This window comes from Actinoplanes sp. NPDC049598 (genome assembly GCF_040675435.1).
Taxonomy (GTDB): Bacteria; Actinomycetota; Actinomycetes; order Mycobacteriales; family Micromonosporaceae; genus Actinoplanes.
Map to the genome: position 1 here is coordinate 1 of NZ_JBFAOX010000037.1, position 56717 is coordinate 56717.

53 protein-coding genes and 1 pseudogene (1 of these 54 running past the window's edge) are annotated in these 56717 nt (G+C 71.1%); 25 read left to right on the plus strand and 29 right to left on the minus strand.

Annotated elements, in window-relative coordinates; genetic code table 11:
- Nucleotides 1-142 precede the first annotated feature (142 nt).
- On the plus strand, nt 143-1783 hold the full coding sequence (locus AB0J66_RS45185; RefSeq protein WP_364674333.1) for an amidohydrolase: 1641 nt from the start codon (nt 143-145) through the stop codon (nt 1781-1783).
- On the opposite strand, the gene AB0J66_RS45190 is transcribed toward AB0J66_RS45185, so the two are convergent.
- From AB0J66_RS45190 to pcaH, 8 genes and pseudogenes are all read right to left on the minus strand, one after another.
- Nucleotides 1732-2505 carry a phosphatase PAP2 family protein gene (locus AB0J66_RS45190; protein ID WP_364674336.1) on the minus strand — a complete coding sequence of 258 codons (774 nt, stop codon included), beginning with the start codon at nt 2503-2505 and terminating at the stop codon, nt 1732-1734. The genes AB0J66_RS45185 and AB0J66_RS45190 overlap by 52 nt on opposite strands.
- A 142-nt stretch (nt 2506-2647) precedes the next feature.
- Complete coding sequence (locus tag AB0J66_RS45195) at nt 2648-3274, minus strand: 3-oxoacid CoA-transferase subunit B (protein ID WP_364674339.1); 627 nt, start codon at nt 3272-3274, stop codon at nt 2648-2650.
- Nucleotides 3271-3912 carry a 3-oxoacid CoA-transferase subunit A gene (locus AB0J66_RS45200; RefSeq protein WP_364674508.1) on the minus strand — a complete coding sequence of 214 codons (642 nt, stop codon included), beginning with the start codon at nt 3910-3912 and terminating at the stop codon, nt 3271-3273. Before AB0J66_RS45200 ends, AB0J66_RS45195 begins: the two co-directional genes overlap by 4 nt.
- Before the next feature lie 11 nt (nt 3913-3923).
- Nucleotides 3924-4286 (minus strand): 4-carboxymuconolactone decarboxylase, encoded by a 363-nt coding sequence (gene pcaC / locus AB0J66_RS45205; protein WP_364674511.1) that lies wholly within the window; start codon nt 4284-4286, stop codon nt 3924-3926.
- 78 nt (nt 4287-4364) lie between these two features.
- Nucleotides 4365-5063, minus strand: a pseudogene (locus AB0J66_RS45210) (alpha/beta fold hydrolase); the annotation flags it as partial.
- Nucleotides 5057-6301: a lyase family protein gene (locus AB0J66_RS45215; protein WP_364674341.1), complete on the minus strand. Its 1245-nt coding sequence runs from the start codon at nt 6299-6301 to the stop codon at nt 5057-5059. The pseudogene AB0J66_RS45210 and the gene AB0J66_RS45215, both read right to left, overlap by 7 nt.
- Nucleotides 6298-6840 (minus strand): protocatechuate 3,4-dioxygenase subunit alpha, encoded by a 543-nt coding sequence (pcaG, locus tag AB0J66_RS45220; protein ID WP_364674343.1) that lies wholly within the window; start codon nt 6838-6840, stop codon nt 6298-6300. Before pcaG ends, AB0J66_RS45215 begins: the two co-directional genes overlap by 4 nt.
- The gene (gene pcaH, locus AB0J66_RS45225) at nt 6837-7562 is read right to left on the minus strand and encodes a protocatechuate 3,4-dioxygenase subunit beta (RefSeq protein ID WP_364674345.1); all 726 of its coding nucleotides are present in this window, start codon (nt 7560-7562) and stop codon (nt 6837-6839) included. Before pcaH ends, pcaG begins: the two co-directional genes overlap by 4 nt.
- A gap of 71 nt (nt 7563-7633) precedes the next feature.
- Between pcaH and AB0J66_RS45230 the strand changes: the two genes are divergently transcribed.
- The 5 genes from AB0J66_RS45230 (at nt 7634) to AB0J66_RS45250 (ending at nt 12556) form a co-directional block, all read left to right on the plus strand.
- Complete coding sequence (locus AB0J66_RS45230; protein ID WP_364674348.1) at nt 7634-8377, plus strand: IclR family transcriptional regulator; 744 nt, start codon at nt 7634-7636, stop codon at nt 8375-8377.
- A 39-nt stretch (nt 8378-8416) separates the two neighbouring features.
- Nucleotides 8417-9574 carry a 4-hydroxybenzoate 3-monooxygenase gene (locus tag AB0J66_RS45235; RefSeq protein ID WP_364674350.1) on the plus strand — a complete coding sequence of 386 codons (1158 nt, stop codon included), beginning with the start codon at nt 8417-8419 and terminating at the stop codon, nt 9572-9574.
- Between the two features lie 78 nt (nt 9575-9652).
- Nucleotides 9653-10675: a permease gene (locus AB0J66_RS45240; RefSeq protein WP_364674514.1), complete on the plus strand. Its 1023-nt coding sequence runs from the start codon at nt 9653-9655 to the stop codon at nt 10673-10675.
- Nucleotides 10676-10748: 73 nt separating this feature from the next.
- Nucleotides 10749-11468, plus strand: a complete 720-nt coding sequence (locus tag AB0J66_RS45245; protein WP_364674353.1) for a TIGR03943 family protein — start codon at nt 10749-10751, stop codon at nt 11466-11468.
- The gene (locus tag AB0J66_RS45250; protein WP_364674355.1) at nt 11465-12556 is read left to right on the plus strand and encodes a hypothetical protein; all 1092 of its coding nucleotides are present in this window, start codon (nt 11465-11467) and stop codon (nt 12554-12556) included. The genes AB0J66_RS45245 and AB0J66_RS45250 overlap by 4 nt, the downstream gene beginning before the upstream one ends.
- Before the next feature lie 12 nt (nt 12557-12568).
- Here the strand turns inward: AB0J66_RS45250 and AB0J66_RS45255 are convergent, their stop codons facing one another.
- The 8 genes from AB0J66_RS45255 to AB0J66_RS45290 form a co-directional block, all read right to left on the minus strand.
- Nucleotides 12569-13207 (minus strand): FMN-binding negative transcriptional regulator, encoded by a 639-nt coding sequence (locus AB0J66_RS45255; protein WP_364674358.1) that lies wholly within the window; start codon nt 13205-13207, stop codon nt 12569-12571.
- Between the two features lie 99 nt (nt 13208-13306).
- Nucleotides 13307-14491 (minus strand): DUF6596 domain-containing protein, encoded by a 1185-nt coding sequence (locus tag AB0J66_RS45260; RefSeq protein WP_364674361.1) that lies wholly within the window; start codon nt 14489-14491, stop codon nt 13307-13309.
- On the minus strand, nt 14488-14859 hold the full coding sequence (locus tag AB0J66_RS45265) for a YciI family protein (RefSeq protein WP_364674363.1): 372 nt from the start codon (nt 14857-14859) through the stop codon (nt 14488-14490). The genes AB0J66_RS45260 and AB0J66_RS45265 overlap by 4 nt, the downstream gene beginning before the upstream one ends.
- 61 nt (nt 14860-14920) lie before the next feature.
- Nucleotides 14921-15184 carry a GlsB/YeaQ/YmgE family stress response membrane protein gene (locus AB0J66_RS45270; protein WP_364674366.1) on the minus strand — a complete coding sequence of 88 codons (264 nt, stop codon included), beginning with the start codon at nt 15182-15184 and terminating at the stop codon, nt 14921-14923.
- Between the two features lie 45 nt (nt 15185-15229).
- Nucleotides 15230-16003 (minus strand): ABC transporter ATP-binding protein, encoded by a 774-nt coding sequence (locus AB0J66_RS45275; RefSeq protein WP_364674369.1) that lies wholly within the window; start codon nt 16001-16003, stop codon nt 15230-15232.
- Between the two features lie 12 nt (nt 16004-16015).
- The gene (locus AB0J66_RS45280; protein WP_364674371.1) at nt 16016-16780 is read right to left on the minus strand and encodes an ABC transporter permease; all 765 of its coding nucleotides are present in this window, start codon (nt 16778-16780) and stop codon (nt 16016-16018) included.
- Nucleotides 16777-17538, minus strand: coding sequence for an ABC transporter permease (locus AB0J66_RS45285; RefSeq protein WP_364674374.1), 762 nt, complete (start codon nt 17536-17538; stop codon nt 16777-16779). The genes AB0J66_RS45280 and AB0J66_RS45285 overlap by 4 nt, the downstream gene beginning before the upstream one ends.
- Complete coding sequence (locus AB0J66_RS45290; protein ID WP_364674377.1) at nt 17535-18458, minus strand: ABC transporter substrate-binding protein; 924 nt, start codon at nt 18456-18458, stop codon at nt 17535-17537. Before AB0J66_RS45290 ends, AB0J66_RS45285 begins: the two co-directional genes overlap by 4 nt.
- A 149-nt stretch (nt 18459-18607) precedes the next feature.
- Here AB0J66_RS45290 and AB0J66_RS45295 point away from each other — a divergent pair, with 149 nt between their 5' ends.
- From AB0J66_RS45295 to AB0J66_RS45320, 6 genes are all read left to right on the plus strand, one after another.
- Nucleotides 18608-19387 carry an IclR family transcriptional regulator C-terminal domain-containing protein gene (locus tag AB0J66_RS45295; RefSeq protein ID WP_364674379.1) on the plus strand — a complete coding sequence of 260 codons (780 nt, stop codon included), beginning with the start codon at nt 18608-18610 and terminating at the stop codon, nt 19385-19387.
- A 34-nt stretch (nt 19388-19421) separates the two neighbouring features.
- Entirely contained in the window at nt 19422-20519 is a 1098-nt protein-coding gene (locus AB0J66_RS45300) for a hypothetical protein (RefSeq protein WP_364674382.1), read from the plus strand.
- Between the two features lie 83 nt (nt 20520-20602).
- Complete coding sequence (locus AB0J66_RS45305; protein ID WP_364674384.1) at nt 20603-21916, plus strand: endo-1,4-beta-xylanase; 1314 nt, start codon at nt 20603-20605, stop codon at nt 21914-21916.
- A complete protein-coding gene (locus AB0J66_RS45310) occupies nt 21913-23277 on the plus strand; it encodes a PHB depolymerase family esterase (protein ID WP_364674387.1) in 1365 nt (454 codons plus the stop codon). The genes AB0J66_RS45305 and AB0J66_RS45310 overlap by 4 nt, the downstream gene beginning before the upstream one ends.
- A gap of 212 nt (nt 23278-23489) precedes the next feature.
- Nucleotides 23490-24794 (plus strand): helix-hairpin-helix domain-containing protein, encoded by a 1305-nt coding sequence (locus AB0J66_RS45315; protein WP_364674390.1) that lies wholly within the window; start codon nt 23490-23492, stop codon nt 24792-24794.
- Between the two features lie 564 nt (nt 24795-25358).
- On the plus strand, nt 25359-26510 hold the full coding sequence (locus AB0J66_RS45320; RefSeq protein ID WP_364674393.1) for an MFS transporter: 1152 nt from the start codon (nt 25359-25361) through the stop codon (nt 26508-26510).
- 3 nt (nt 26511-26513) lie between these two features.
- On the opposite strand, the gene AB0J66_RS45325 is transcribed toward AB0J66_RS45320, so the two are convergent.
- Nucleotides 26514-27740, minus strand: a complete 1227-nt coding sequence (locus tag AB0J66_RS45325; protein WP_364674395.1) for an MFS transporter — start codon at nt 27738-27740, stop codon at nt 26514-26516.
- Between the two features lie 124 nt (nt 27741-27864).
- Here AB0J66_RS45325 and AB0J66_RS45330 point away from each other — a divergent pair, with 124 nt between their 5' ends.
- Nucleotides 27865-28518, plus strand: a complete 654-nt coding sequence (locus tag AB0J66_RS45330; protein ID WP_364674398.1) for a hypothetical protein — start codon at nt 27865-27867, stop codon at nt 28516-28518.
- Here the strand turns inward: AB0J66_RS45330 and pstS are convergent.
- From pstS to AB0J66_RS45345, 3 genes are all read right to left on the minus strand, one after another.
- Nucleotides 28515-29570 (minus strand): phosphate ABC transporter substrate-binding protein PstS, encoded by a 1056-nt coding sequence (gene pstS, locus AB0J66_RS45335; protein WP_364674401.1) that lies wholly within the window; start codon nt 29568-29570, stop codon nt 28515-28517. The two genes, AB0J66_RS45330 and pstS, sit on opposite strands and share 4 nt — an antisense overlap.
- Before the next feature lie 12 nt (nt 29571-29582).
- Nucleotides 29583-30866 (minus strand): hypothetical protein, encoded by a 1284-nt coding sequence (locus AB0J66_RS45340; protein ID WP_364674403.1) that lies wholly within the window; start codon nt 30864-30866, stop codon nt 29583-29585.
- 66 nt (nt 30867-30932) lie between these two features.
- Complete coding sequence (locus AB0J66_RS45345) at nt 30933-31259, minus strand: STAS domain-containing protein (protein WP_364674404.1); 327 nt, start codon at nt 31257-31259, stop codon at nt 30933-30935.
- A gap of 152 nt (nt 31260-31411) precedes the next feature.
- On the opposite strand from AB0J66_RS45345, the gene AB0J66_RS45350 reads away from it, so the two are divergent.
- The 4 genes from AB0J66_RS45350 to AB0J66_RS45365 all read left to right on the plus strand — a co-directional run bounded on the left by AB0J66_RS45350 (nt 31412) and on the right by AB0J66_RS45365 (nt 35484).
- Complete coding sequence (locus AB0J66_RS45350; RefSeq protein WP_364674407.1) at nt 31412-32797, plus strand: MFS transporter; 1386 nt, start codon at nt 31412-31414, stop codon at nt 32795-32797.
- Between the two features lie 246 nt (nt 32798-33043).
- Nucleotides 33044-34153, plus strand: coding sequence for a hypothetical protein (locus AB0J66_RS45355; protein ID WP_364674409.1), 1110 nt, complete (start codon nt 33044-33046; stop codon nt 34151-34153).
- Entirely contained in the window at nt 34150-34923 is a 774-nt protein-coding gene (locus tag AB0J66_RS45360; RefSeq protein ID WP_364674410.1) for a methyltransferase domain-containing protein, read from the plus strand. The genes AB0J66_RS45355 and AB0J66_RS45360 overlap by 4 nt, the downstream gene beginning before the upstream one ends.
- Nucleotides 34924-35073: 150 nt before the next feature.
- Nucleotides 35074-35484, plus strand: a complete 411-nt coding sequence (locus AB0J66_RS45365; protein WP_364674412.1) for a nitroreductase/quinone reductase family protein — start codon at nt 35074-35076, stop codon at nt 35482-35484.
- Here the strand turns inward: AB0J66_RS45365 and AB0J66_RS45370 are convergent.
- The 3 genes from AB0J66_RS45370 to AB0J66_RS45380 all read right to left on the minus strand — a co-directional run bounded on the left by AB0J66_RS45370 (nt 35471) and on the right by AB0J66_RS45380 (nt 37599).
- Nucleotides 35471-35935: an SRPBCC domain-containing protein gene (locus tag AB0J66_RS45370; protein ID WP_364674414.1), complete on the minus strand. Its 465-nt coding sequence runs from the start codon at nt 35933-35935 to the stop codon at nt 35471-35473. The two genes, AB0J66_RS45365 and AB0J66_RS45370, sit on opposite strands and share 14 nt — an antisense overlap.
- The gene (locus tag AB0J66_RS45375; protein WP_364674417.1) at nt 35932-36261 is read right to left on the minus strand and encodes a metalloregulator ArsR/SmtB family transcription factor; all 330 of its coding nucleotides are present in this window, start codon (nt 36259-36261) and stop codon (nt 35932-35934) included. The genes AB0J66_RS45370 and AB0J66_RS45375 overlap by 4 nt, the downstream gene beginning before the upstream one ends.
- A gap of 84 nt (nt 36262-36345) precedes the next feature.
- The gene (locus AB0J66_RS45380; protein ID WP_364674419.1) at nt 36346-37599 is read right to left on the minus strand and encodes an erythromycin esterase family protein; all 1254 of its coding nucleotides are present in this window, start codon (nt 37597-37599) and stop codon (nt 36346-36348) included.
- Nucleotides 37600-37683: 84 nt separating this feature from the next.
- Between AB0J66_RS45380 and AB0J66_RS45385 the strand changes: the two genes are divergently transcribed.
- The 5 genes from AB0J66_RS45385 to AB0J66_RS45405 all read left to right on the plus strand — a co-directional run bounded on the left by AB0J66_RS45385 (nt 37684) and on the right by AB0J66_RS45405 (nt 44694).
- On the plus strand, nt 37684-38124 hold the full coding sequence (locus AB0J66_RS45385; RefSeq protein ID WP_364674422.1) for a hypothetical protein: 441 nt from the start codon (nt 37684-37686) through the stop codon (nt 38122-38124).
- 46 nt (nt 38125-38170) lie between these two features.
- Nucleotides 38171-38641, plus strand: coding sequence for a hypothetical protein (locus AB0J66_RS45390; RefSeq protein ID WP_364674424.1), 471 nt, complete (start codon nt 38171-38173; stop codon nt 38639-38641).
- 494 nt (nt 38642-39135) lie between these two features.
- Nucleotides 39136-40533: an IS1380 family transposase gene (locus AB0J66_RS45395; protein ID WP_364674427.1), complete on the plus strand. Its 1398-nt coding sequence runs from the start codon at nt 39136-39138 to the stop codon at nt 40531-40533.
- Nucleotides 40534-41794: 1261 nt separating this feature from the next.
- Complete coding sequence (locus AB0J66_RS45400) at nt 41795-41980, plus strand: hypothetical protein (RefSeq protein WP_364674429.1); 186 nt, start codon at nt 41795-41797, stop codon at nt 41978-41980.
- Nucleotides 41947-44694, plus strand: a complete 2748-nt coding sequence (locus tag AB0J66_RS45405) for an AAA family ATPase (RefSeq protein WP_364674432.1) — start codon at nt 41947-41949, stop codon at nt 44692-44694. Before AB0J66_RS45400 ends, AB0J66_RS45405 begins: the two co-directional genes overlap by 34 nt.
- On the opposite strand, the gene AB0J66_RS45410 is transcribed toward AB0J66_RS45405, so the two are convergent.
- Nucleotides 44681-45085, minus strand: a complete 405-nt coding sequence (locus tag AB0J66_RS45410; RefSeq protein WP_364674434.1) for an NUDIX domain-containing protein — start codon at nt 45083-45085, stop codon at nt 44681-44683. The genes AB0J66_RS45405 and AB0J66_RS45410 overlap by 14 nt on opposite strands.
- Before the next feature lie 35 nt (nt 45086-45120).
- Here AB0J66_RS45410 and AB0J66_RS45415 point away from each other — a divergent pair, with 35 nt between their 5' ends.
- Together AB0J66_RS45415 and AB0J66_RS45420 are read left to right on the plus strand one after the other, a co-directional pair.
- Entirely contained in the window at nt 45121-45903 is a 783-nt protein-coding gene (locus AB0J66_RS45415; protein WP_364674437.1) for a 3-keto-5-aminohexanoate cleavage protein, read from the plus strand.
- A 65-nt stretch (nt 45904-45968) separates the two neighbouring features.
- A complete protein-coding gene (locus AB0J66_RS45420) occupies nt 45969-46883 on the plus strand; it encodes an RICIN domain-containing protein (protein ID WP_364674440.1) in 915 nt (304 codons plus the stop codon).
- A 76-nt stretch (nt 46884-46959) separates the two neighbouring features.
- Here the strand turns inward: AB0J66_RS45420 and AB0J66_RS45425 are convergent, their stop codons facing one another.
- The 3 genes from AB0J66_RS45425 to AB0J66_RS45435 all read right to left on the minus strand — a co-directional run bounded on the left by AB0J66_RS45425 (nt 46960) and on the right by AB0J66_RS45435 (nt 51125).
- Complete coding sequence (locus tag AB0J66_RS45425; RefSeq protein WP_364674443.1) at nt 46960-48789, minus strand: GGDEF domain-containing protein; 1830 nt, start codon at nt 48787-48789, stop codon at nt 46960-46962.
- 36 nt (nt 48790-48825) lie between these two features.
- Complete coding sequence (locus AB0J66_RS45430) at nt 48826-50610, minus strand: SpoIIE family protein phosphatase (protein ID WP_364674445.1); 1785 nt, start codon at nt 50608-50610, stop codon at nt 48826-48828.
- A 200-nt stretch (nt 50611-50810) separates the two neighbouring features.
- Nucleotides 50811-51125 carry a type II toxin-antitoxin system PemK/MazF family toxin gene (locus AB0J66_RS45435; protein WP_364674447.1) on the minus strand — a complete coding sequence of 105 codons (315 nt, stop codon included), beginning with the start codon at nt 51123-51125 and terminating at the stop codon, nt 50811-50813.
- Nucleotides 51126-51300: 175 nt separating this feature from the next.
- Here AB0J66_RS45435 and gndA point away from each other — a divergent pair, with 175 nt between their 5' ends.
- On the plus strand, nt 51301-52740 hold the full coding sequence (gndA, locus tag AB0J66_RS45440) for an NADP-dependent phosphogluconate dehydrogenase (RefSeq protein WP_364674449.1): 1440 nt from the start codon (nt 51301-51303) through the stop codon (nt 52738-52740).
- 44 nt (nt 52741-52784) lie between these two features.
- Here gndA and AB0J66_RS45445 read toward each other — a convergent pair whose 3' ends face one another.
- Both AB0J66_RS45445 and pgm read right to left on the minus strand, forming a co-directional pair.
- Complete coding sequence (locus tag AB0J66_RS45445; RefSeq protein WP_364674452.1) at nt 52785-55100, minus strand: bifunctional diguanylate cyclase/phosphodiesterase; 2316 nt, start codon at nt 55098-55100, stop codon at nt 52785-52787.
- Between the two features lie 74 nt (nt 55101-55174).
- Nucleotides 55175-56717 carry the 3' portion of a phosphoglucomutase (alpha-D-glucose-1,6-bisphosphate-dependent) gene (gene pgm / locus AB0J66_RS45450; RefSeq protein WP_364674454.1) on the minus strand. Its footprint extends 101 nt past the window's final position, so 1543 of the gene's 1644 nt are visible here — the last part of the coding sequence; its start codon lies beyond the right edge, outside the window; the stop codon is at nt 55175-55177.

Consider the following 56717-nt stretch of genomic DNA (forward strand, 5'->3'; position numbering starts at 1 on the left):
CTCCGGGCCCCTCGCGGGTCCCGCTCGCTCGCCCGTCTCCCTGGCGGCTCGGAAAACATTACTCCACCCACGGCCGAACGCCAAATCGACCCCCCAACCCGCATGTCAACGCCGTTGACCGCGGAAGGACGGCGGTGATGGGATGCCACGCATGGCGTACGCGGATCTTGTCTTCGTCAACGGCCCCGTCTTCACCGAGGACGGCTTCAGCACGGCCGCCGCGGTGACCGACGGCCGCATCGTCGCCCTCGGCGCGGAAGCCGAGCAGCAAAGAGGCCCGAAGACCGAGACAGTGGACCTCAAGAACAGGCTCCTGATCCCCGGCTTCCAGGACGCCCACATCCACGCCGTCATGGGCGGCGTCGAGCTCGGCCAGTGCGACCTCACGGGCACCACCGACCGCACCGAATACCTGCGCCGCATCCGGGAGTACGCGCACCTCAACCCCGGCGCCACCTGGATCGTCGGCGGCGGCTGGTCCATGGAGAGCTTCGAGAACGGCATCCCCGACCGCCACCTGCTCGACAGTGTCGTCCCCGACCGCCCCGTCTACCTGCTCAACCGGGATCACCACGCCGCCTGGGTCAATACGGCCGCCCTGGAACGGGCCGGCATCACCCGTGACTCCCCGGATCCCGATACCGGCCGGATCGACCGCGACCACAACGGCGACCCCGTCGGCGCTCTGCAGGAGGGCGCCATGTCCCTGGTCGACGTCCCGGCCGCCACCGCCGAGGAGCGCATGGCCGGCCTCCTCCGGGCGCAGACCCTGCTCCATTCGCTCGGCATCACGGCCTGGCAGGACGCGATGGTGGCGGCCAGTAACGGCTACGACGACATCTCCGACGCGTACGAGCAAGCAGCGCGCGGCGGATCGCTCAGCGCAACCGTCGTCGGGGCCTTGTGGTGGGACCGTGACCGGGGCGCCGAGCAGATCCCGGAGTTGATCGCGAAGCGGGAGCGGCTCACGATCGGCCGGCTGCGCTGCGGCTCGATCAAGCTGATGCTCGACGGGATCGCCGAGAACTTCACCGCGGCCATGACCGCGCCCTACCGGGATTCCTGCGGGTGTACTACCGCCAATCGTGGCCTCGACTTCATCGACCCGGAGGCGCTCAAGGCGTACGTCACGGAACTTGATGCCCTTGACTTCCAGACGCACTTCCATGCGCTGGGTGACCGGGCGGTTCGCAACGCGCTGGACGCGATCGAGGCGGCCCGGCGGGCCAACGGGCATCGCGACACGCGCCCGCATCTGGCCCATCTGCAGGTAGTACACCCGGACGATGTAGATCGCTTCGCCGCCCTCGGGGCCAGCGCGAACATGCAGCCGTACTGGGCCGCCCACGAGCCGCAGATGGACGAGCTGACCATCCCGTTCCTGGATCCGGCGCTGGCCGGTCGGCAGTACCCGTTCGGCGATCTCCACCGCTCCGGGGCCCGCCTGGCCGGGGGCAGCGACTGGCCGGTCAGCACGCCGGACCCGATCCAGGGCATCCACGTCGCGGTCAACCGGGTGCTGCCCGGCGGGGACCGCGAGCGGTTCCTGGCGGATCAGGCCCTGGACCTGCGGACGGCGCTGAACGCGTACACGAGCGGCACCGCCTACGTGAACCACCTCGACGACACCGGCACCCTGCGGCCCGGGACGCGGGCCGACCTGGTCGTGCTGGATCGCGACCCGTTCGCGTACCCGCCCGAGATGATCGCCGAGACTCGAGTGGCGCAGACCTACGTCGACGGCAGTCGAGTGTTCGACTCCGAGGATTCGACCGTGCGCTGAGCGGGCACGCGCCAGGGAGTGGGGGCCGGCTCCGGAAGGACGAGGGCCGGCCGCGGCACCAGCGCCGACACCACGGCGAGCAACCCGATGGCGGCGACGGCGTCAACCCAGTAGTGGTTACCGGTGACCACCACGACCAGCAGCGTGGTCACCGGATGGGCCAGCCACACCCACCGCCAACGGTGGCCGGCCGACGCCGCGACCAGGGCCAGGGCGACCACGACGGCCCAGCCGACGTGCAGGGACGGCATCGCCGCGTACTGGTTGCTCAGGCTGTCGGTGCTCGGCGATCCGTACACCGAGGGCCCGAAGAGCCGGCCCGTGTCGACCATGCCGGCCGAGGTGAGCATGCGCGGCGGGGCGAGCGGGTAGAGCGCGTGCACGACCAGGGCGAACGCGGTCAGCGTGGCCAGAGTGCGGCGCATCCAGAGGTAGATCTCCGGGCGCTTGACGTACATCCAGATCAGGGTGAGGGCGGTGGCCGGGAAGTGGACGTACGCGTAGAAGCAGTTCGCCACCTTCACCCAGAACGCGTGCGTCAGCAGGGCGTCCTGCAACGACTCCTCGCTGGGCAGGTGCAGGTTCCGCTCGAAGTCCCAGATCGAGGACGCGTTGCGCATCGCCTCCTCGACATGGCCTTCGACCAGGATGCGGCCGAACTTGTAGGCGAGGAACAGCACAGCGACGAGAAGTAACTCGCGCGCCGCGCGTCGGGCAGCCACCCTGTTCACCTGGCACCTCCGGACGATCCCCGCGGGACGCGATCAAGCCCCCAGCATCTTCCAGATCTTGCAGGCCACGCAAATTTTCACCCAGAGAAGTGAGTCACCTTCACAGGGTTACCTCAGCTATGTAAAAGCGACATCAGATCAGTGGGACGTCCAGGCGGGCACCAAGCTCCTCGGCTGTTGTGCCGTACGTCTCCACGACCCGGACGCCGTCGGCGGTGATCGCGAAGGTCGCCACGTCGGTGTAGACGCGACTGACACAGGCCCGCCCGGTCAGCGGATAGGTGCAGGCCGGCACCAGTTTCGGCGCCCCGTCCTTGGCGAACAGGCTCATCATCACGAACACCTGCTTGGCCCCGATGGCAAGATCCATCGCCCCGCCGACGGCCGGGATCGCGTCCGGCGCGCCGGTCGACCAGTTGGCCAGATCGCCGGAGGCCGAGACCTGGAACGCGCCCATGATGCAGACGTCGAGGTGACCGCCGCGCATCATCGCGAACGAGTCGGCGTGGTGGAAGTACGAGGCGCCGGGCAGCTCGGTCACCGGCTGCTTGCCGGCGTTGGTCAGATCAGGATCGATGGCATCACCGAAAGCGACCGGGCCCATGTTGAGCATGCCGTTCTCGGTGTGCAGGACGACGCCGCTGTCCGGGCGCAGGAACGAGGCGACCATCGTCGGCTGCCCGATCCCGAGGTTGACGTACGAGCCGTCGGGAATGTCCCGGGCGACCACCTCGGCCATTTGCGAACGCGTCAGGCTCATGCCACGACCAGCCGATTCACATAGATGGCGGGCGTCACGACGGCCTCCGGATCCAATTCCCCGATCTCGGCCACCGAACAGACCTGCGCGACGGTCACCGCGGCCGCGGTCGCCATCACCGGCCCGAAGTTCCGGGCCGTCTTCCGGTAGACCAGGTTGCCCATCCTGTCCGCCCGAAAAGCCTTGATCAACGCCACGTCACCACGAATCGGGTACTCGAGCAGGTACTCGCGGCCGTCGATGACCCGCGTCTCCTTGCCCTCGGCCAACGGTGTGCCGACCGCGGTGGGGCTGTAGAAGGCACCGATTCCGGCGCCCCCGGCCCGCATGCGTTCGGCCAGATTCCCTTGCGGCACGACTTCGAGCTCGATTTTCCCGGCTTGGTACAGCCCGTCGAAGACCCAGGAATCGGATTGCCGCGGGAAAGAGCACACCACTTTGCGTACGCGCCCGGCCGCCAGCAGAGCCGCCAGACCGGTGTCGCCATTTCCCGCGTTGTTGCTGACGATCGTCAGATCGGCGGCGCCGTGGTCGATGAGCGCGTCGATCAGCTCGACCGGCATCCCGGCCATGCCGAAGCCGCCCACCAGCACAGTGTCGCCGTCCCGGACGGCCTGCACCGCCTCCGCGGCCGACATGATCACGGCGGTCACGAAGGCTCCCCCAGCACCTGCTGAGCAATTCGGAAAGCGGTATTCGCGGCCGGCACGCCGCAATAAATCGCGCTTTGCAACAGCACTTCCTTGATCTCGTCGTCGGTCAGCCCATTGCGCCGCGCCGCCCGCAGATGCATGGCTAATTCCTCCTGATGGCCCAGGGCCACCAGCGCGGTCAGCGTGATCATCGAGCGACTGCGGCGGTCCAGGCCCGGGCGGGTCCAGATCTCACCCCAGGCGTACGCGGTGATGAGCTCCTGAAAATCGCGGGTGAACGGCGTCGTGGCGGCGACCGCCCGGTCCACGTGCTCATCGCCGAGGACCTGCCGCCGCACGGACAGGCCGGCCTCGCGCACCCGGTCGAGCGTGGCCGGCCCGCCGAAATGCTCGTCGAGCAGGGCCCCGACCGTCTCCGGCTGCTCGGCCGGCGCGAGATGGGCCACGTCCTCCAGCACGATCAGGCGGCCGTCGCGGACGGTGGCCGCGATCTGGGCCAGCCCCTCCGGCGGCGTCGGCTGATCGACCGCGCCGGCCACCGCGAGCACCGGCGCGGTGATCTCCGCGAGCCGTTTCCGCACGTCGAAGGCGGCCAGGGCCTCGCAGGTCAGCGCGTAGCTCTCCGGGTCCGCGGCCCGCAACGCGTCCAGCAGGGCGCCGGCCACGGCGGGCTGGCGCTGCGGGAAGTTCGGCGCGAACCACCGCTGCAGCGAACCGGCGATCACGGCGTGGGTTCCCTCGGCCCGTACGGTCTCGGCGCGCTGCCGCCACCCGGCGGCCTCCCCGATCTTGGCGCCGGTGCAGATCAGCGCGGCCGCCTCGACCCGCTTCGGCGCGTCCAGCAGAAGCTGCAGCCCGACCGCGCCACCGACCGAATCCCCGGCGTAGCGGAACGGCGCCCCCGGCCGGAGCCGGTCGGCGATCGTCAGCACCTCGCTTGCTAGGTCGGCGATGCTGAACGCGCCGGCCGCCGGCCCGCTGCGCCCGTGCCCGGGCAGATCCCAGCCCACGACGTGGTGACCCTTGATCGACCGCGCGCAACGACTCCACAGCGCCTCGACCGACGTGCCCAGCGACGGACCGAGCAGCAGCAACGGCCGATCGGGAGCGTCGGCCAGGACGGTGGTGGTCAGCACGGCTTCTCCGCGGCTCGGGCCAGGACGGCGTCGATGATCTCGTCGGTGGCGCCGAGGTAGGGCCCCTCCTCGGGCGAGTATTTGCGCTGCTCGGCGTCGATGCCGGGGTGGGCCTCGGCCAGGATCGTGGCCATCCGGACGGGATCGACGCGCAGGCCGGCGAGGAGATCGGCGGTCTGGGCGCCGGCGACGACGGTGCGGCGGGCAAGGGCACGCACCGTGGACCATTCGACGTGCCAGGAGCCGTCGGGGCGCTCGTCGACCGCGTTCGCGGCGGCGATGTGCATGGTGGCGGCCAGCGGCGGGGCGGCCAGGGCGGCCCGGCGGATCAGGACCGACAGTACGGGGTTCTGCTTGTTGGGCATGGCCGAGGAGCCGCCGCCTGCGGCCTCGGTCAGCTCGCCGATCTCGGGTCGCGCGCCGACCAGGATGTCGTTGGCGATCTTGCCCCAGGCGTCGGTGCAGGTCACCAGCGCGTCGGCGAAGCGGGTGAAGGGGGCGCGGCTCGTGTGCCAGGGCTCGCGTAGGGGTAGGCCGAGTGTGGCGGCGGTGTGGGCGACCAGTTCGCGGGCCTTCGCCGGGCTGCCGGTCAGGGCGGTGGGGGCGGCCAGGCTGCCGGCTGCGCCACCGATCTGGATCGGCAGGTCGGCCGCGGCCTGGAGGGTGTCGCGGGCATCGAGGACGCCTTGCAGCCAGCCCGCGACCTTGAGGCCGAACGTGATCGGGATGGCGTGCTGGGTCAACGTTCGCCCCGCCATGTCGGTGCCGCGATGCCGGTCGGCGAGCTCGGCCAGCGCCGCGATCTGCGCCGCCAGATCCGAGAGGATCCGATCGGCCGCCGCCCGGAGGACGAGCACCATGGCCGTGTCCAGAACGTCCTGGCTGGTCAGTCCGGCATGGATGTTTCCGGCATCGGAGCGGCGGCTTAGCAGCTTCACGAGCGGGATGACGGGGTTGCCGCCCTCTTCCGCGTCTCGCGCGAGAGCTTCGAGGTCCGCTTCGCCTACTAAGCCGGATAAATCGGGCGGCAGGAGGGGCGGCGCAGCGGAAGAGGGGGCGGCGGGCGGCGCGGCGGAAGGGGCGGCCGCCGAGGGGCCGGCGAAGGCTGGAGGCGCGACCTTGTGGTGGTGGAGGGCGGCCAGCCACGCCGACTCGACGTGGAGGAGGGCGGTCAGGACGGCCTCGTCGGTGCAGAGTTCGGCGGCTCGGTGGTCGCCGGGCCAGAGGAGGTCGCTCATGGGGCCTGGCCGGGGAAAGTCAGGAACACCGTCTCACCCTCGCCCTGCAGTCGGATGTCGAAGCGCAGGCCCCGCTCCTCGCGCGTGGTGATCAGCGTAGCCCGGCGGGCCGCATCCAGCCCGTCGAGAAACGCATCCGGCTGATCCGTCGGCAGGTAGGCGCGGGTGAAGAGCCGATCGAGCAGGCCGCGGGCGAAGACGGTCAGCGCGAAGAACGCCGGCTTGTCCGGGGACGTCGGGCCCGGCGTCAGCGTCGAGAACCAGTAGTGCCCGTCCGGGTCGGTCTGCGCGCGCCCCCAGCCGGTGAACGTCCAGCCGTCGCGCTTGATCGAGCCGCCCACGCGGGGCACGGCGCCCGACGGATCGGCCTGCCAGAGCTCGATCACCGCGTCCGGCACGCCGTGGCCGTCCCCGTCGAAGACCCGCCCGTGCAGGCGTACGGCATCGGCCCGGCCCGGCGGGACGAGCTCGTTGTCCCCCGCGTACGGAATGCCGAGGTGGAAGAACGGTCCGACGGTCTGTCCCGGAGCAAAGGTCACGACTCTTCCATGGGGGTGCGGTGGGTGCCGCTCAGGACGATGTCCCAGCGGTAGCCCAGGCTGTATTCGGGCGTGGTCAGCTCGTGGTCGTAGGAGGCGAGCAACGCCTCGCGGGCCTTCGGGTCGGTGATCGACTGGTAGATCGGGTCGAGGTCGAACAGCGGATCGTTCGGGAAGTACATCTGGGTGACCAGGCGCTGGGTGAAGTCCGTGCCGAACAGAGAGAAGTGGATGTGGGCCGGCCGCCACGCGTTGAGGTGGTTGCGCCACGGGTAGGCGCCCGGCTTGATCGTCTGGAAGCGGTAGACGCCGTCGCCGTCGGTCAGGCAGCGGCCGGCGCCGACGAAGTTCGGGTCGAGCGGGGCCGGGTGCTGATCGCGCTGATGCCAGTAACGGCCGGAGGCGTTGGCCTGCCAGATCTCCACGAGCTGGTGACGCACCGGGTTGCCCTGCCCGTCGACGACACGGCCCGTCACCACCATGCGCTCACCGAGCGGCTCGCCGGCCCGCTGGATCGTCAGGTCGGCCTCGTCGGCGCCGACGTCGCGGCTGCTGAAGCAGGGCGCCCACAGCTCGACCCCTTCGGGATCGGCCAGCACGCGGTCCTTCGTGGGATGCCGCAGAACACTGCTGCGGTACGGCGGGTAGTCGAGCTGCGGTTGCGGCCCGCCGCGGTCGCGCAACGCAGTTATCTCCCGGCTGATGTCCGCCTGAGTCTCCACATCACGGACGCTAGACCGGCGCGGCGGCCGAGACGATACTTGCCTTCCACTGAGCGGAAAGCGAGGCATCGATGGGCGCGACCGTCACCTCCCGGGTGCTCGATCTTCTCGGCGCCTTCGACTCCGATCACCGCCGCCTCACGCTCAGCGACCTGGCCCGCCGCGCCGGTCTGCCTCTCGCGACCGCGCACCGGCTGGTCGGCGAGCTGACCCGGTGGGGCGCGCTGACCCGTCTGGCCACCGGCGAGTACGTGATCGGCCGCCGCCTCTGGGACCTCGGTCTGCTCTCCCCCGTACAGTCCGGGTTGCGGCAGGCGGCCTCGCCGTTCCTGCATGACCTCTACGGCGCCACCCTGGCCACCGTGCATCTCGCGGTCCGTGACGGCGGCGAGGCGCTCTACGTCGACCGGCTGGCCGGGCACGTCTCGGTCCCGGTGGTCAGCAAGATCGGCTCCAGACTTCCGTTGCACGCCACGGGGGTGGGCAAGGTGCTGCTGGCGTACGCGCCGGAGGACGTCCGGACAGAAGCACTGGGGCGGCTCACGCGGGTCACGCCGTACACGATCACGCAGCCGGCCCTGCTGACCGATCAACTGCGACGGGTCCGTACGGCCGGGTTCGCGACCACCGGCGAGGAGATGAGCCTGGGCGCGTGCTCGGTCGCCGTGCCCGTGCGCGGCGAGGCCGACCGGGTGGTGGCCGCCCTCGGCATCGTCGTGCCGGATCTGCGCCGGGAACAGGCCCGGCTGGTGTCGGCTCTCCAGGTGGCGGCGAGAGGCATCGGCCGTACGCTGGCTTCCGCTCAACGGAATTAGGGCCTTGCCGCTTCCGCGCGGCTGACGTTGGCTGAGCGCATGCGCACCCAGGTCGCCATCATCGGCGCCGGCCCGGCCGGTCTGCTCCTCGCCCACCTCCTGCACCGCGGCGGCGTCGAGGCGGTGGTGCTCGAGACCAGGTCCCAGAAGTACGTGGCCTCGAGGATCCGCGCCGGGATCCTGGAGAGCTCGAGCGTTCAGCTGCTCGAATCGGCCGGGCTGGGCGATCGGCTGCGCGCCGAGGGACACGAGCACCGGGGCATCTACCTGCAGTGGCCGGGCGAGCGGCACCACCTCGACTTCGTCGACCTGACCGGGCGCAGCGTCTGGGTCTACGGGCAGACCGAGGTGCAGAAGGACCTGGTCGCGGCCGGCACCGCCGCCGTCTTCTACGAAGTCTCCGACGTCGAGTTGCACGACGTCGACTCCGAACGGCCGTACGTGACCTTCGTCGACGCCGAGGGCGCCGGACAACGGCTGGACGCGGACGCGATCGCGGGCTGCGACGGGTCGTTCGGTCCCTCGCGGCATGCGGTTCCCGCCCAGACTTTCGAGCGCGTGTATCCGTACAGCTGGCTGGGGATCCTGGCCGATGTGGCGCCCTCGACGGACGAGCTGATCTACGCGTGGCACCCGAACGGGTTCGCGTTGCACTCGATGCGCTCGGAGACGGTGAGCCGGCTCTACCTGCAGGTGCCGAACGGCACGGACGCGGCGTCGTGGCCGGACGATCGCATCTGGGACGAGTTGGCGACGCGGCTCGGGCACGGGCAGGACGGCTGGAAGCTGACCCCGGGGCCGATCACCGACAAGAGCGTGCTGCCGATGCGCAGCTACGTGCAGACCCCGATGCGACACGGACGGGTGTTTCTGGCCGGGGACGCGGCCCACATCGTGCCGCCGACCGGGGCCAAGGGGCTGAATCTGGCCATCGCGGACGTCGCGTTGTTGTCACGGGCGCTGATTTCTCTCGTGCGCGAGGGATCGACGGAACTGGCCGACGCCTACTCCGACGACGCGCTCCGACGGGTCTGGCGGTGCACGCATTTCTCCTGGTGGATGACGACGATGCTGCACACCGGCGGGGACCCGTTCGACGCGCAGCTCCAGCTGTCGCAGCTGCGGTGGGTGGCGTCGAGCGAGGCCGGGGCGCGGGGGCTGGCCGAGAACTACGCGGGGCTGCCGATCGGCTTCTGACACATGCACTGATTGATATATGCGCAGCTAAATGCGGCGAAATGGTGCGGTAGGGTGGCCGCGGCCGACCGCATGGGAGTGATCTTGAGCCGCCTCCAGGACATCGACTGGGATGCACCCGCACCACCCTCACCGCCGGGTGCGCCCCGTGAGCGCGCGATCGGCTCGCTGGAGATTCTGGCCGGGCTGCTCGTGCTGCTCGTGATCTTCCGGGGGCCGCTGGCCGGGCTGGTCGACGGGGCCCGGATGCAGACCTGGACCACGGTCTTCGTCTCCGTGCTCGTGCAGGCGGCGCCGTTCCTGGTCTTCGGGGTGGTGCTCTCGGCGGTGATCGCGGTCTTCGTGCCGCGCTCGTTCTGGGCCCGCGCCCTACCCAAGCACCCGGCGCTGGCCGTGCCCGCGGCCGGGCTGGCCGGGGTGGCGCTGCCCGGCTGCGAGTGCGGCAGCGTGCCCATCGCCGGGTCGCTGATCCGGCGCGGGGTCACGCCCGCCGCGGCGCTGGCCTTCCTGCTGGCCGCGCCCGCGATCAACCCGATCGTGCTGACCGCCACCGTGATCGCGTTCCCGGGGCGGCCGGAGATGGCGGTCGCCCGCGGAGTGGCCAGCCTGGCCGTCGCCGTCCTGATGGGGTGGCTCTGGCTCCGCCTCGGCAAGCAGGAGTGGATCAGGCTGCCGCACCGGCCCGAGCTGGACGACCTGTCCAAGGCGCGGGCCTTCTGGGCGGCCTGCCGGCACGACGTCATGCACGCGGGCGGCTTCCTCGTGATCGGCGCGGCCGCGGCGGCCACCATCAACGTCATCGTGCCCGCGTCGTGGCTGCAGAGCCTGGCCGGCAACGCGGTGCTGTCGGTGATCGCGCTGGCCGTCCTGGCCGTGCTGCTGTCGATCTGCAGCGAGGCCGACGCGTTCGTGGCGGCGTCGCTGTCGCAGTTCTCGCTGACGTCGCGGCTGGTCTTCCTGGTGGTCGGGCCGATGGTCGACCTCAAGCTGATCTCGATGCAGGCGGGGGTGTTCGGGCGGCGCTTCGCGTTCCGCTTCGCCCCGGCGACATTCGTGGCGGCTCTCGGCATCGGTACGGGCGTGGGGGTGGTGCTGCTATGACCGAGCGAAGCGAAGGCATCATCAGACTCAGCGCCAAAGCTCGTGGCGGCACAGAGCGAAGCGGAGTGACGTCATGAGCAAGTTGACCCAGGCCGTTGTCATGTTGCTGTTCGGTGGGGCCATTCTGCGGGCGTCCTTCACGGACCTCTACTTGCGGTACGTGAAGGAGGGGCTCCGCCCGTTCCTGATCGGCGCGGGTCTGTTGCTGGTGGCCGCGGCCGTGATGACACTTTGGTACACGCTGCGTTCCTCGCCGTCCGACTCCGCTTCCCCTTCGGCTTCGCATGATCATCACGAGCCGAGGGTGGGCTGGCTGTTGATCCTGCCGGTGCTGGGGCTGCTCCTGGTCGCGCCGCCGGCTCTGGGCTCCTATGCCGCCGAACAGGCCGGCAGCGTCGTCGCCCAGCCCGTGGACAACTCGGACTATCCCCCGCTTCCGGCGGGTGACCCGGTCGACGTCAGCCTGGTCGACTACGCGTCGCGGGCGCTGTTCGACGCCGGGGAGAGCATGCAGGACCGCGAGGTGCGGCTGACCGGCTTCATCACGACCGCCCCCGACGGCAAGCCGATGCTGGCCCGGATCGTGCTGAGCTGCTGCGCCGCCGACGGCCGCCCCATCAAGATCGGGCTGACCGGCCGCGCCCCGATCGACGTCCCCGTCGACACCTGGGTCGCGGTGGTCGGCGCCTACTCCCCCGAGAAGGGCAAAGACCCGGTCAACAACGTCGACGTCGCCTACCTCGAGGTGAAGACCTGGGCGGAAGTCCCCGAGCCGAAGCAGCCGTACGCATGACGCTCACCACCGGCTTCGCCGTACCGCGACGACATCTCGTACTTACCGGAATCGCCCTGGTAGCCGGGGCCTTTCTGCTCGTCGGCACGCCTGGGCCCTCCACTCCGACGCCGCCGCCGGCCCGGACCGGCGCGGCCGCCGCATGGCCGAATGCGGCGCGGGCCGACATGGACGCCGGGCTGCCCGACGGCCCGCTGTTCAACCCGTCGATGTTCCTCGACGCGACCACCGCCGTCGGCACCGCGCCCACCCCGGGCGGCGACGAGATGCGCCTGCTGATCCGCTCCGGTGAGAAGCTCCGCGAGCTGCGCCGGGTCCCGCTCGGCGGCAACCCGCAGTTCGAGGCGTTCACCCGCGACGGCGACCAGCTCTTCTGGACGGAGTCGACCGCCGAGGCCACCCCCGTGAAGATCTGGACCGCCTCGGTCAGCGGCGGATCGGCCCGGCTGCTCACGGCCGACACCGGCAACGCCGTCTTCTACGGCAACCAGTACGACCTGGTCGCCGCCGACGGCCGCGTGCACTGGACCGCCGCCCCGGCCGGCGGCGATGCCACCAAGGAGACCGAGATCCGCTCGGTGCCGATCGGCGGCGGCCCGGTCAGCACCAAGCTCGAATCCGGCCAGTGGTCCATGTCGGCCTGGCCCTGGCTGGTCGAAGAGGGCACCACCCGGCTCCGTAACATGTCCACGGCCCGCGACCGGGACATCGTCACCTCCGGCGCCGAACAGCTGACCTGCGGCCCGGTCTGGTGCCGGGCCATGGTCCTGGGCGGCGACACGGTGGCCCGCATCGACCTCGTACGCCCCGACGGCACCGACCGCCGCCGCATCGCCGGCGGCGCCGCCCAGTCCGCGATCACCGACGTGGCCGTCCTCGACCGCTTCGAGATCCTGGCCGAGCCCACCCCCGAAACCGACCTGACCGGCGCCGCCGCCCTCGTCGTCTACGACGCCGCCACCGGCCGCACCGTCGACATAGCCCCCAGCACCGACGGCGCCTTCTCCCGCGGCGGCCTCCTCTGGTGGTCCACCACCACCGGAAACGACGAGATCACCTGGCACTCCCTCGACCTGCGCACGGTCTGACCCGACCTCAGCTCACGTCGCAGGCCGCTTGCCGGGGCGCCGCGCCTCCGTCGCGGTGGCCATCACGTCCTGGCCGGCCGCGTGCAGCCCGGCGACGACACCATCGATGTCAGGGGCGGGACGATTCTGGCTGAGCTTGAATTTCGCCTCGACGCGGCTGATCACCATCTGCACGCCGACGATGGCGCGCAGCTGACCGGTCACGTACCTCGCCGGCGCGTCGTCGACCGACCACGGATGGTCGCGCCCCCGCTCGTGCCGGTCGGTCAGCCGCCTGACCATCGCCGCGACCCAAGCCGGGTCGTCGTGCACCACGAGCTCGCCGTAAACGTGCGCGGTCACATAGTTCCAGGTCGGCACCACTCTGCCGTGCTCGCGCTTCGACGCGTACCAGGACGGCGTGATGTACGTGTCCGGGCCGTGGACGATGGCCATCGCCTCACCGATCGGCGGTAGCTTCCACTGCTCGTTGTTGCGCGCCACGTGGGCCAGCAGCGAGCCCCGCGGGCCGGCCTCCGCGTCGTAGACAACCGGCAAGTAAGTGGCCTGCAGCCCCTCCGCCGTGCTGGTGATCAGGTCAGCCGCATCCGCACTCATCAGGAGCTGATCAATATCGGCATCGGATGCCGAGAATGGGGCAGGCGTGTACACAAGCGTCCTCGTTCCAGACCATGGCGCGACTGCGCCGGGAGATCGGACAACGCGAGATTAGCCGGAGCCCGGAAGGCGCACGGCCCGCCGTCGCGCTGGTCAACTCGCCAAGCGCCTGGCCCGCGCGAGCAGGTAGCGCTGCTCGGCGAGGCTGGTCGTGGCTTTGGCGGCATGGCGGTAAAGGTCGTGGGCGGCGACTAGGTCGCCTGCTTTCTCCAGCAGGTGGGCCCGGACGGAGAGCAAGCGGTGATGCCCGGCCAGGCGCTTGTCGGTGTCGAGCCCGGCGAGCAGGGACAGGCCGGCCTCGGGGCCGTCCACTTCGGCCACGGCGATCGCCCGGTTGAGGGTGACCATCGGGTTGGGGGCGATCCGCTCGAGGATCAGGTAGAGCGCGTGCACCTGCCGCCAGTCGGTCCCGGCGGTCGTGGGCGCGTCCGCGTGGGTGGCGGCGATGGCGGCCTGGAGCAGATACGGGCCGAGGGCGGGGCCGGCCAGCGCCGCCTTGACCAGGCCCATGCCCTCGCCGATCAGCTCGCGGTCCCACAGCGTCCGGTCCTGCTCGTCCAGCGGGACCAGGTCACCCGCCGGGGTGGTGCGGGCGGCCCGGCGGGAGTTGGTCAGCAGCATCAAGGCGAGCAGGCCGGCCACCTCGCTGTCGGTGGGGAGCTGGGCGTGGACGGCGCGGGTCAGGCGGATGGCCTCGGCGGCCAGGTCGGCTCGGTGGTGGGCGGTGTAGCCCTCGTTGAAGATCAGGTAGAGGACGTGCAGGACGGCGGGGAGGCGCTGGGCGGGGTCGGGGGCGGAGAACTGCGCGCCGGCCTGCTTGATCTGGGTCTTGGCTCGGCTGATGCGTACGGCCATGGTGTTCTCGGGAACCAGGAAGGCGCGGGCTATCTCGGCGGTGGTCAGGCCGCCGACCGCGCGCAGGGTGAGGGCGATCTGCGAGCCGTGGGCCAGGGCGGGATGGCAGCACAGGAACAGCAGCGTGAGGGTGTCGTCGACGGCGGGGACGTCGACCGGGTCGGGTGCGGTCAGGCGGGACTCGCGGAAGCGGCGCGCCTCGTCACTGCGTACCTGGTCGATCAGGCGCCGGGAGGCGACGGTCAGCAGCCAGCCGCGGGGGTTGTCCGGCACGCCCGAGGCCGGCCATTGCAGGGCCGCGGCGACGGCGGCCTCCTGGACCGCGTCCTCACAGTCCTCGAAGCGGCCGTGGCGGCGCACGAGCGAGCCGAGGACCTGCGGCGTCAGCTCACGCAGCAGGTCCTCGACCGGCGAGCGGGTCACGCCTCGAGCGCCCCGTCGTAGAACATCACCGGGCGGACCTCGACCGCGAGGCCCGCGATGGCGGCGTCGGGAATCTTCGCGGCGATCTCCAGGGCCCGTTCCCGGTCCTCGCAGTCGATCAGGTAGAAGCCACCGAGGTACTCCTTGGCCTCGACGAACGGCCCGTCCGTGACGACCCGCTGCCCGCCGGAGACCGAGACGACGGCCGACTGCGACGGGTCGGCCAGGGCCTGGGTGGCGATCAGCTCGCCGGACTCCTTGAGCTCGGTCAGCAGGGCGCCGTGCCCGTCGCCGATCGCCGCCTTCTCCTCGTCGGTCAGCGCGTCCAGCACGGCCGGGTTGATGTGCATGCCGATGACGAACTTCATGGTGTGCTCCTTCTCGTGTCGTCACCCGTGAGTCGGAGCCGCCGGTGAAGTCTTTACATCCTCAGGGCCGGCGACGAACACCGGCCGCCAGAGCGACACCACCGGCGGCCAGGGCGATCTGCAGGGCCAGCTCGATCCAGTCGATGCCGCGGGTGTCGTCGACGCCGATCAGAGCGGCCAGGAAGGTGCCGAGCAGGGCGGCCACCACGCCGATGAGCAGGGTGAGCCAGATAGGGATGTTCTGCTTGCCGGGGACGACGAGACGCCCCAGCGCGCCGATGATGAGACCGATGATGATGGCGGTAAAGATCCCGGTGATCTCCATGCTGCCTCCCGAAGGGTCCCCCTCAGGATGGACCCCCGCCGCCAGTCAGCGGGAGCCCCGTTTGGCTTTCTGGATCTGCTCGTAGACGTGGGTGCGGAGTTCGGTGAAGCGGGCGTCGGCGCGGGTGTGCAGCTGGTCGCGCTCGGCCGGAAGGTCGACGACGATCTGATCCTGGACGACGGTGGGGGAGGACGAGAGCATGATGACGCGGCGGCCGAGATAGACGGCCTCGTCGATGTCGTGGGTGATGAACAGGATGGTGACCTTGAGGCGCTGCCACAGCTCGCGCACCAGGTCCTCCAGGTCGGCCCGGGTCTGGGCGTCGACCGCGGCGAACGGCTCGTCCATGAGCAGGGTCGAGGGCTCGTAGGCGACCGCGCGGGCGATGGCCACGCGCTGCTGCATGCCGCCGGAGAGCTGCCAGGGGTACGCGTTCTCGGTGCCGGCCAGACCGACGGCGTCCAGCGCCCGGTCGGCGAGCTCGTCGCGCCGTCGACGAGGCAGGCGCTTCTGTTTCAAAGGCAGCAGAACGTTGTCGCGCACGGTCATCCAGGGGAACAGACTGCGCCCGTACTCCTGGAAGACCATCGCCAGACCCGGCGGCGGACCGCTGACCTGGTGCCCGTCGAGTTTGACCGTGCCCCCGGTCGGCGTCAGCAGGCCGGCGATGCAGCGCAGCAGCGTGGTCTTGCCGCAGCCGGACGGGCCGACCAGGCAGACCAGGTCGCCGTTGTCGACGGTGAACGTCAGGTCGCGCAGCGCCTCGACCTCGCGCCCGCCGGTGCTGTAGACCTTGCGCAACCCTTGCACTTCGAGCATGAGCGTGTCCCCTTACGACCGGCGCTGCGCGTCACGCAGGCCGTGGTACCAGCGGAGGGCGCGCCCCTCGGCGAGCCGGAACAGCAGCGACAGGGCGAAGCCGAGCAGGCCGAGCAGGATGATCCCGCTCCACATCTCGGGGATGGCGAAGCTGCGCTGGAACTGCACGATGGTGAAGCCGAGACCGTTGCTGGCCGCGAACATCTCGCTGATGACCATCAGGATGATCGCGATGGAGAGCGCCTGCCGGAGGCCGGCGGCTATCTGCGGCGACGCCGACGGGAGGATGACGGTACGGATCCACGCGGGACCGCGTACGCCATAGGCCTTGGCCGTGTCGAGCTGGACCGAGTCGACCGCCCGGACCCCCTCGACGGTGTTGAGCAGGATCGGCCACACGCAGCCGAAGACGATCACGATGATCTTCATGCCGTTGCCGATGCCGGCGAACAGCATGATCACCGGAACGAGCACGGGCGGCGGGATGGCGCGGAAGAACTCGAGCACCGGCTCCACGGTGGCCCGCAACCGCCGGTTGAGACCGATGGCCACGCCCAGCGCGATACCGATCAGCGCGGCCACGACATATCCGGACAGCAGGCGGAGCAGGCTCGGCAGGACGTCGGCCTTCAGTCGCTCCAGCGTCCAGGTGTCGGCGAAAGCGCGCAGAATCTCGCTCAGGGGCGGCGCGTAGAAGTTCTCGCTGCCACTGCTCAGGACGAACCAAGCCACGAACAGCAAGAGCGGCAGGGCCAGGACGTACGCCACGCGCTTCACGCCGGAACCTCCCCGCGAACCGACTGGTGCCACGACAGGGTGCGCCGCTCGAAGACCCGGGCGGCCAGGTTGATGGCCACGCCGAGAAGCCCGGTGACTGCTATCAACGCGTACATGTCAGGCACTGCTCCTGAGGTCTGGGCCACCGCGATGAGCTTGCCCAGGCCGGGCGCGCCGATGACCAGCTCGGCGGTGACGGCCAGGACCAGGGCCACCGAGGCGGCCAGGCGGACGCCGGTGAAGACGTACGGCAGCGCGGTCGGCCACAAGACGTGGCGGATGCGGGCCCAGGTGCTGAACCGGAAGCTGCGCGCGGTCTCGTCGGCGATCGGGTCGACGTCGGCCACCCCGTACAGCACCTGGACCAGCACCTGCCAGAACGAGGCGTAGACGACCAGCAGCAGCACCGAGCCGAGGTCGGTGCCGTAGAGCAGCACCGCGAGCGGGATCAGCGCGACCGACGGGATCGGGCGCAGGAACTCGATGGTGGACGCGGTGGCCGCGCGCAGCACCGGGACCGCGCCGATCACGATGCCGGCGAGCACGCCGGCCACCACCGCGATCAGCAGGCCGAGGGCCCACCCGGTCAGGGTGTCCCCCACGGCCTGCCAGAACGCGGTGGTGCCGAGCTCGTCGGCCAGCGCCGCCGCGATCCGGCTGGTGGGCGGCAGGTAGGCGTCGTCCACCAGGCCGAGTCGCGGCAGCAGCTCGATCACGAGGAGCAGCCCGGCCAGCCCGAGCAGGCCTCTCGCTTTCACGGCAGCAGTTGCCCCAGGTCGGGCGTCTTGCCGTCGAAGATGCCGTCCTTGGCGCCCAGGTCGGCCAGCGTCTGCACCGAGTCCTTGTTGATCTCGGCCGGCCACTTGGGCAGGATCATCGCGGCCCGGGTCTTCTCGTCGATCTTGGTGTACGTGCCCAGCGCCGCCCGCACCTCGTCGGGGTGGGCGTCGGCGTAGGCGAGCGACTCGTTGATCGCCTCGGTGAACCGCTTGACCAGGTCGGCGTCGTCGGCCTGGAGCTTGGTCGAGGTGAAGTAGGCGGCCACCGACAGGTTCGGGGCGGCGTCGACGAAGTTGGACGCGACGAGCCGGGCCCCGGCCGCCTTGGCCTCCGAGAGTTGCGGCTCGACCAGCCAGGACGCGTCCACCTGCCCGCCGGCGAGAGCCGCCGGCGCGTTCGGGAACGGCATCTCGACGAAACTGATCTTCGAGGGGTCGCCGCCGGCCTTGCGCACCGACTCGCGGACCGTGGTGTCGCCGATGTTCTTCAGCGTGTTCACCGAGATCTTCTTGCCGGCCAGGTCGGCCGCGGTCTTGACCGGGCTGTTCGCGTTGACCACGACGCCGCCGAAGTCCTTGCCCTGCTCACCGACCGAGGAGACGCCGGCCGAGACGGCCTTGATCGGCACGCTCTTGGTCTGCGCGATCAGCAGCGAGGTGAAGTTGCTGAACCCGAACTGGAACTGGCCGCTGACCACGCCGGGCACGATGGCGGCGCCGCCCTGGCCGCTCTCCATGGTCAGGTTGATCTTGCGGTTGCTGAAGAAGCCCTTCTGCTGACCCAGGTAGATCGGGGCCACGTCGACGATCGGGATGACGCCGACCTTGACCTGGTCGACACCGTCGCCGTCGGCTTTTTCAGAAGAGCCGCCGGACCCACACGCTCCCGTGGCGGCCACGAGCGCCGCTATAGCTGCACCTATCAGGACACGCCGCATAACGTTCCTCCGGTTCAGGCTGTGCGCATTGCGAACATGAGTTCTCATGGAGAACGCTATGGATGTGCGCCGTGTCACGTCAACGATCTTTATCAATTGGATAGCAAGCTATGAGGGAACCCCATCACGTCCAGTCCCTGGAGCGCGGCCTGGCGGTCATCCGCGCCTTCGACGCCGAGCACCCCGAGCTCACCCTGAGCGAGGTCGCCCGGATCTGCGGCCTGACCCGGGCCGCGGCGCGCCGCTTCCTGCTCACCCTGGCCGACCTCGGCTACGTACGGACCGACGGGCGGCTCTTCTCGTTGACGCCCAAGGTGCTCGACCTCGGTTACGCCTACTTGTCGAGCCTGTCGCTGCCGGACGTTGCCGCGCCGCACCTGGAGCGGCTGGTCGCCGAGTTGCACGAGTCGTCGTCGCTCTCCGTTCTCGACGGTGATGACATCGTCTACGTGGCGCGGGTGCCCACGTCGCGGATCATGGCCGTCGCCATCACGGTCGGCACCCGTTTCCCGGCCTACGCGACGTCGATGGGGCGGGTGCTGCTCGCCGGGTCCGACGAGTCCGATGTAGATGCCTATCTCGCCCGTGTCCGCCCGGCCAAGCTGACAAACCGGACGCTCGCGTCGGCGCCGGCGCTGCGGGCGGAGATCGCCAAGGTCCGGGCCCAGGGTTACTCGATCGTCGACCAGGAGCTCGAGGAGGGACTGCGGGCGATCGCGGCGCCGATCCACGACCGGTCGGGGGCGGTGGCGGGCGCGGTCAACGTCTCGGTGCACGCCGCCCGCGCGACGCTCGATGTGATGCGCCGCCGCTTCCTGCCGCCGCTGCTCGCCACGACCGCCGCCATCGACGCCGACCTGAGACGGACCTCAATCATCCGATTCGGGTGAGGCGCGGCGGGCCGGGCGCGACGAGCGTCTAGGCATGAGCGCCGCGGCGACGGCAGTGTTCCTGGCGGTGGTCGGGGCCCGCTTCGTCATTCCCCTGTTCATCCCGCGCTATCCCCTGCCGGCGATCCTGGCCGCGCTGATCCTCGACGGCGTCGACCAGACGATCTTCCAGGCGTTCGGCTACGACCCGCCCGGTTACCAGAACTACGACAAGGCGATGGACGTCTACTACCTCGCCATCGCCTACCTGGCGACGCTGCGGAACTGGGCCAGCATGCCGGCCGTCGAGATCGCGCGGTTCCTGTACTTCTACCGGCTGGCCGGGGTCGTGCTGTTCGAGTTCACCGACTGGCGGGCGATCCTGCTGATCTTCCCCAACACGTTCGAGTACTTCTTCATCGCGTACGAGATCGTCCGGCTGCGCTGGAACCCTTCGCGGTACGGCCTTCGATGGTGGCTTCTGGTGGCCGCGGGCATCTGGATCTTCATCAAGCTGCCGCAGGAGTGGTGGATCCACATCGCCCAGCTCGACGTGACCGACACGGTGGCTGCTTACCCGGTCGCCGCCGCGCTGGTCGCTGTCGTGGCCGTCGCCCTCGCAGTGGCGGTGTGGGTCTGGGCCCGGCCGCGGCTGCCCGGCCCGGACTGGGCCTGGCGCGTGCACGCGGACCCGCTGCCCTCGGCGGTCGCCACCACCTCGAGCTTCGTGACCTGGGTGGTGGCGCATCGGCGGGTGTTCTCGGCGGCCACCCTGGAGAAGATCGTCCTGGTCGGCCTGCTCAGCGTGATCTTCGGCGAGCTGCTGCCGGACCTGCGCTCGACCGGCCTGGAGCTGTTCCTCGGCATCGCGGCCTTCGTCGTGGTCAACGCGGCCGTGACGCTGTGGATCGCGCGCGGGCCGATCAAACCGGTGACGATGGCCGGCGCGTTCGGGGCGCGGGTCCTGCTCAACGTCGCGCTGGTCTTCGTGGGCGCGTGGCTGCTGGGCCGCGGCGACCTGAATCTGGGCGCGACGCTCTTCTTCGTGCTGCTGCTGAGTCTGCTCACACTGCTGGACGACCGCTACCGGCCGGCCTACGAATGCCGGAAGTTTCGGAACTTCGACGTTGTTATTTCCGGTACGAGTCGTTAAAGTTTCGATCGATCCGGGTCACTTCCTGGGCGAGGTAGGGCAAGCCTCGGCCACGCCGTTCCCGTGCTCTGAAAGGCATCGGCATGAAATCCCGCTTGCTTGCCCTCGCTCTGGTCATCCCCGCCGCCGGCGTGTTCTTCGCCGGCACCGCCGACGCGGCCACCACGCTCGGTGCCTCCGCGGCCGCTACGGGCCGTTATTTCGGTACCGCGGTCGCCGCGTACAAGCTCAGCGACACGACGTACGCGAACCTGCTGTCCACCGAGTTCAACTCGGTCACCCCCGAGAACGAGATGAAGTGGGACGCCACCGAGCCGTCCCAGGGCACGTTCTCGTACGGCTCGGCCGATCAGATCGTCAACCTGGCCAAGAGCCAGGGCAAGAAGGTACGCGGTCACGCGCTGGCCTGGCATCAGCAGCAGCCGTCGTGGGCCCAGAACCTCAGCGGCACCGCCCTGCGCAACGCCATGGTCAACCACGTCACCCAGGTCGCGACCCACTACAAGGGCCAGATCGACTCGTGGGACGTGGTGAACGAGGCCTTCGCCGACGGCGGCGGGGGCGGTCGCCGCGACTCCAACCTGCAGCGCACCGGCAACGACTGGATCGAGGTCGCGTTCCGCGCCGCGCGGGCGGCCGACCCGGCGGCCAAGCTCTGCTACAACGACTACAACACCGACGGGCAGAACGCGAAGAGCAACGCGGTCTACGCGATGGTGCAGGACTTCAAGGCCCGCGGCGTGCCGATCGACTGCGTCGGGTTCCAGTCGCACTTCAACGCCAACTCGCCGCTGCCCTCGGACTACCAGGCCAACCTGCAGCGCTTCGCCGACCTCGGGGTCGACGTGCAGATCACCGAGCTGGACATCGAAGGGTCGGGCACGGCCCAGGCCAACTCGTTCGCCGCGGCGGTACGGGCGTGCCTCGCCGTCACGCGCTGCAACGGGATCACCGTCTGGGGCATCCGCGACTCCGACTCGTGGCGGGCCAGCGGAACACCGCTGCTCTTCGACGGATCCGGGAACAGGAAGGCCGCGTACACCTCGACCTTGAATGCCCTGAACGGCGGGACGACGACGACGCCGACACCGCCCGGTCCCTCCACTCCCCCGCCCTCGGACGCCGGCTGCACGGCCACGATCACGCTGAACCAGTGGAACGGTGGCTTCGTCGCGACCGTACGGATAACGGCCGGAAGTTCCGCGCTCAGCGGATGGACCGTCGGGGTTTCCCTGCCGGCCGGCGCCGCGGTGACCAACACGTGGAACGCGCAAGCCTCGGGCACCTCGTTCTCCAACGTCGCCTACAACGGCACGGTCGCCGCGGGCGGCAGCACCGAGTTCGGCTTCCAGGGAACAGGGACCGGCCCGTCGGCCGCGACCTGCAGCGCCCGATGATCAGGGTCTGGCGGCTCCTCGTGGCCGCCCTCGTGATGGCCGGGGTGGCGGTGCTCGGGCCGGTCACGTCCGCCTCGGCGGCGTCCCTGCAGGAGGTCACCGGCTTCGGCAACAACCCGACCAACCTCCGCATGCATCTGTACGTGCCGGACACGCTGGCCGCCTCGCCGGGGCTGCTGGTGGCCGTGCACTACTGCACCGGGAGCGGGCCGGCCTTCTACTCGGGGACCGAGTTCGCCTCACTGGCCAACCAGTACGGGTTCATCGTGATCTACCCGTCGGCGACCAGATCCGGGCAGTGCTTCGACGTCTCCACGCCGGGGGCGCTGCGGCACGACAGCACCAGCGACCCGGCCGGGATCGTGTCGATGGTCCGGTACGTGCAGCAGCGGTACGGCACCGACCCGGCCCGCACCTTCGTCACCGGGGCGTCGTCGGGCGGGATGATGACCAACGTGCTGCTCGGGGACTATCCCGACGTGTTCGCGGCCGGCGCCGCGTACATGGGCGTGCCCTTCGGGTGTTTCGCCACGACGGACGGGTCGATGTGGAACAGCGCCTGCGCGCAGGGACAGGTCAGCAAGACGCCGCAGGCGTGGGGTGACCTCGTGCGGGCGGCCTACCCCGGATACAGCGGGCGGCGGCCGCGCATGCAGCTCGTGCACGGCACCACCGACGACACGCTGCGGTACCCGAACTTCGGCGAGGCCGTCAAACAGTGGACCAACGTGCACGGGGTCAGCCAGACGCCGGTGTTCACCGACACGCCTCAATCCGGGTGGACCCGGACGCGGTACGGGTCCTCGTCGGTGCAGGCGCCGGTCGAGGGGATCAGCGTGGCCGGGGTCGGGCACTCGCTGCCGTTGAGTGGGATGGCGCGGCTGGCCATCGCCTTCTTCGGCCTCGACTCCGTCCCGACGACTCCGCCTCCCACTACTCCTCCGCCCACCACGCCGCCCCCGACGTCTCCGCCGCCCACCTCTCCGCCGCCCACCTCTCCGCCGCCCACCTCACCGCCGCCCACCTCTCCGCCGCCTTCTTCTGGGGCTTGCCGGGTGGCCACCACGGTGAGCGCCTGGAACACCGGGCTGACGGCGCAGATCACCGTCACCAACACGAGCACGACGGCGATAAACGGATGGAGCCTCAGCTTCGCGCTGCCGGGCGGGCAGAGCATCACGTCCGGCTGGAACGCCACCTACAGCCCGGCGTCGGGTCAGGTGACCGCGCGGAACGTCAGCTACAACGGAAACCTGGCCCCGGGGGCGTCCACCGCCATAGGCTTCCAGGCCACACATACCGGGAACAGCGCCGCCCCGTCCGGCTTCACGCTGAACGGAACGGCCTGCTCCCCCGCCTGATCCCCCGAGATCAGGAGGCGCCGCCGCGGGACCGTCCCCCGCGGCGGCGCCCTTTTGTGCGTTTCTCCAAGGGCCGTTCTCACGTTGGCGTAATAGTGCGCTGACCGCGTGTGAGCACGTCATCCCGTTGGTGCCACCCTCATGGTGGTCAAACGGGAGGATGTGCAAAGCTGCGCGCTAAATCTGAATTCCTCGTTGTCCGGAGGCCCTTGATGGCATCATTCCTCTACCTTGTTGCCGGGGTCGTGATCGGCTTCGCGGCCGGCTGGCTCCTGCGCCCGACTCGCAAGGCCACCCCGCCCGCGGCTGAGCCGTCCGCCCAGCCCACCAGCGCGCCGGCCGCCGCCGTGGCCGCCACTCCCGCCCCGGCCACCGAGGAAGACTCCGCCCCCACCGGCCCGGAGTCCACCAAGGCCACCGACACCCCCGTCCCGACCGAGCCGATCGCCGCCGAGCCCGTCGCCACCCAGCCTCTGGCCACCACACCTTCCACTCCCGAGCCCGCCACGCTCGCCCCAGCCGACACCAAGCCGGCCACCGCCGACACCGACGAGCCCACCGCCAAGCCGGAATCGGCCGTCGAGCTCGAGCCCGCCGCCGCGGCCCAGCCGGTGTCCGAACCCGAGCCCGCCGCCAAGCCAGAATCGGCCATCGAGCTCGAGCCGGTCGCCGCCGAGCCGGTGTCCGAACCCGAGGTCGCCACCAAGCCGGAGTCGGCCATCGAGCTCAAGCCGGTCGCAGCATCGGCCGCCAACGAGACGACCGCCGACCTCGATCCCGCCACCAAGCCTTTCGACACCGCGACCGAGCCGGTTGCCCTGCCCGAGCCCATTGCCGACGCCAAGCCCGAGCCGGTTGCCGTGGCCGAGCCCGCTGCAGACGCCAAGCCCGAGCCGGTTGCCGTGGCCGAGCCCGCTGCAGACGCCGAGCCGGAGCCGGTTGCCGTGGCCGACGCCAAGCCCGAGCCGGTTGCCGCATCCGTCTTCGAGCCCGCGCCGACCGCGGAGGCCGAGCCGGTCGTCGCCGCGCCGGTGGCACCGGCCAAGCCGAAGCGCACCCGCGCTCCCCGGCCCCGCCCCGCCGCCGAGCCCGTCGCCGCGGCGGCCGAGGCTCCCCCGGCGATGTCCACTGTCGACACCGTCGCCACCGTTCCCGGCGCCGCCGAGACCGAGCAGGTCGCCCCGGTCCCCGCGCCCGTCGCGGTAGCCGCCGAGACCGAGACCCTCGCCGAGACGACCGCCGCCGTCCCCGGCATCGCGGAGGCTGAAGAGATCGCCACCACCCCCGCCCCGATCGCGGTGGCAGTCTCCGAGCCGGACGACCTCACCAAGATCCCCGGCGTCGGCCCGAAGATCGCCATCGCCCTGGCCGCGGGCGGCTTCACCACCTACCGCCAGATCGCCGACTCCGACCCCACCACCCTGCGCGCCGCCCTCATCGCCGGCGGCCTCCGCTCGGCCCCCTCCGCCGCCACCTGGCCCGAGAAGGCCAAGCAGCTGGCCGCCATCAACAGCTGACCGACCGCAACCCGCACCATCCGATGCCCGGCGAGCCCACTCGCCGGGCATCACTGCATCCGGCGCGTTGCCGGTCCCGCTTTCCCATCACCGCCTTCACGGTGATCATCCAGTCTGGGGCGGTGCGGCCGGTGGAGGCGGGCGGCCGTGGCGGTGAGCGGCCGGTGGAGGCGGGCGGCCGTGGCGGTGAGCGGCCGGTGGAGGCGGGCGGCCGTGGAGGTGGGCGGCCGAGAGATGGCCGGTAACGGTAGGCGGCCGAGAGGCGGCCGGTAAGCGTAGGCGGCCGAAGAGTGGCCGGTAAGGGTGGCCGGCCGGAAGGTGCGCGGCCTGGAGGTGAGCGGTAAGCGTGGGCGGCCGGAAGGCGGCCGGCCGGCCGGGAGATGGCCGGAAACGGTGGGCGGCCGCGAGGTGCGCGGCCGCGAGGTGGGTGGCCGCGAGGTGGGTGATAAGAGTAGGCGGCCGCCGCGCCAGGCCGCAGCGCCAGGCCGAGCAAAGGGCAGGGGGCTCTGCCTCATTGCTACTAAATAGGTTTCGTGGGAAAGGTCTGACCGGTAATAAGAGCGCGTGCCCTTCGTTGCCCTCTTCGCTGCCGTGTTGCTGTTCGGCATCGCGGACTCAATGATCAACTCGTACATCGTGCTCTTCGGGGCCGACGTCGCTGGGTTGTCGCCGCTGCAGATCGGGGTCTGGTCGTCGGTTTTCGCGGTCAGCGGGATCACGATCGGCTGGTGGCTGGGGCGGCTGTTCGACCGGCGGCCGGCGCGGGTCTATGCGATCGCCGTGATCGTGTTGGGGGCCTTGGGGTATCTCCTGCTTCCGCGGGTTTCCAGTTTTCTGATTCTCATCCTCATGGCGGCCACCGTGCTGGGGTCGCTGGGCGCGGCCTTTCCGCAATTGTTCGCGCTGGCCCGGGCCGTGCTGGGGGAGGGCGCGGCCGGGCGGCGGTCGGCGCCGGTGCTGCGGGCGGCCTGGTCGCTGGCCTGGGCCACCGGTCCGCTGCTGGGCGCGCTGGTGTTGTCCCGCGGCGGCTATTCGTGGCTGATGTGGATCGCCGCCGGGATTCTGCTCGCTTCCGCGCTCATCGTGTTCCTGGTGCCGCGACCTGGTCCCGTACAGTTCACGGAGTCGCCCCCGGGCGGCACCCCGATTCTGCTGACCGCGAGCATGGTCCTCTTCTTCGGGGCGATGTTCGCCGGTGGCCTGGCGCTGCCGCTCTTCGTCACGCGCGCCCTGCACCACGACGCCTCGTCGGTGGGCGTGCTCTTCAGCGTCTGCGCCGCCGTCGAGGTGGTGGCCACGCTGATTCTGACCGTGCTGCCCGACCGGGTGAGCCAGCGGTTCCTGATCCTCGGCGGCTTCGCCTCGCTGGCCTCCTACAACGTCCTGACGGTCTTCTCCACCGGCCTGTCCCTGCTGATCGCCGGCCAGGTCCTCCGGGGCGTCGGCATCGCGATCGTCGCCGCCGCCGGCATCCGCTACTTCCAGGATCTCCTGGCCCCCGCCACCGGCCGCGCGACCACCCTGTTCGCCAACGCCTCGACCACCGGCCTGCTGCTCTCCGGCATCCTCTCCGGCGCCGCCATCGAGCACCTCGGCTACCGGACAACCTTCGTGCTGTACGCAGTGACCGCCACCCTGGGCGCGATCGCCTTCATTGCGGGCACCCGCCCGCGGCCCGCCACCGACCGATCAGAGCAACTCCACCCCACCGCTTGACGGCTATTTCCGGCCCGCCTCAGCTTTGTTGGTGATTTCCATGCAGCGAAGCGCGGGGACGAATGCCGCGAGCAGCATCGCCGCTGCTCCTGAAGCGGCACCGGCGTAGGCGACTGTCGTAGCGCCGACCGCGGCCGTGAGGGCGGAAGCGGAGATCTGGCCGATGGGTAGCGACAGGAACGACCAGAACTCGTCGTGGGCGCCCACTCGGGACAGCAGACGTTCCGGGATGTGAGTGTTGGTGACCGTTGTCCACACGACAGTGAAGAACTCGGCGGCGATGCCGGCGACGAAGGTGGCCGTCATGAGCCACGCGAGGTTCGCGCCCGCGCCGAGCAGAACGAGCGGAAGGGCGGCCAGCGCCATCAAGGTCAAGGCCGGTGTCATCGGCCGCCGCATGATCGGCAGCCGCACCAGGATGAGGCCGGCCAGCAACGCCCCGGCTCCACGGGCACTGAGCACTAGGCCCCAGCCCCGGGGGCCGATGGTCTCGCTCGTGATGACCGGGCCCAGCACCTGCCAGAACCCCATGGTGGTCGCGTTGAAGACGGCGAAGGCCAGGGTCACCGACCAGATCCACGTCTGGGTCCGGAAGTAGGCCCATCCCTCGGACAGGGCGCTCAGCAGTGAGGGGTCGCCAACCGCTCGTGGTGGAAGGTCGGGCAGGGAGATCCGGGCGAAGCAGGCGGCCGCAATGAGGAACGCGGCCGCATCCGCGGCGATGGCCCAGCCGCCACCGACGGAGGCGGTCAACAAGCCGGCGGCGCTCGGCCCGAGGAGGCGGGCGGTGTTGCCGGCGGAGGCCAACAGCGAGCTTGCCTGTTGTAGGGCGCGGCCGGACACCAGGTTCGCGAGGATGCCTCGCAGGGTCGGCGTGGTCAGTCCTTGGAAGATCCCGTTGAGCGCCGACAGTGGTATCAACAGCGCGGGACGGTGGTGTGTGAGCAGGACGACGGCGACGCCGGCCTGAGCGATGCCGGCGCCCAGGCTGGTCAGGCGAAGCACGGAGTCCCGGCGGTAGCGATCGGCGATGCCGCCGCCGATCAGCATGGTGGCGACCATCGGAACCACGGCGGCGGCGAGGACCGCGGACAACCAGGCTCCACTGCCGGTGATCTCCAGGACTCCGAACGCGAGGGCGACCGGCGACATGAAACTGCCGGCCATGGAGACCGAGCGGCCGATGAAGAACCACCTGAACGCCGGCGAGCGCAGCGGCCGCTCGGCCACGGCAACGCTTCTCGAGTCCGCTTTCGGCCTTCCGGTCTCCGGCACGAGGGTCCACGCTGCCAGCGCGATACGGAGGCATCAAGCAGATTCCGGCGATGTGGCGTGGGTCGATACGCTGGTGCGGGTGAGCTACGACCTGTACTTCTGGCCGGCCGGCGCGGCTGAGGACGCTCGGCGGCTGGGTGCGCGGCTTGCGGACGAGAAGGCCGGGGGTCTGGCGCCGGATCAGCGGGTCCTGGCTTTCCGCGCTGACCTGTTGCGCCGGTGGCCGGAGCTGGCCGACATGATTCATCCGTGGCACGACGACCTGGGGTGGCGGAAACCGGGGGGCCGTACCGATCTGGCCGACCGGTACGTCGTGGTGACGCTGCCCTACAACTGGGCCGCCACCAGCGCCCTTCCGGCCGTGGCGGGCATGTACGGTCTCGACACCTACGACCCGCAGGCGGAACAGCTGACGCCGGCCCGGGATCGAGGCTCGGCCACCCAGGTCGCGGGGTGGGTGAGCGAGGACCATGTCGTTCAGTTGCTGCGGCAGATCAGCTTCTACATCGGATACCGGTATGACGACCTCGACGAGGCGGCGTTGACCGGCGCGCTCGACGACACCGACGACGAGACGGCGGACGGCTGGTTCGAATATCCGCTGGCCGGCACCCCGCCGCTGGACGTCCGGCTCGCCCGGTCACCTGGGAGCGCCGTCGTCAGCGTACGGGTCGATGGTGCCTTTGATCTGGTCCTGGCCACGCGAGTGGAAACGCTGCTGGAAATGCTTTAGAGGGAGCCGACAGCGGCGGCCACCCGGTTTCGCAGATCGTCGGGCAGCGGGGCGTAGCCGAGGCCGGCGGCGGCGTCCTGGCCGGCGGGGCTCGCGGCGTACGTCAGGAAGCTCTTGACCAGGGCGGGCGAGCCCGAGCGGCAGACGATCTCGTAGGTCACCAGGACCAGGGGGTAGGCGGTGGCGTCCTTGGTGGTGTAGTCGAGCTGGAGCTTGAGGTCGTGGCCGGTGCCGGTGAGCTTGGCCGCGGCGACGGTGCGGGCGGCGGCGCTGTCGGTCAGGGCGGCGAACTCGCCGGCGGCGTTGCCGACGCGGGCGGTGGGCAGGTTGTGGAAGCGGGCGTAGGAGGATTCGACGTAGCCGATGGCGCCGTCGGTGCGTTCGATGGCCGCGACGACGCGGTTGCTGCCCTCCTGGGCCGAGCCACCGGGGGCCGGCCAGGCCGAGCCGGTCGGGAGGCCCCAGTCGGCGGGGGCGGTGGCGGCCAGGAACTTCGTGAAGTTGTCGGTCGTGCCCGAGCTGTCGCCGCGATGCACCGTGCGGACCGGGGTCGCGGGCAGGCGCAGGTCGGGGTTGTCCTTCTTGACCCGCGCGTCGTCCCAGGTCTTGATCTTGCCCGTGAACAGGGCGGCGATCGTGCCCGGGGACAGGCGCAGCTCGTCGACGCCGGCCACGTTGAAGGCGAGGGCGATCGGGCCGACCACCATCGGCAGGTGCAGCGCCGGGCCGGACGCGCAGCGGGCGGTGGCCCGGCCCGTGTCGGCCGCGGCGATCGGCGAGTCGGAGCCGGCGAAGGTGCCGGTGCCGGCGTAGAAGGCGCGCAGACCGGCACCCGAGCCCGTGCTGGCGTAGGCGATCGAGGCGCCGGGACAGCTGACCTGGTAGTTCTTGATCCAGGTGCTGACCGCGGTGGCCTGGGCCGACGAGCCCTGGGCGGTGATCGAGCCCTCGGCGCAGGCGATCGGCACGGCCTCGTCGTCGCGGCGGGGCGCGTCGCAGGCGGCGACACCCAGCAGCAGTCCGAGGGCGGCGGCGACGGGAAGGAGTCTCACTGACGTGCCCTTTCAGCGGTACTCGGCGAAGCGCCGGCGGACGGAGAGCGGCACCAGCAGGATCACCACACCGAGGACGACGACCGGGAACCAGGTCCAGCCACTGAGCAGCTGCGAGCTCACCCGCAGGGCGTCGTCGAACGCGGCCTTGCGGTCGCTCGCGATCTCGGCCACGGCGGCGTCGTAATAGGAGAAGTCGAAAACGGCGTCGCCGCGGCGGATGCCGGTCAGATAGCCGATCGCGGAGGCCTCACGACCCTGGTCGGCCAGCGTGACGATGCGCTCGTGCGCCGCGCGGTAGGCGCGCCATCGGGCCAAGACCTGATCGGTGCCGTACGGGCTGACGTCCGGCCCGGCCGCGGCGGACGGCAACCCGGACGGGCCGTCGAGGAAGCCGGCCTTGCGGTCGAAATCCTGCTTGTAGAAGGCCAGCCGGTCGCTGATCAGATAGCGGCTGGTGTCGGCGGCGGCGTCGTAGCTGACCGCCCGGGCCGACGACAAAGCGAGGAACGGCCGCAGGCTGTCGTCGCGAGCGGCGCCGAGCCGCCGCTCCTGCCCGGCCAGGACGGCGACGGCCGGGACGACCAGGGCCACGGTGAGCAGGGTGGCGGCGATCAGGGCCGGGTTGAGCAGGCGGCGGAACCGCCGGGTCAGCCACACCTGCAGCGCGATCAGGACAACCATGAGCGCGAGACCGAGCAGGACGACCAGGGCCACGGCCCACATCTGAGTGGTCTGCTTGGTGGCGTACGCCCGGTCGAGTCTTTCCTCGCTCAGAGTGCGCAGCCGCTCGGCCTCGGGGAGCAGATCCAGGTGAAGTACGTTCGTGGCCTGCGTGTAGTAGCCGGCGGCGCCCCCGCCCGCGGTCAGCGCCTGCCAGACCCGCTCGCGGTAGGTGGCCAGCCCGTCCATCAGGTCGAGGCCGCCGACCCCGGAGGCCATCAGCGTCTGCAGGTCGGAGTCGACCTGGCGGCCGCGCTCCCGGTAGGCGCCCAGCGCGTCGATCTGGCTGTTGGCCAGCGCGTCGTTGCCGGTGCTGAGCACCAGCCGGGCGACTTGGGCGTCCATGTCGCTGAGGGCGAAGTAGAGATCGGCCGCGGTGGCGGCCTGCGGCGCGGCGTCGTCGCCGATGATGCGGACCTGCTCCTGCACCCGGGCCATCAGCAAGCTGGTCACGGCGAGCAGCGCGACGGCGGTCAGCACGACGACGGTGATCCAGAGACGCAAACGGGCCGGAGTCTCCCGCCGGGCGGCCGCCCGGGCCACCACGCGAGTCGCTTCGAGAACTGCTGGCACAGCCGCCACGGTAATGCACTACGGCAATTACGGAATCGGCATTCCTGCTGTTTACCTGCCGTCCATTTAATGGCCCGAAGAACGCAACCTCTGGTGCGGAACACCGGCCGCCTGGAGGCGCCGGGCGACCTCCCGGCGCGGATTGTCGACGAAGACGGTGACGTGGTGATCGTCGCCCAGCGCGCAGGCGGCGGCCACCGAACCGACGTTGACCGGATCGAGCTCGGGCACGTCAGCCAGGTCGACGATCAGGAGAAACGGGCGAACCTTGCGGACCGCGTGCACGAGAGCGCGGCGAAACTCGGCGGTCTGGTCGTCGCCGACCTCCCCGTGCGGGGCGATCACCACGCTGCCGTCGGCGCCGGCGCGCACTTCCAGGACAGAACTGTGCATCGACGGCACTCCTCGTCACCCTGCGTTCAGCCGCACGCCCACATTACGACGCGAATTCCCACCGTGTCGACCGCCGAAATAGTTCCAATTTCGAAAAGCGCCGATCCGGCGATCACAATGCGGACCGGGCGCGGGCGCGTATAAATGATCTTGTGCCACGCCGCTACCTGATCCTCGCCATCTGCTGCTGCAGCCTGTTCATCGTCGGCATGGACAACACGATCGTGAACATCGCCCTGCCGGCGCTGCGGGACGATCTGGGCGCGCCGCTCTCCGGGCTGCAGTGGACCATCGACGCGTACACCCTGGTCCTGGCCAGCCTGCTCGTGCTGGCCGGCTCGACCGCGGACCGGATCGGCCGGCGCCGGGTCTTCCAGACCGGTCTGGCCCTGTTCACCGCCGGCTCCCTGCTGTGCAGCCTGGCCCCGGGCCTGGGCTGGCTGATCGCGTTCCGGATGATCCAGGCGATCGGCGGCTCGATGCTCAACCCGGTCGCCATGTCGATCATCACGAACACGTTCACCGACGCCCGCGAGCGGGCGCGCGCCATCGGCGTCTGGGGCGCGGTCGTCGGCGTCAGCCTGGCCATCGGCCCGGTGCTCGGCGGCTTCCTGGTGCACGCGCTGGACTGGCGCGCCATCTTCTGGGTCAACGTGCCGGTCGGGGTGGCCGCCTTCCTGCTGGCCTGGCGTTTCGTACCGGAGTCACGGGCCCCGCACCCGCGCCGGCTCGACCCGGTCGGTCAGGTCATCGTGCTGGTTCTGCTGGCCTCGGTCACCTACGGCATCATCGAGGGCCCCGGCGCCGGTTTCACCTCACCCGAGATCCTCGGCTGTTTCCTGCTGGGCGCGCTCGCCCTGGCCGCCCTGCTGATCTACGAGCCGCGCCGCACGGAACCGCTGATCGAGCTGCGGTTCTTCCGGAGCGTGCCGTTCAGCGGGGCGACGCTGATCGCGGTGTCGGCGTTCGGCTCGCTGGCCGGCTTCCTGTTCCTGAACACGCTCTACCTGCAGGACACCCGAGGACTGTCGGCCCTGCACGCCGGCCTGTACACGCTGCCGTTCGCCGCCATGACGGTCGTCTTCTCACCCCTCTCCGGGCGGATCGTCGGCTCGCGCGGCACCCGGCTGCCGCTGACCCTGGCCGGCATCGCCTTCATCGTCGGCATCCTGCCCTTGACCCGGCTGACCGCGGACACCCCGATCTGGCTGCTCCTCGCCTGCTATCTCGTCTTCGGTTTCGGCTTCGGCATGGTCAACTCCCCCATCACCCAGACCGCCGTCTCCGGCATGCCCCGCGAACAGGCCGGCGTAGCCGCCGCCATCGCCTCGACCAGCCGCCAGGTCGGCACGTCCCTGGGCGTAGCCGTGATCGGCGCCGTCGTCGCCGGCGGCACCGCCAACTTCGCCGAAGCCAGCCACGCCGGTTGGTGGATCATCGTCGCCCTCGGCGCCGTCGTCCTGTTCCTGGCTCTGCTCACCACCGGCCGGTGGGCGCGCTCAACCACGCCTGCAGCCGCTCCCACACCCGCCGACTGACCCGCGCACGAACGCCCACCAGCTGCCTCTGATCCACAGTGGCTCGGAATCCGCTCTGGCCCGCTTGCCCGAAGGGCGCCCGGGAACGCACGCCCGAGGCGCCCTGGCACGCACGCTCACCATCCGCCCGGGGCACGCGAGCCAAGCTCCTCCGGGCGGGCACGGCCTGCGGCCCGCCACAGGCACCCACGCACACCGATCGACCCCGGGCAGGCGCACCCGACAGCGGACGCCGACAATTCAGCGGTGCGCGTCATCCGAGTGGCCGTGGCGGTCGTCCTGCTCGCGGCCGGCCTTGCGGCGTATGCCATGAAGCAGGCGCGGACGCCGGTGAGCTTCAGCCCGGTCGGGGCCTACCAAGTCGGGCGGACGACCGACCTGTGGGTGGACCGCTCGCGCACCGACCAGCTCGCGCCGCTGGGCGGCACTCCTCGACTGTTGTCGGTCTTCACCTGGTATCCGGCCGCGACCGGCGGCGGCGTGGAGTCGCGTTACGCGCCGGAGGGGTGGGAGGGTCTGCACCGCTACGGCTTGGGGGCGACGTTCCTCGACAAGATCCGGACCGGGACGTGGGACGAGGTGGCATTTGCGGCGGGGTCCTTTCCGGTGGTGGTGCTGCTGCCGGACCGGGGTGCGGCGGCGCCGCAATACACAGCGCTGGCCTCCCGGATCGCGGCTCAGGGCTACCTGGTGGTCGGAGTGACGCCAACGTACAGCGCGGGTCTGACAGTTCTCGACGGCAAGACGGTGCGGGCGAGCGCCGCCGGCCGTGACCCGAAGCGCTACCAGCAGCTCCTGGCCATCCTGGCGGCGGACGCCCGGTTCGCCGCTTCGCGCGCGGTGACGCAGTACGGACGTCACGCCGACCCGGCGAAGGTCGTCTACGCAGGTCACGGGCTGGGCGGGGCCGCCGCGGCCGAGGCCTGCCGAGCCGACCCGCGGTGCGCCGGCTCGGCCGCGCTGGGTGCGACGGCAGACCCGATCCCAGGCCGAAAAGCCGACCTGATCCTGACCCCGAAAGCCGGCCGGAAGGCAGATCCAACCCAGGGCCCGCAGGCAGACACGGCCGACGGCCCGCGGGCAGACCTGACCATGGGCCCGGCCGGCCCGCCCCTGAGCGGCCCACACGCCTTCTCCGTCGACGGCGCCGATGAGCTCACCTTCACCGATCAGGCCCTCTACCGCCTGGCGCCCCCGCTGCGCTGGGCGCTTCCGCTCGGCCGCATCGACGGTCGTCGCGCGCTCGAGATCAGCTCGGCCTACCTGACCGCGTACCTCGCCTCCGTCACCCGCGGCGCCGCATGGAATCCACCGGTCTGTCCGGAGGTGCGCCCGGCTGCCATGCTGGGCCGATGAACATCATCGACGTCTTCGACCGCGTCTCCGGGGAGTACGACAGCGTCGGCGTCGACTTCTTCAAGCCCATGGCCGAGGCGGTCGTCCGGGCCGTCGCGCCCCGCCCCGGCGACCGGGTGCTGGATCTCGGTTGTGGCCGCGGCGCCGCCCTGCTGCCGGCCGCGCGCCTGGTCGGCCCGAACGGGCACGTCACCGGCATCGACCTGGCGCCCGGCATGGTCACCCGGACCGCGGCCGCCACGTCCGCGCTGCGCAACGTGACCGTGCGGATCGGCGACGCGCAAAGCCCGGATTTCCCGAACAAATCGTTCGACGTCATCACGGCCTCGATGGTGCTGTTCTTTCTTCCCGACCCGCCGAGCGCTCTCACTTCGTACCGCCGGCTCCTGAAACCCGGCGGCCGCCTGGCCTTCAGCGCTTTCGCCGCGCCCGATCCCCGGCACAGCAAGGTGATGCGCATTCTCGTTCGCTTCGGCGACAATCCCCCGCCGGACCACAAGCAACACCCCATGTTCGGCTCGGTGGAATCCTTGCGCTCGGCGATGGTCCAGGCCGGGTTCGACCGTACGCGGGTGAGCGAGCTCGACGTCCGGAGCCATTTCCGGGACGCCACCCAACTGGTCGACTGGATCGGCTCGCATCTGGGCCGGCGCGTGCTCGACGCCGTACCGCCGGATCGTCGCTCCGAAGCCACCGAGGCCGTGGCCGATTTCCTCGACTGGCCGACCACCTTCACGACGAGAATCCGGGTGGTGACCGGCGCCGTCTGAGCGCTAAAGTGCTTTCCGTGACTGCCGGGTCGGCCTTTGGCCATTACTTGGACGGGCGCCCGGCCGGGGCTTGAGCCCGTCGCGGGCACGGGGCCCGCCGCCGTTTTCTGATTCCGCCGCTGTCCTGTCAGGCCGATCAGAAAGCGATTCATGCCGAACCCGTTCAACCAACAGATCATCGAGGAGTTCCGCGCCAACAACGGGCGCGTGGGCGGCTGGCTCGCCGGCAGCCGCCTCATTCTGCTGACCACGCGCGGCGCCCGCAGCGGGGCCGCGCACACGACGCCGTTGGGTTTCCTGCCGTACGAAAACGGTGGCATCCTGGTCATCGCCTCGGCGGCCGGAGCGCCGAGAGACCCCGACTGGTTCCACAATGTCCGGGCCGACCCGCGGGTCACGGTCGAGGACGGCACCCGCACGTACGAGGCGTCGGCCGTCCCGCTGGCCGGGGAGGAACGCGACCGCGCCTTCGCCCGGGCGGCCGCCGAGGATCCGGGCTGGGCCGATTATCAGGCCAAGACAACCCGGATCATCCCGGTGGTCGTGCTCACCCCTGCTTGATCTTCTCGAGGTAGGCGTCGAGGGCCCGGTAGGACTCCTCGGCGCCCGTCTCCATGCCGCTCTGCAGCATGCCGTCCCGGTCCTCCTGGTTGCTGAAGGTCGCGGTGCAGGTGACCGTGGTGACGCCGCCGGTCTCGGTGAACTCGTACTTCTCGACGGCGATGTGCCCGGCCAGCGGCTCGTACTCGAAGGTCCAGGTGAAGCCGTTCGGCGGGTCGATCTCGCGGTACTCGCCGCGGAAGGCGTGCTCCTGGCCGCCGGCGTGCTCGACGAAGCGCCACTTGCCGCCGACCGCGAAGTCCATGTCGACGTCGAGCGGGTTGCCGCGGCCCCACCAGTGCCGGACGTGCTCGGCCTGGGCGTGCGCGGCGAAGACGAGCTCCCGCGGCGCGCCGAACGAGCGGGACATCACGATGGTGGTGTCGGTGGGGGTCTGAACGGTGATGCTCATTTCTCCTCCTGGAGTCGGTCCAGATAGGTCTCGAGGGTGTCGTAGCGCTGCTCCCAGAGCCGCCGATAGGGCTCGACCCACTCCGCCACCGCCCGCAGCGGCCCGGGTGCGATGCTGCAGCGCCGCCACTGCGCCTCACGGGTGCGCACGATCAGCCCGGCCGCCTCCAGCACGTTGAGATGCTTGGACACCGCCTGCGGACTGATCGTGAACCCGGCGGCCACCTCGCCCGCCGTCGCGTCGCCGCCCGCGAGCCGGGCCAGGATCGCCCGCCGCGTCGGATCAGCCAGGGCGGCGAAGACACCGTCGATCGGATCTGCCGTCATAGCACAACCTCTAAACCATCTGGTTTATCAACCTTTGGGTTTAGAGTACGCCCGCAGCCATCGAAGTCAAGGGGTGCCGAAAGGTCAGACGCCGCTCGGGAAGGTCTCCGGCTCGCGGGCGTCGATGTGGAACGGATGCAACGGGCGTACGGCCGAGGTCTCGTCGAACCAGAGGAAGGCGTCGTAGCGGTCGCCCAGCACCGACGGGACGTAGTTGGCCCAGTTGTCGCGCTCGGGGCGGTAGACGACGCCGATGGCCCGATGCGGCAACGGGTCGATCAGGAAGTCCGGACGGTCGGCGATCGGCGGGAAGACGAACAAGGCCTGCGGCGGCGCCTCGGCGTGCAGGAGCTCCTCGAGGGAGCCGGAACGGCCCGGCGGGACCGGCATGACCTCCATCGGCGCGCCCCACGTACGGCCGGCGATCACGGTGCCCCGGTGGCTGCCCAGGCCGATCAGCGCCACCCGCTCCGGGCCGAAACGTTCCCGGGCCAGCGAGCCGATCGTCACCTCGCCGTTGGTGGCCTGGTCGGTCGCGTTGGCGTCGCCGACGTGCGTGTTGTGCGCCCAGACGACGGCCTTCGCGTCGGGGCCGTAGTGGTCGAGCAGGCGGGCCAGGGTGGCGTCCATGTGCCGGTCGCGGATGTTCCACGAGGCGGGCCCGCCGTTGATCATCGTGCGGTAGTAGTGCTCGGCGCCGGCGACCACCTCGGCGTTCTGCCACACCGCCAGGTCCCGGCCGCGCAGGTCGATGAGCATGCGGACGACGTCGTCCTCGCAGCAGGCGCCGACGAAGCGGGTGGCCCAGGCGTACGCGTGCGGATCCTCGGCGTACGGCTCGAAGCACCGATAAGCCGCCAGCGCCGCCGGGACCGAGGACGGATGATGCTCGCGCAACCAGGTGAGAATCTCCCGCAGGGACTCCCACAGGGAGTAGACGTCGAGGCCGTGGAAGCCGACGCCCCGGCCGTTGTTCAGGTTGAAGGCGCGCAGCCAGAGCGCGAAGTCGGCCGTCTCCTCGTTGGCCCACATCCAGGTCGGCCAGCGGTCGTAGCGGTGCAGCGCCTCGTCCGGCATGGCCGAGCCGCCCCGCACGGTCGCGTCGACCCGATCGCAGTCGGGCCAGTCCCCCTCGACGGCGACGAACGAGAAGCCGCGCTCGGCGATCAGCCGGCGGGTCAGCGCCGCCCGCCACACGTAGAACTCGTGCGTGCCATGGCTCGCCTCCCCGATCATCACCACCTTGGCCGAACCCACCCGGTCGAGCAGCAGGTCGAGGTCGCCCTCGTCGACCAAAGGCCGGGCGATCGCCGCCACTTCGTCCCCGTACCGGTGCATGCCCCTCAGGTACCCGGAGCGCTTCGCCCCATACGTCCGACATACCCCGGTGACGTACGCGTCGGGAGCGCGCACACTACCGTCATGTCCCTGTTCGACGCGGCCGGCGGGGCCCCGGCGCTCCTGGCCCTGGCCGCCGACTTCCACCGCCGCTGCCTGGCCGACCCGGTCCTGGAGCACCCGTTCGGCCACCGGATCAGCCCCGACCACGTGCAGCACCTGGCCGACTACTGGGGCGAGGTCTTCGGCGGCCCGCCCGTCTTCACCCAACAGCACGGCGGCCACCTGGCCATGCTGCGCCTGCACGCCCACCAGGGCGCCCACGGCGACATCGGCGACCGCTTCATCGCCTGCTTCGACGCCGCCGCCGAACAGACCATCACCAACCCGGCCGCCCGCGCCGCCATGTCCGCCTACATCCGCCAGGCCACCGCCGAGGTCATGTCCTACTCCCCCCGCAACGCGGTGCTGCCGGAGACCGCCCCGATGCCCCACTGGCAAATCACCAGCCCTCACACATTCTGACCTGGCCGACGAGGTGGTCCGAGCGAACTCAGAGGCTGTAGCAGCCTTGTACCGCCTCGCTCGAACCCGTCTGACTGACGGCGGTGACCTCGAGCTGACCAGATCGCTGCAGGACACGCTCGCCTTCGCCGGCTACACATTCTGGGCTTCGATCAGCATGGACTTCACCGACGAGCACCACCACGTCGGCTGCCCGCACTGCTCCACTCGCCTAGTGATCGTCATCGGCGAGTACGGCAACTACTCGGCGTTTAGGCATCACAACGACGGCGACGTTGACCGAATCCCGCCGCGCCCGGCCGTCCCCGAAGATCTCACCGAGATACGACGCTGGATGCACGACACCGTCGTCACGGGCGGCGACAAGGTGCTCGCCGAAGGTCTCAGCTACCACTTCGGCCGGGCGACATGCGGCTTGTGCGGCCGTACCTTCACCGTCGCCGACTGGTTCGAAGCCGAGAACAGTCCCCACCAGCCCATTGACCCAATCGTTCCGAGAGCCGGCCGCTGGGTTTGATACGCCAGCGGCCACCGAAACATCGCCGAGCACGGATGACGGTCGAGAGTAAGCAGCTCACGCCAGGCCCCTTTTCTAACGGACCGTCAGGCCACACAGCATTTACCTAAGAGCGACACATGGCGCAATAAGCCTTTTCGCGAATGGTGAAGCAGCTCGACGCGCGAGCCCGAAACGGAATTCATCGAGGTTGGCATGATCCAACAATGACATCGCCGGTCCGGGTGCGGGAAAATTCTTGTATGCGAGGGCAGATGTCATTGTTCGGCCGAGCCGAGACGGCAGCGATGCGCGATCGCACCAAGGCCAGAAACTATTCTGCCGACCGCGAAGAAACCCGGCGTGTCCTGAAAAGGCGCCGCGCCTGGGGATTAGCCTCGGCCCTTCGTTAGGGGTGTCCAAGGACTGGGCCGGAAATAAAGAAGTGCCTTCTGATCAGGGAAAATAGGACTTGCTGAGGGTCCGAGTTTCCTGTCACGGAAGGCACTTGCTGGGTGAAGGCTACCGCAACACGTCCGAAGATCACGGTGACCGGCGGTGGACGGGGCGTGGTCGGTCACGCGGGTGCCCGGCTGCTCGCCGATCTGGCCGATACCACCGGGTTGACCAGCGCGTTCAGCCACGCCCTCGCAAGGCTGCGACAGCGGCAGCGCGGGCACGACCCGGGCCGGATCGCCGTGGATCTGGCGGTGATGCTCGCCGACGGCGGTGAAGCCATCGCTGACCTGGCGGTACTACGCGACCAGCAGGCCTTGTTCGGGCCGGTCGCCTCTGACCCGACCGCGTGGCGACTGTTGTCGCAACTCGACGAACCGGCGCTGGCCGAGTTGCGGGCAGCCCGGGCAGCAGCGCGGGAGGTCGCCTGGGCCCAGCACGCCGAGGTCCGCGGCGACCTGCCGCAACCCGTAGTCGCCGGCTGGCAAGTCGAGGGTCTGGTCCTGGACATCGACGCGACCATCGTGGTCTGCCATTCCGAGAAGGAAGCGGCGACCCGGACTTGGAAGAAGACCTTCGGGTTCCATCCGTTGCTGTGTTTCCTGGACAACACCGGCGAAGCCCTCGCCGGGCTGCTGCGCGAGGGCCGGGCTGGCTCGAACACCACCGCCGACCACATCACCGTGCTCGACCAGGCCCTCGCCCAGATCCCCGACGCACACCGTTACGGCACCCCGATCCTGCTGCGCAGCGATTCCGCCGGCTCCAGCCACGGCTTCCTGACCCACCTACGCGGCTTGCGCGAACAGCACCTCGACATCCGTTTCAGTGTCGGCGCCGCAATCACCGAACCGGTGCGGTCAGCGATCCGCTCCGCGACCGGCTGGGTTCCCGCCATCGACACCGGCGGTGACCTGCGCGAGCATGCCGAGGTCTGCGAGATCACCGGATCGTTCGACGCCACCGGCTGGCCGCAGGGCACCCGGTTCGTGGTCCGCCGGGAACGCCCGCATCCCGGCGCCCAGCTGTCGCTGTTCGACACCATCGAGGGCTGGCGGCACCAGGTCGTGGCCACCGACACTCCGCCTGGCAGCGGCAGCGTCCAGTTCCTGGAAGCCCGACACCGGGCCCATGCCCGCGTCGAGGACCGCATCCGCTGCGGCAAGAACACCGGCTTCGGCCGGTTCCCGTCCCGCGTCTTCGCGATCAACCAGGCCTGGCTGCAACTCGCCCTGACCGGTATCGACCTACTCGCCTGGACCCAAACCCTGCTGCTGGACGGCGACCTGGCCACCGTCGAACCGAAGAAGCTGCGCTACCGGCTGCTGCACGTCGCCGCCCGGATCACCCGCACCGCCCGCCGAACCCGCCTGTCCATCGCCGCGAACTGGCCGTGGGCCGACGCTCTGACCAGCGCGTTCAGCAACCTCGCCGCACTGCCACGGCCCGCTGGTTGACCTCGCCGGCTCACGCACCAACCAGCACATCACGGAGGAACCCGGCCCGGCGCCGGGCCCTCGGCATGCCACCAGAACGCCGCCGCACGCGAAACCTGATTCATCGAACTATGACTATGGGTTGGCACTCAAGTGAAAGACCGAGGTTAGCGCAGCGGCACGCCGAGAAGCAGCGCCGCATGTATGGATCCGTGGAGGCGGCCAGGGCCGAGTTCGCCCGGTGCGCGCGCGAGCGGCGCCTGCCCCAGCCTCCGGCCGGCTGGACTGTCGCCGCCGAGCCTGCCGCAGCAGAACCCACCGCCATGCGAGCGCCTTTCGCCTCAGAGCCGGGCACACCGCAGCCGGCAGCACTCACACCGACCTCCCCCGCGCCAGCGGCGATCGAACCGACGGAGCTCGAGCTCGCACCTCACCTACCAGCGGCGATGAAGCCGGCAGAACCCGTGGCCGTGCCCCATCCGGCGGCGATCGAGCCGGCGACAGCCGAGCCTGCGCCCCAAGGACCGACGGCGACCGGACCAGCAACAACCGCACCCGAGCCGCACCCGCCGACGGCGATCGGAGCAGCAACAACCGCACCCGAGCCGCACCCGCCGACGGCGACCGAGCAGGCAATAGCTGAGCTCGGGCCGCACCGACTGACGACGATCGAACCGACGCCGACCGTGACCGTGTCTGCGCCCGGCGGCCCCCTCACGCAAGGGCCGGCCAATGACTCGGGCGCCGTGGTGTTCATACTCCGCTTCGCCTATTGGGCCGGGCCTGTTCGCAGGTGCGACCCGCCGTCGCGCATGCACGCCACGCTATCGCCTATTCAGTCGAGCCGGCCCGGCCCCGGTGGCCCTATTTCGCAGCCCGAAAGAGAATTAACGGCGACCGGCACGCGACAACAGGGCCCTTTTGCCGTACCCGATCGCACCACCGGAAAGACGCATCGCAACCGAATCGGATCTCCTTTTCCAAACGGCAGGCACGCATCCGCCAATGGGCCGGCACAAAAAATTTCGCACACAGAAGCGTCAGCCGCGGGGCTTGACGTGCTCAATTCGGCAGATCCCGCGTCCGTTCGGGGTGAGCAGGTCGGGAAGTGAACGCCGGCATCACTGGATGGTCCCCGGCGGGCTCGCGAGTAGGTATGCCTAGGCGTGGCGCAGGGGCCGTCTAAGACCCCTGGGGTCTGCGGAGATAGGTAGCGACTTCTGATGTGGTGGGTCGCTCACGCGCCGAGGATCGGGGTATCGGCGACGACGAGGAGCACATCATGTTGGCGCATACCGATCTCATGCTTGACCTGGCCCACAACCAGCAGCGGGAGCTGATCGCGGAGGCGGACAAGTGGCGGGTGCTGCGCAGTGCGCGGGAGGCGCGGCGAGCGAGGAAGCCGCGGGGGCGGCCCGACGGTAGCCTGGCCTCGTGCGAACCCTCCGCGGTGGTGCCGGCTCGGTGATGATCGGGCGGGAGAGTGAGCTGCGCCGGCTGGTGCGGCTCGCTCCGGGCGGTGGGGCGGGGGCGCAGACGGCGGTCGCGATCGTGGCGGGTGAGCCTGGGATCGGTAAGACGCGGCTGGTGCATGAGCTGATCGCGAAGCTGCCGGCGGGGACGGTCGTGCTGGTCGGGCAGGCTGAGCCGGGGTCGCTGTCGCGGCCGTACGAGGTGTTGCTGGACGCCATCGACGGGCGGCCCGAGGTGGACGAGGAGCAGCTGGCGGCGCTGGCCGACGCGCAGCGCAGCCCGGTCGAGCGGCTGCACACGGGGCTGGCCATCCTGGCCGATCTGATCGGGGACGCGCCGGCGGTCATCGTCTTCGAGGATCTGCACTGGGCCGACTCGGAGAGCGCGGCCCTGTTCGAGCGGATCGCCGACCAGCGTGGGCCGCGGCTGCTGATCGGCACGTACCGGCCCGATGAAGTTGACCGGCGGCAGCCGGTGGCCGGGCTGCTGGCGCGCCTCGAGCGGCGGCACGCGGTCACGCACGTACGGCTGGATCGGTTGACGCCGGCGCAGACGGCGGCCCTTCTGGCGGCGGCCACGGGGGCGCCGGCGCCGTTGCGGGCGGCCACGGCGCTGCATCACCGGACCGGCGGGAACCCGTTCTTCCTGGAGGAGCTGCTGCGGGCGCTGCCCGGGTACGACGTGGAGGCGCTGGTCGAGCAGCCGCTGCCGTGGAGTTTGGCCGAGGTGCTGCGCCGGCACATCGACGACCTGGAGCCGCGCGGTCACCGGATCGCCGAGGCGGCCACCGTGCTCGGCCACCGGATCCCGTTCGACTTGCTGGCCGACGTGACCGGCGCCGGCGAGGAGGAGCTCATCGCCGTGCTGCGTGACCTCGTGACCCGGGGCGTGCTGGTCGAGACGGGTGAGGACGAGTTCGCGTTCCGGCACGCGCTGGTGCGGGAGGCGATCGCCGATCAGATGCTCGGGCGGCAGCGGCGGCGGCTGCACGAGGCCGCGCTGGAGGTGCTGCTGCGCGGCGGGTCGTCCGATCCGGCCATGGTGGCGCATCATGCGCGCGGGGCCGGGCGGTACGAGGACATGGTCGCCGCCGCCCGCAGCGGGACCGCCCTCTACCTGTCGATCGGCTCCGCCTACCAGGCGCTGCAGCTGGCCGAGATGGGCCTGGACGAGGACCCGGACGACACCGACCTGCTGGCCGGGGCGGCCCGCGCGTCGTGGCTGGCCGGGCTGCTGGACGACGCCCTGCGGCACGGGCGGCGCTGGCACGACCTGGCCACCGCCCCCACCGACCGGGCCGAGTCGCTCTACCTGCTCGTCCGCATCGCCTGGGAGTCCCGCGAGTTCGACGCGATGCGGGCCCTCACCCATGACATCGAGACCCTGATCGCGCAGCTGCCACCCGGCGCCGGGCAGGCCCGCGCGATGACCGCGATCGCGCAGTCGTCGCTGCTGCGGGACGAGCTCGACGCCGCGCTGCTCTGGTCCGACCGGGCGCTGGCCCTGGCCGACGAGTTCGACCTGCCCGGCGTGCGGCTGGCCGCGCTGCTGGAGAAGGGGCTGGCCCTGACCGACCGGGCGCCGACGGCCGAGGAGGGCCGGGCGGTCCTGTCCACTCTGGTCGACGACGCCGAGAAGGCCGGCGAGTGGGTGCTGGCGGCCCGCGCTCTCAACTCGCTCGTGCAGGACGTGCCGCCGACCTCGCCGGACGAGCACGCCGAGATCCTGGAGCGGATGCGGGTCGACGCCGAGCGGGCCGGCTTCGAGTCGCTCTCGGTGGCCACATACTTCCAGGGCCGGGCCCGGCTGGCCATCCGGGCCGGTGACCTGCGGGCGGCCATCGCCGCGCTCGAGGAGGGCCGCGAGCAGGATCGCGGCTACCGCAAGCGGGGCCGGTGGGCCGACTACCACGGGGTCTTCCTGGCCGGGCTCTACCTGGAGGCCGGCGAGTACGACCGGGTCGAGCAGATCATCACCGACCTCACCGCGCTGCCCAACAACCCGCCGGCCACGATCCCCGGTCTCGCCCTGCACCTGGCCTGCCGGCGCCACGACCTGCCGCGGGCCGAGGCCGCCCTGGACGAGTTCCTGGCCGACCTGGCCGGGCAGACGTGGCGCAGCGGCGAACAGGCCCACGACCTGACGTCGGCCGCGCTCGAGCTGGGCCTGCCGGCCGAGCGGCTCGAGCGGATGGCCGCGGTGCTGCTCGACGCGGAGGTGTGGGACGCCTACCGCACGCTGGTCGACGCCCAGGTGGCCGAGGCGCGCGGCCGCCACGCCGAGGCGCTGGCCGGCTATCTGTCGATCACCGAGGCGCCCGAGCTGGGGCCGTCGATTCGAGGGACCGTCCGCGTCGGGGCCGCCCGCTGCCTGCTCGCGGGCGACCGGCGGGCCGAGGCGACCGAGCAGGTGGAGGCGGCCGCGTCGCTGCTCGCGCAGTGGGAGGGCTGGCGGGTGACCCAGCTCGACCAGGTCCGTACGCAGCTGGGCCTGGCCCCGGCCGGGGCGCCCGACGCGGTGACCGGGCCGGCCGCGCTGACCCCCCGCGAACGCGAGGTGGCCGTGCTGATCAGCGACGGGCTGACCAATGCGGAGCTGGCCCGGCGGCTCTACATCTCCCCCAAGACGGCCGCCGTGCACGTGTCGAACATCCTGCGCAAGCTGGGCGTCGCGTCCCGGACCGAGGTCGGCGACCTCATCGGGCGCTGAGCAGCTCCAAGGTCGGCGGCAGCTGCGAGTGCAGCGGCGAGGGCAGCGCGGACGGGGCGAACCAGCCCAGCTCGTCGAACTTGTGCGGCTCGCCGATTCTCGCCTTCGCCGGATCCAGCCGTACGGAGAAGACGACGGCGACCCAATGCGAGCCCGGCCGCAGCACGTTGCGTACGCCCAGCAGGGTGACCTCCTCCGGAGCCGTCGCGTACTCCTCGGTGACCTCGCGGGTGACCGCCTCCTCGAAGGTCTCGCCGAACTCGAGGGCGCCGGCGCCGCAGTCCCAGGCGCCGGGCTCGTCGCGGGCCCGGGCCGAGCGGCGGGCGAGCAGGATGCGGCCGTCGCCGTCGTGGCAGACGAAGACACAGGAGACATCGGGCTTACGGGTCATGTCTCGATCATGCCGACGCGGGCAACATGTTTTGCGTGTGGATCAAAGCGTGTCTCAACGGCGGTCGCCCTCGCCCCGCGCCCGTCACCCCGGCCGAGCTGGCCACCGCCGCCCGGGCCGTCGGCGCGGACGCGGTCCATGTCCATCCCCGGGACGCTGACGGGCGGGAGTCGCTGGACGGTGCGGACATCGGGGCGGCGGTCACGGCGATCCGTGAGGCCTGCCCGGGGCTGCCGGTCGGGGTGTCGACCGGCATCTGGATGACCGGCGGGGATCCGCGGCGGCGGGCCGAGCTGGTGGCCGGGTGGCGGGTGCTTCCCGACTTCGCGTCGGTCAACGTCCACGAGCCAGGATTCACCGCGCTGGTACGCCTTCTCGACAGCGCCGGGGTCGGTGTGGAGGCCGGAGTCTGGTCGCCGGACGATGTGGACGCACTGGAGGGCCTTCCGCTGCTGCGGGTGCTGGTCGAGATCATCGACACGCCGGCGGAGGAGGCCGTGGCCGCGGCGGACGCGATCCTGGTCCGGCTGGACGAGCTGGCGCGGCCGGCCGGGCTGACGCGGCCTGCTTGGGCGGCCCCGACAGGCGAATGGCCGGCCTCCCCGTCCGGCGGCTCGATCTTGCTGCATGGGGAGGAGGCGGCCTGCTGGCCGTTGATCACCCATGCCGGCGCCCTCGATCTGGCCACCCGCATCGGGCTCGAGGACACGCTCACCCTGCCCGACGGGACGCCCGCGGAGGACAACGCGGTGCTGCTGCGGCACGCCCGGACAGTATGGACGGAAGCGCGACGGAAACGCGCGAATACGGACGGTTAAAGTGCGGAATCGGGTGATCGATCCGGGACGATATCGCGTATCTTGATCCGGCCGGAGGGAGCAAGATGACCGATACGCCGGATCGCGAGGATCCCGTGCTCGTTCGCCCGTACGTGTCGACCAGTGTCGACACCACGGAGTTCACTGCCGTGGAGGACGCGGAGACGTGGCCCGAGCCCGGGGAGGGCGACACCGCGGCTCACCCCGTCGTGGCCGAGCCCGCGCCCGAGGAGCCGCCCAAGAAGCCGAAACGGACCGACAACCCGGTCCTGCGGCTGGTGATCTTCTGTGGCGGGGTGGCTCTCGCCCTGGGTGTGGCGGCGTTCCTGGTCTTCGGTCCCGGCACCGACCCCAAGCTGCCCCAGCCGGGCGCGGCCCTGCCCGCGATGCCGGCCCAGCCGCCGATCCCGGAGTCGTCGGTGGCGGCCGCGTCGAAGAGCGCGGCCGCGGCCGCCGCGTCGGCCTCGGCCAGCCTGAGCGCGTCGGCCAGCGTGAGCGCCAGCGTCACCCCCAGCCTCTCGGTGAGCGGTTCCCAGCAGGCCCTCGTTCCGGTCGTGACGCCACCGTCCGCCTCGTCGAACGCTCCGGCCGCGACCCCGACGGCCACGACCACGACCGCCGCGCCGACCGACCGCACCGGGGCGATCACCGCCGCCAGCGGCCGGTGCCTGGCCCGGGGCGGCCTGCTCGGCCTCGACGGCAGCCCGGTCAACGTGGCCGGCTGCTCGGGCGGCGACACTCAGACGTTCACCCTGGCCGCCGACGGGACGCTGCACGTGGACGGCCGCTGCGCCGCCGCCGGCAGCGACGGCACCGTGCGGGTGGGCTCCTGCGAGAACGCGGCCGCGTGGAGTACGGGCGAGGGCGGCACCCTGGTCGCCTCGAACGGCCAGTGCCTGACCGACCCGGGCCGCTCCGGCGCGGCCACCAAGGTCACCGCGTGCTCCGGCGCCTCCGAGCAGACCTGGACGCTGCCCTAGCCGGCCGCGAGACCGGGCGGAAGACCCGGGCCCGCGCGACCGGGCGGGAACGAGCCCGAGCCGGCGCGACGCGGCCCTAACGCGACCGCGACACCGGTTTGGCTCGGTACATTGCCGCGTCGGCCTCGCGCAGCAGCCGGTCGGGGTCGGTGGAGCCGTCGCCCGAAAGGGCCACGCCGATGCTCACGCCGACTTCGACCTGTTCGCCGTCGATCAGGTAGGGCTCGCAGAGCCGGGTCGCGATCGCGTCCCGCACGACGCGTTCCGCGCCCGGCTCGTGCAGGCCGTCGAGCAGCACCACGAACTCGTCGCCGCCGAGCCGGGCCACCGTGTCCGACTCGCGCAGCAGCCCGGTCAGCCGGCGGGCCACCTCGATCAGCAGCACGTCGCCGGCCGCGTGCCCGAGCGAGTCGTTGACCGCCTTGAACCCGTTCAGGTCGAGCAGCAGCACCGCGAACCGGTGCTCCTTGCTCCGGGCCGCCCGCAACCCGGCCTGTTCGAGCCGGTCGGCCAGCAGCACCCGGTTGGGCAGGCCGGTCAGCGCGTCGTGCAGGGCCGCGTCGCGCAGCCTCTGCTCCTGTTCACGCAGCGCGGCCACCATCGCCCCGCGGTCGAGCGCGTTGGCCAGCAGCGCCCCCGAGTGGTTCATGATCTCCCGGCCGGCCGGGGTGCTCTGCTGGACCTTGCCGATCGCGGCCAGCACGCCCCAGTCGCGCAGGCCGCTGCGCACCGGCACCACGAAGACGATCTCCCCAGCGGCCCCGTCGGCCCGGTCGAAGAGCTCGGCCGGCGGGAACTCGCTGACCCGCATGGGCGTCCCGGCCCAGCCCGGATGGCCCGGGTACTCCCCCACGATGCTCAGCTCGGTGTCGCGGGCCGGCACCGCGCCGTGGCTCCACAGCCCGAGACAGCCGGCGGTCAGCGTCGTGCGCTGCAGCCAGGCCAGCGCGCGGGGGTCGCGTTCGTGCGCGCCGAGCAGGTCGAGGCCGAGCTCGTGCTGGACGTTCAGGGTGTCCTGCAGGTAGCGGACCTCGCCGAACAGCGACCGGGTGAGCTCCTCGCTGACCGGCAGGCCGATACCGGGGCAGCCGCACGAGCTGCGCCGCACGAAGGCCGTGGCCACGTACGAGATCCCGTCCCCCTCCGGGGCGCAGGCCAGCGCGTGGGCCGTCGTGCCGACCAGCTCGACCGGCTGACGGACGGTGGACAGGCTCGGCCGCAGGTAGGTGGCGTCGACGATGTCGTCGAAGCCGACCACCGCCACGTCGGCCGGCACGCGGTAGCCGGAAACCTGGAACCTCTCGATCAGCCCGATCGCGTTGCGGTCGGTGCCGCAGACGACCGCGCTGACCGGCACGCCCTGGCGCAGCAGCAGATCGGCGACCATTTCGCCGCCGCTCTCGTGGTTGTCGCCCGAGTCGAAGACCAGCGCCGGGTCGGGCTCCAGACCGCCTGTGATCAGCCCTTCCCGGTAACCCTCGAGCCGCTCCCGCAGGTCGAAGTGGGCGAGATGGCCGACGTAGGCGATCCGCTCGTGCCCGTGGCCGATCAGGTGGCCGACCGCCTCCCGGACGCCGGAGCGGTTGTCCGCGAGCACGGCCGGGCACTCGTCCAGCTGCTGCCCCACGGAGACCACGCGCAGGCCGGCCCGTCGCGCGCCCTTGGCGTAGGAGGCGTGCAGCGCCCCCGGCAGCACGATGAGCCCGTCCAGGTGCTTCCAGGAGATCGGCCGCCGGAAGTCGGGCAGCCCGCTGCGGTCGGCGCTGTAGGAGCCCGGGTCGAGCGTCTGGATGCCGACGATGTCGTCCCCGGCCGCCACCGCCGCGTCGTTGACCCCAGCGATGATCGCGCCGTAGTAGTCGCCCCCGACGAAGGGCGACAGGATCCCGAACAGACGGCCCGTCATCGCCCAACATGATCTCGCGAATCCGGGGCCGCCGGGTCAAACTCCGGAAAGGTAGCGGCGCAGATCCTGGGTCTCGCCGCTGACCGGGCGGGCGGCCAGGATGCACGTGTCGTCGGCCGGGTTGGCCTGCTGCAGGCGCGCGAGCAGCTCGCCCAGCGGCTGGCGGGGCGAGGCCCGTACGGCCTGGTCGACCGTGCGCATGACGGTGGCCAGGCCGTCGTCGAGGCCGCGGTCGCGGTGCTCGACCAGGCCGTCGGTGTAGAGCAGCAGCAGGTCGCCCACGCGCAGGTCGAACCGGGCGGTCTCGTAGCGGGCGTCGTCGATCACGCCCAGCATCGGGCCGGACGGCCGGTCCAGCGGGGCCGTGTGGCCGCCGCGGCTCAGCAGCGGCGGCGGGTGACCGGCCTGGGCCCAGACGATCTCGCGGCCCTTCGGGTCGAAGCGGGCCACCACGGCGGTGGCCGCCAGCTCGGGCGTCTCCCGCTCGAGGTCGCAGGTGAGGGCGTTGAGGTGGCGCAGCAGCTCGGCCGGGTCGCTGGTGGTGACGGCCAGCGCCCGCAGCGCGTGCCGCAGCTGGGCCATCGTCTTGGCCGCGCGGGTGCCGTGCCCGGCCACATCGCCCACTGCCAGCAGCACCGAGCCGTCGCGCAGCTCGGCCGCGTGGTACCAGTCGCCGCCGACCAGGCTCTCCTCGCCGGCCGGCAGGTAGCGCAGGGCCACCTTGAGGCCGGGCAGCTCGATCGGGCCGTCCGGGATCGGCAGGATGATCCGCTGCAGCTTGCCGGCCAGCTCGTGCTCGGCCGCCAGGTCGCGGCGCTGCTCGTCGAGCTCGCGCTCGACCTCGGCCAGGCGCCGGGCGCTGGTCTCGCGCTCGGTGACGTCCTGCACGATGCCGAAGATCCGCAGCGGCCGGCCCTCGGCGTCACGGCTGGCGTCGGCCACCGTACGCAGGTATTTGATCCGCTCCCCGACGCGCACCCGCAGCGTCACGTCGACCCGCTCGCCCCGCTCGAAGGCCACCCGGGCCGCCGCCCGCAGCGGCTCGTCCTCGGGCAGCGCGAGCGCCTCCGACTCGGCCTGGCTGAGCGGGCCGAGCCGCGGATCGCGCTCGTAGATCCGGTAGAGCTGGTCCGACCAGTAGACGTCGTCGCTGATCAGATCCCACTCGCCCCAGCCCAGGTTGCCCAGGCGCTCGGTGCCGGCCAGCCGGTCGCCGACGGGCGACTCGTCGTGCCGGGTCCAGTTGAGCAGCAGGCCCACGCCGAGCCGGTGCGCGCGCACGGTGTAGAGGCCGTCGCCGTGCCGGAACGGGCCGAGCACGGCCGGGCGGCCGGTCTCGAGCACCTGCTCGTAGACCGGCCAGCGGTCGCTGGCCACGACGTCCGGGAACTGCTGGGAGATGCGCCGGCCGAGCAGCTGGGCGCCACGCAGGCCGCCCGGCGCCACGGCCTCCGGGCTGACCGCGGCCCAGACCAAATCGGCCAGCCGGCCGGCCGGGTCGCGCTCGACGGTGAAGAACGACGCCATGCCCGGGGCCACGTCGAGGACCCGCTGCACGGTGGCGATCCACGGCGCGAACTGGCGCACCGGCCCGGCCGGGACGACGGTGGAGAGCCCGGCCACCGGCGCCGGGCCCGGGTCGGGCCCGTCCAGCAGGCGGATGACGCCGCCGGCCACCTCGATCAGGTCGCGGCCCTGCTCGGCCCCCATCTGCAGCAGGTGGCGGTGGGCCTCGGCGAGCCGGCACCGGGCCCGGCCCGCGAGCAGCCCGACGGCGCGCTCGACGGTGAGCCGGCCGGCCTCACCGGGTTCGGTGGTCACAGTCGGCCGCAGGCTTTCGATCGCAGCGGCATACGCCTGTCCCACCTGTGCCCTCCCTCCCCGTTCGGCTCCGGTCTCCTGCTTACGTCAGCGGGACCGGGGTCGTCATCGTCCGTTCATACGGGAAGGGTTCCACCTGCGGCGAACATCGCACACCGTCACTCGAACGGGCGGCCCCAAGGGGGTGAACCGAGCGGTACTCAGAGCTCGAACAGGGCGCGCATGGCCTCGGTCAGGCGGGCCATGCTCTGGCCGGTGACCATGCCGATACGCTCCGCCCCGATGGCGGCCGGGAGGCGCCGCATGCGGTTGACGACGACGACACCGGTGATCGGGTCCTGCTCGGTGAGGGCGACCGCGTACGGCGGGAGCTCGGTGGCGCCGCGCTGGCGGACGATCGGGGCGCAGAACGGGGAGGCGTTGTCGCGGTCGTTGAACGAGTCGGCGGAGAGGACGAGCACGCGGTACCGAAGATCCGTCCGGTGGCCGATCGTCCAGATCTCGCCGCGCTTCATCGATCAGCAGGTCCCGCTCGGCATGCGCTGAAGCCTACCGCTGCGCGGATCTTAGGCCTCGTCCAGCCCAGCGCCGCGGCGCCAATAAATGAGAACCGTGGAACATGGTCGAACCACCGTCGCAACTAACCCGTAAGAATGTTCGCGTGGCTAGAGCGACGGAGAGGTGTCAGTGATGTCGGAGAAGGCACAGATCGGGGTCACCGGCCTGGCGGTGATGGGGCGCAACCTGGCCCGCAACTTCGCTCGGCACGGGCACACGGTGGCGGTGCACAACCGTTCCTACAACCGCACCAAGGAGCTGGTCGAGGAGTTCGGGCACGAGGGCACGTTCATCGCGTCCGAGAGCGCCGAGGACTTCGTGGCCAGCCTGGAGCGCCCGCGCCGCGTGGTGATCATGGTGAAGGCCGGCAAGCCGACCGACGCCGTGATCGACGAGTTCGCGCCTCTGCTGGAGGAGGGCGACATGCTCATCGACGCCGGTAACGCGCACTTCGCGGACACCCGGCGGCGGGAGGCGGCGCTCAAGGAGCGCGGGCTGCACTTCGTCGGCACGGGCGTGTCCGGTGGCGAGGAGGGCGCGCTGCACGGCCCGAGCATCATGCCGGGTGGTTCCAAGGAGTCGTACGAGGCGCTCGGCCCGCTGCTCGAGGACATCTCGGCCAAGGTCGACGGCGAGCCGTGCTGCGTGCACGTGGGCCCGGACGGCGCCGGTCACTTCGTCAAGATGGTGCACAACGGCATCGAGTACGCGGACATGCAGCTCATCGCCGAGGCGTACGACCTGCTGCGCCGGGTCGGCGGGCACTCGCCGGCCGAGATCGCCGACGTGTTCCGGGGCTGGAACGAGGGCCGGCTGGGCTCGTACCTGATCGAGATCACGGCCGAGGTGCTCAAGCAGGTCGACTCCGAGAGCGGCAAGCCGTTCGTCGACGTGGTGCTCGACCAGGCCGAGCAGAAGGGCACCGGCCGCTGGACCGTACAGGCCGCCCTTGACCTGGGGGTGCCGGTCAGCGGCATCGCCGAGTCGGTGTTCGCCCGGGCGCTGTCCGGCGGGGCCGACGTGCGTAAGGCAGCCGCAGACGCGGGTCTGCCCGGCCCGTCCGCGACCGCCGGCGCCCACGACGGCGACCTGCAGGCCGACGTCGAGCAGGCGCTGTTCGCCTCCAAGATCGTGGCCTACGCGCAGGGCTTCCAGCAGATCCAGGCGGCCAGCAAGGAGTACGGCTGGGAGATCGACCCGGGCGCGATGGCGAAGATCTGGCGCGCGGGCTGCATCATCCGGGCCAAGTTCCTCGACTTCATCAAGCAGGCCTACGACAAGTCGCCGGAGCTGGCCACCCTGCTGGTCGACCAGTACTTCCTGGACGCGGTCAGCGGCGCCCAGGACGCGTGGCGCCGGGTGGTGGCCACCGCGGCCGCCCAGGGCATCCCGTCGCCGGGCTTCTCGTCGGCGCTGGCCTACTACGACGGTCTGCGGGCCGAGCGCCTGCCGGCCGCCCTGATCCAGGGCCAGCGGGACTTCTTCGGCGCCCACACGTACCACCGCGTCGACAAGGAGGGCTCGTTCCACACCCTCTGGGCCACCGACGACCGCAACGAGGTAGAGGCTTGAGCTACTGGCTCCGCTTCGCTCCGCGGGCGATCGCCTCGTAACCGCTAAGCGGCGTACATCGCGGGAGCCGGCGCGTTCGCACTCATCAGCGCGCCGGCCTCGCCGGCCGGGAGCGGCTTGGCCATGTAGAAGCCCTGGCCGAGCCGGTAGCCCATCTCGCGCAGCCGTTCGAGCTGCTCCAGCGATTCGATGCCCTCGGCGACGGCGGAGAGCTGCAGGTATTCGGCCAGCTGGGCGACGGCCGCGGCGACGGCCAGACGGCCGCGGTCCTCGCCGTCGGTGATGCCGTCGACGAACGACTTGTCCAGTTTGAGGACGTCGACGGGGAACGCGCGCAGCAGCGACAGCGACGACTGGCCGGTGCCGAAGTCGTCCAGGGCCAGCCGCACCCCCATCTCGTGCAGGGCGTGCAGCGTCTCGCGGACCTGCCGGCCGTCGGCCACCGACGACTCGGTCACCTCCAGCACCAGGTTGGCCGGGAGCAGGCCGGTCTCGCTGAGCACCGCCGCCACCTCGTCCACGAAGCCGGGCTCACGCAGCTGGCGTACCGCCACGTTGACGTTGATCGCCTTGATGGCGCCGTCGCCGTGCTCCTGGCGCCAGCGGGCGAGCTGCTCGCACGCCTCGCGCAGCACCCACGAGCCGAGCGGCACGATCAGCCCGGAGCGCTCGGCGACCGGGATGAAGTCGCCCGGCGAGACGAAGCCGCGGGTGGGGTGGGTCCAGCGCACCAGCGCCTCGGCCCCGTGCAGCCGCCCGGTGACGATGTCGAAGACCGGTTGGTAGAGCAGGAACAGCTCGCGCCGGATGATGGCGTTGTGCAGCTCGCTGCCGAGCCGGGCGTGGTTGACCACGTCGGCCCGCATCCGCGGCTCGAAGCGGGTCCAGGCCGCCTTGCCGCCCTCCTTGGCCGCGTACATGGCGATGTCGGCGTTGCGCAGCACCTCGTCGGCGGTGTCACCCGGCCCGGCGATGGCGATGCCGAGGCTGGCGTGCGCGAGCAGGTGATGTTCGCCGACCCGGAACGGCTCGGAGAGCGCCGCCAGCACCCGGCCCGCCGCGGCCTCGGCCGACGCCGCCTCCTCCACGTCGAGCAGCACCGCGAACTCGTCGCCGCCGAGGCGGGCCGGCAGCTCGCCGTCGTGGGCGAGCCCGGCCAGGCGCTGCGCGATCTGGTAGAGCAGCTGGTCGCCGACGGCCGGGCCCATCGAGTCGTTGATCGTCTTGAAGTCGTCGATGTCGATCAGCAGCACGGCCGCCGGCCGGTGCGCGGCCAGCCGCTCGGCCAGCACCGTGGTGAACCGGGTGCGGTTGGCCAGCCCGCTGAGCGGGTCGGTCATGGCCAGGTGTTCGAGCTGGGCCTGCTGGGCCTGCAGGCCGGCCACGAGCTGCCGGTTCTCGCGCACCCCGAGCAGCTGGCGCAGCACGACCAGGGCCGCGATGAGGACGGCGCCGACGATGACGGCGCGTTCGCGGCCCGCCATCTGCTGGGCCGACACCGCGGTCACCAGGCCGGCGGTGGCGACCACGGCCACGAAGGGCAGGAACTCGTAGACCGAGCGGCGGCCGCGCACCTGGAGCACGGCGGTGCGCAGGTGCACGCGACGCTGGCGGTAGGCGGCGGCGGCGAACGAGAGCGCCACCAGCGGGCTGCCGAGCACCGACAGGATCAGCCGGGACGTGTCGTCACCGGCGATCAGCAGCACGGCCAGGGCCACCGCGACCATCGGGGCGGTGGTCAGGATGCGCAGCGACAGCGGGTCGACCGGGGCGTCCTTGCGGGCCGCGGCCTTGCCGATCACCACCAGGCAGAGCAGGCCGGCCACGCCGACCACCCCGGCCGCGGCCCGGGTGACCAGGTCCGAGCCGGGGGCGGCGTAGCTGAGCACGACGTACCAGAAGACCAGGGCCCCGGCCACCGCCACGGTGGCGCCGTCGAGCAGCACCCGCGCCCAGCCCAGCCCGGTGCGGTCGCCCAGCGGCAGGCGCAGGAACGCGGTCATCGCCCACAGCACACCGGTCAGCAGCGGCACGGCGACGTAGAGCGACATTCCGGCGTTGTTGTTGGCCAGGGCCAGGGCGGTCGAGGAGCCGGCCAGCAGGATGACCGCGGCGTGCCCGAGCTGGCGCCAGAACGCGCGCACCACCCGGGGCAGCACCACGGTCGAGCCGAGCCGCTGCAGCGAGAAGGCCGCCGCGAGCAGCGCGACCGGGCCGCCGATGTAGCCGTAGATCACGTCCGAGGGGTCGCGGGCGACCAGCCAGACGACGACCGCCAGCGTGGCGGCACCCGCCACCAGCAACGGTGCCAGGGCACCGCCGCCCGCGCGGATCGCGGCGGGCTTCACGGCCTCAGTCATGCGGTCTACGGCTCCCGGATAGGCGTGTTCCTACCGCCTACCTGTCGGCCACCGAGCCGCATTCCTGAGAAAGATCAGCCCTTGAGCGCGCTCCCGACCACGGCGCGGGCCTCCTCCTGGATCCGGGCGAGGTGGTCCGGGCCCTTGAACGACTCGGCGTAGATCTTGTAGACGTCCTCGGTGCCGGACGGGCGGGCGGCGAACCATCCGCTGGCGGTGGCCACCTTCAGGCCGCCGATCGGGGCCCCGTTGCCGGGGGCGGAGGTCAGCACGGCGGTGATCGGCTCGCCGTCCAGCTCCTTCGCCGTGACCTGCTCGGGCGAGAGCTTGGCCAGGATCGCCTTCTCCTCGCGGGTGGCCGGGGCGTCGATCCGGGCGTAGGCCGGCTCGCCGAACTTGGCGGTCAGGTCGCGGTAGTGCTCGCTGGGCGTCCGGCCGGTGACCGCGACGATCTCGGAGGCGAGCAGGTCGAGCAGGATGCCGTCCTTGTCGGTGCTCCACGGCCCGCCGTCGCGGCGCAGGAACGAGCCGCCGGCGCTCTCCTCGCCGCCGAAGCCGATCGAACCGTCGAGCAGGCCCGGCACGAACCACTTGAAGCCCACCGGCACCTCGTCGAGGCGGCGGCCCAGGCTCTCGGCGACCCGGTCGATCATCGAGGAGGAGACCAGGGTCTTGCCGATGGCGGCGCCCGACGGCCAGTCCTTGCGGGCCCCGAACAGGTAGTTGATGGCCACCGCGAGGTAGTGGTTGGGGTTCATCAGACCCGCGTCGGGGGTGACGATGCCGTGCCGGTCGGCGTCGGCGTCGTTGCCGGTGGCCAGCTGGAACCGGTCCTTCTGGGCGATCAGGGACGCCATGGCCGACGGCGACGAGCAGTCCATCCGGATCTTGCCGTCCCAGTCGAGCGTCATGAAGCCGAAGGTGGGGTCGACGTTCGGGTTGACCACGGTCAGGTCCAGCCCGTACCGCTGGCCGATCTCGCCCCAGTAGGCGACGCTCGCCCCACCGAGCGGGTCAGCGCCGATACGGATGCCGGCCGAGCGGATCGCGTCCATGTCGATCACGGCGGCGAGGTCGCCGACGTACGAGTCCAGGAAGTCGTAGCCCTTGACGCTTTCGGAGGAACGGGCCCGGGACGCGGGGATCCGCTTGACCGCCCGGAGACCGTCCTTGATGAGCTCGTTGGCCCGGTCCTGGATCCACTTGGTGGCGTCGGTGTCGGCCGGGCCGCCGTTCGGCGGGTTGTACTTGAAGCCACCGTCGTCCGGCGGGTTGTGCGAGGGCGTGACGACGACACCGTCGGCCAGACCGCTCGTACGGCCGCGGTTGTAGGTGAGGATCGCGTGCGACACCGCCGGCGTCGGGGTGTAGCCGTCGCGGCTGTCGATCAGCGTGGTCACGTCGTTGGCCGCGAACACCTCGAGCGCCGTGATCATCGCGGGCTCGCTCAGCGCGTGCGTGTCACGGCCCATGAACAGCGGCCCGTCGGTGCCCTGGGCCCGGCGGTACTCGACGATGGCCTGGCTGGTGGCGGCGATGTGGTCCTCGTTGAAGGCGTTGCGCAGGGAGGAGCCGCGGTGCCCGGACGTGCCGAACGTGACCCGCTCGCCCACCACC

Excerpts from the sequence above, each read along its gene's own strand:
- AB0J66_RS45185 (WP_364674333.1), top strand. The coding sequence starts at position 143 with ATGCCACGCATGGCGTACGCGGATCTTGTCTTCGTCAACGGCCCCGTC.
- AB0J66_RS45195 (WP_364674339.1), bottom strand. The coding sequence starts at position 3,274 with ATGAGCCTGACGCGTTCGCAAATGGCCGAGGTGGTCGCCCGGGACATT.
- AB0J66_RS45200 (WP_364674508.1), bottom strand. The coding sequence starts at position 3,912 with ATGTCGGCCGCGGAGGCGGTGCAGGCCGTCCGGGACGGCGACACTGTG.
- AB0J66_RS45215 (WP_364674341.1), bottom strand. The coding sequence starts at position 6,301 with ATGAGCGACCTCCTCTGGCCCGGCGACCACCGAGCCGCCGAACTCTGC.
- AB0J66_RS45230 (WP_364674348.1), top strand. The coding sequence starts at position 7,634 with ATGGGCGCGACCGTCACCTCCCGGGTGCTCGATCTTCTCGGCGCCTTC.
- AB0J66_RS45235 (WP_364674350.1), top strand. The coding sequence starts at position 8,417 with ATGCGCACCCAGGTCGCCATCATCGGCGCCGGCCCGGCCGGTCTGCTC.
- AB0J66_RS45245 (WP_364674353.1), top strand. The coding sequence starts at position 10,749 with ATGAGCAAGTTGACCCAGGCCGTTGTCATGTTGCTGTTCGGTGGGGCC.
- AB0J66_RS45250 (WP_364674355.1), top strand. The coding sequence starts at position 11,465 with ATGACGCTCACCACCGGCTTCGCCGTACCGCGACGACATCTCGTACTT.
- AB0J66_RS45265 (WP_364674363.1), bottom strand. The coding sequence starts at position 14,859 with ATGAAGTTCGTCATCGGCATGCACATCAACCCGGCCGTGCTGGACGCG.
- AB0J66_RS45270 (WP_364674366.1), bottom strand. The coding sequence starts at position 15,184 with ATGGAGATCACCGGGATCTTTACCGCCATCATCATCGGTCTCATCATC.
- AB0J66_RS45275 (WP_364674369.1), bottom strand. The coding sequence starts at position 16,003 with ATGCTCGAAGTGCAAGGGTTGCGCAAGGTCTACAGCACCGGCGGGCGC.
- AB0J66_RS45295 (WP_364674379.1), top strand. The coding sequence starts at position 18,608 with ATGAGGGAACCCCATCACGTCCAGTCCCTGGAGCGCGGCCTGGCGGTC.
- AB0J66_RS45300 (WP_364674382.1), top strand. The coding sequence starts at position 19,422 with ATGAGCGCCGCGGCGACGGCAGTGTTCCTGGCGGTGGTCGGGGCCCGC.
- AB0J66_RS45305 (WP_364674384.1), top strand. The coding sequence starts at position 20,603 with ATGAAATCCCGCTTGCTTGCCCTCGCTCTGGTCATCCCCGCCGCCGGC.
- AB0J66_RS45310 (WP_364674387.1), top strand. The coding sequence starts at position 21,913 with ATGATCAGGGTCTGGCGGCTCCTCGTGGCCGCCCTCGTGATGGCCGGG.
- AB0J66_RS45315 (WP_364674390.1), top strand. The coding sequence starts at position 23,490 with ATGGCATCATTCCTCTACCTTGTTGCCGGGGTCGTGATCGGCTTCGCG.
- AB0J66_RS45345 (WP_364674404.1), bottom strand. The coding sequence starts at position 31,259 with ATGCACAGTTCTGTCCTGGAAGTGCGCGCCGGCGCCGACGGCAGCGTG.
- AB0J66_RS45360 (WP_364674410.1), top strand. The coding sequence starts at position 34,150 with ATGAACATCATCGACGTCTTCGACCGCGTCTCCGGGGAGTACGACAGC.
- AB0J66_RS45365 (WP_364674412.1), top strand. The coding sequence starts at position 35,074 with ATGCCGAACCCGTTCAACCAACAGATCATCGAGGAGTTCCGCGCCAAC.
- AB0J66_RS45370 (WP_364674414.1), bottom strand. The coding sequence starts at position 35,935 with ATGAGCATCACCGTTCAGACCCCCACCGACACCACCATCGTGATGTCC.
- AB0J66_RS45375 (WP_364674417.1), bottom strand. The coding sequence starts at position 36,261 with ATGACGGCAGATCCGATCGACGGTGTCTTCGCCGCCCTGGCTGATCCG.
- AB0J66_RS45380 (WP_364674419.1), bottom strand. The coding sequence starts at position 37,599 with ATGCACCGGTACGGGGACGAAGTGGCGGCGATCGCCCGGCCTTTGGTC.
- AB0J66_RS45385 (WP_364674422.1), top strand. The coding sequence starts at position 37,684 with ATGTCCCTGTTCGACGCGGCCGGCGGGGCCCCGGCGCTCCTGGCCCTG.
- AB0J66_RS45400 (WP_364674429.1), top strand. The coding sequence starts at position 41,795 with ATGTTGGCGCATACCGATCTCATGCTTGACCTGGCCCACAACCAGCAG.
- AB0J66_RS45410 (WP_364674434.1), bottom strand. The coding sequence starts at position 45,085 with ATGACCCGTAAGCCCGATGTCTCCTGTGTCTTCGTCTGCCACGACGGC.
- AB0J66_RS45420 (WP_364674440.1), top strand. The coding sequence starts at position 45,969 with ATGACCGATACGCCGGATCGCGAGGATCCCGTGCTCGTTCGCCCGTAC.
- AB0J66_RS45425 (WP_364674443.1), bottom strand. The coding sequence starts at position 48,789 with ATGACGGGCCGTCTGTTCGGGATCCTGTCGCCCTTCGTCGGGGGCGAC.
- AB0J66_RS45435 (WP_364674447.1), bottom strand. The coding sequence starts at position 51,125 with ATGAAGCGCGGCGAGATCTGGACGATCGGCCACCGGACGGATCTTCGG.
- gndA (WP_364674449.1), top strand. The coding sequence starts at position 51,301 with ATGTCGGAGAAGGCACAGATCGGGGTCACCGGCCTGGCGGTGATGGGG.
- AB0J66_RS45445 (WP_364674452.1), bottom strand. The coding sequence starts at position 55,100 with ATGACTGAGGCCGTGAAGCCCGCCGCGATCCGCGCGGGCGGCGGTGCC.